The sequence below is a fragment of the Aeromonas popoffii genome (assembly GCF_000820025.1).
In the GTDB taxonomy this organism is placed as follows: domain Bacteria; phylum Pseudomonadota; class Gammaproteobacteria; order Enterobacterales; family Aeromonadaceae; genus Aeromonas; species Aeromonas popoffii.
This window is the reverse complement of the sequence record NZ_CDBI01000077.1, coordinates 58,613-113,504: the sequence shown is the minus strand read 5'-3', so window position 1 is coordinate 113,504 and position 54,892 is coordinate 58,613. Positions and strand designations below refer to the sequence as shown.

52 protein-coding genes (1 of these 52 only partly in view) are annotated in these 54,892 nt (G+C 60.6%); 36 read left to right on the top strand and 16 right to left on the bottom strand.

What is annotated here, in order from left to right; all coding sequences use genetic code 11:
- Nucleotides 1-923: 923 nt before the first annotated feature.
- The 4 genes from BN1129_RS16765 to kefF form a co-directional block, all read right to left on the bottom strand.
- Nucleotides 924-1,910 carry a helix-turn-helix transcriptional regulator gene (locus BN1129_RS16765; protein ID WP_042038046.1) on the bottom strand — a complete coding sequence of 329 codons (987 nt, stop codon included), beginning with the start codon at nt 1,908-1,910 and terminating at the stop codon, nt 924-926.
- Nucleotides 1,911-2,206: 296 nt separating this feature from the next.
- Nucleotides 2,207-2,593: a SirB2 family protein gene (locus BN1129_RS16760; protein WP_042038043.1), complete on the bottom strand. Its 387-nt coding sequence runs from the start codon at nt 2,591-2,593 to the stop codon at nt 2,207-2,209.
- On the bottom strand, nt 2,590-4,446 hold the full coding sequence (locus tag BN1129_RS16755; RefSeq protein ID WP_042038041.1) for a monovalent cation:proton antiporter-2 (CPA2) family protein: 1,857 nt from the start codon (nt 4,444-4,446) through the stop codon (nt 2,590-2,592). The genes BN1129_RS16760 and BN1129_RS16755 overlap by 4 nt, the downstream gene beginning before the upstream one ends.
- Before the next feature lie 64 nt (nt 4,447-4,510).
- Complete coding sequence (gene kefF, locus BN1129_RS16750) at nt 4,511-5,110, bottom strand: glutathione-regulated potassium-efflux system oxidoreductase KefF (RefSeq protein WP_042038039.1); 600 nt, start codon at nt 5,108-5,110, stop codon at nt 4,511-4,513.
- Nucleotides 5,111-5,350: 240 nt separating this feature from the next.
- Here kefF and BN1129_RS16745 point away from each other — a divergent pair, with 240 nt between their 5' ends.
- The 5 genes from BN1129_RS16745 (at nt 5,351) to BN1129_RS16725 (ending at nt 12,594) form a co-directional block, all read left to right on the top strand.
- A complete protein-coding gene (locus BN1129_RS16745; RefSeq protein WP_042038037.1) occupies nt 5,351-5,674 on the top strand; it encodes a hypothetical protein in 324 nt (107 codons plus the stop codon).
- A 49-nt stretch (nt 5,675-5,723) separates the two neighbouring features.
- A complete protein-coding gene (locus BN1129_RS16740; RefSeq protein WP_042038036.1) occupies nt 5,724-6,155 on the top strand; it encodes a DUF411 domain-containing protein in 432 nt (143 codons plus the stop codon).
- A 236-nt stretch (nt 6,156-6,391) separates the two neighbouring features.
- Complete coding sequence (locus BN1129_RS16735; RefSeq protein ID WP_042038034.1) at nt 6,392-8,548, top strand: S9 family peptidase; 2,157 nt, start codon at nt 6,392-6,394, stop codon at nt 8,546-8,548.
- Nucleotides 8,549-8,963: 415 nt separating this feature from the next.
- Complete coding sequence (locus BN1129_RS16730; protein ID WP_042038032.1) at nt 8,964-9,935, top strand: TAXI family TRAP transporter solute-binding subunit; 972 nt, start codon at nt 8,964-8,966, stop codon at nt 9,933-9,935.
- Nucleotides 9,936-10,041: 106 nt separating this feature from the next.
- A complete protein-coding gene (locus BN1129_RS16725; protein WP_042038030.1) occupies nt 10,042-12,594 on the top strand; it encodes a TRAP transporter permease in 2,553 nt (850 codons plus the stop codon).
- 57 nt (nt 12,595-12,651) lie between these two features.
- On the opposite strand, the gene BN1129_RS23540 is transcribed toward BN1129_RS16725, so the two are convergent.
- Nucleotides 12,652-12,798, bottom strand: a complete 147-nt coding sequence (locus tag BN1129_RS23540) for a hypothetical protein (protein WP_108537241.1) — start codon at nt 12,796-12,798, stop codon at nt 12,652-12,654.
- 176 nt (nt 12,799-12,974) lie between these two features.
- On the opposite strand from BN1129_RS23540, the gene BN1129_RS16720 reads away from it, so the two are divergent.
- Nucleotides 12,975-13,601, top strand: coding sequence for a lysoplasmalogenase (locus BN1129_RS16720; protein WP_042038029.1), 627 nt, complete (start codon nt 12,975-12,977; stop codon nt 13,599-13,601).
- A gap of 99 nt (nt 13,602-13,700) precedes the next feature.
- Here the strand turns inward: BN1129_RS16720 and BN1129_RS16715 are convergent, their stop codons facing one another.
- Nucleotides 13,701-15,254 (bottom strand): DHA2 family efflux MFS transporter permease subunit, encoded by a 1,554-nt coding sequence (locus BN1129_RS16715; protein ID WP_042038027.1) that lies wholly within the window; start codon nt 15,252-15,254, stop codon nt 13,701-13,703.
- Entirely contained in the window at nt 15,254-16,306 is a 1,053-nt protein-coding gene (locus BN1129_RS16710; RefSeq protein WP_042038026.1) for an HlyD family secretion protein, read from the bottom strand. The genes BN1129_RS16715 and BN1129_RS16710 overlap by 1 nt, the downstream gene beginning before the upstream one ends.
- A gap of 99 nt (nt 16,307-16,405) precedes the next feature.
- Here BN1129_RS16710 and BN1129_RS16705 point away from each other — a divergent pair, with 99 nt between their 5' ends.
- Nucleotides 16,406-17,308: a LysR family transcriptional regulator gene (locus BN1129_RS16705; protein ID WP_042038025.1), complete on the top strand. Its 903-nt coding sequence runs from the start codon at nt 16,406-16,408 to the stop codon at nt 17,306-17,308.
- Between the two features lie 117 nt (nt 17,309-17,425).
- Entirely contained in the window at nt 17,426-17,740 is a 315-nt protein-coding gene (locus tag BN1129_RS16700; RefSeq protein ID WP_042038056.1) for a putative signal transducing protein, read from the top strand.
- Nucleotides 17,741-17,754: 14 nt separating this feature from the next.
- Here BN1129_RS16700 and BN1129_RS16695 read toward each other — a convergent pair whose 3' ends face one another.
- Nucleotides 17,755-19,038, bottom strand: a complete 1,284-nt coding sequence (locus tag BN1129_RS16695; RefSeq protein ID WP_042038024.1) for a dicarboxylate/amino acid:cation symporter — start codon at nt 19,036-19,038, stop codon at nt 17,755-17,757.
- Nucleotides 19,039-19,246: 208 nt separating this feature from the next.
- Between BN1129_RS16695 and BN1129_RS16690 the strand changes: the two genes are divergently transcribed.
- Nucleotides 19,247-19,492, top strand: coding sequence for a YecH family metal-binding protein (locus BN1129_RS16690; protein ID WP_042038023.1), 246 nt, complete (start codon nt 19,247-19,249; stop codon nt 19,490-19,492).
- A gap of 102 nt (nt 19,493-19,594) precedes the next feature.
- Nucleotides 19,595-20,194 (top strand): YhgN family NAAT transporter, encoded by a 600-nt coding sequence (locus BN1129_RS16685; RefSeq protein ID WP_042038021.1) that lies wholly within the window; start codon nt 19,595-19,597, stop codon nt 20,192-20,194.
- A gap of 68 nt (nt 20,195-20,262) precedes the next feature.
- Here the strand turns inward: BN1129_RS16685 and BN1129_RS16680 are convergent, their stop codons facing one another.
- On the bottom strand, nt 20,263-21,231 hold the full coding sequence (locus tag BN1129_RS16680) for a LysR substrate-binding domain-containing protein (protein WP_042038020.1): 969 nt from the start codon (nt 21,229-21,231) through the stop codon (nt 20,263-20,265).
- Between the two features lie 274 nt (nt 21,232-21,505).
- On the opposite strand from BN1129_RS16680, the gene tatA reads away from it, so the two are divergent.
- The 3 genes from tatA to BN1129_RS16665 all read left to right on the top strand — a co-directional run bounded on the left by tatA (nt 21,506) and on the right by BN1129_RS16665 (nt 23,530).
- Nucleotides 21,506-21,667 carry a twin-arginine translocase TatA/TatE family subunit gene (gene tatA, locus BN1129_RS16675; RefSeq protein WP_042038019.1) on the top strand — a complete coding sequence of 54 codons (162 nt, stop codon included), beginning with the start codon at nt 21,506-21,508 and terminating at the stop codon, nt 21,665-21,667.
- 14 nt (nt 21,668-21,681) lie between these two features.
- Entirely contained in the window at nt 21,682-21,978 is a 297-nt protein-coding gene (locus BN1129_RS16670) for a YfcZ/YiiS family protein (protein ID WP_042038018.1), read from the top strand.
- Between the two features lie 127 nt (nt 21,979-22,105).
- A complete protein-coding gene (locus BN1129_RS16665; protein WP_042038017.1) occupies nt 22,106-23,530 on the top strand; it encodes an MltF family protein in 1,425 nt (474 codons plus the stop codon).
- Nucleotides 23,531-23,545: 15 nt separating this feature from the next.
- Here the strand turns inward: BN1129_RS16665 and BN1129_RS23890 are convergent, their stop codons facing one another.
- Nucleotides 23,546-23,698 (bottom strand): hypothetical protein, encoded by a 153-nt coding sequence (locus tag BN1129_RS23890; protein ID WP_209418524.1) that lies wholly within the window; start codon nt 23,696-23,698, stop codon nt 23,546-23,548.
- A 63-nt stretch (nt 23,699-23,761) separates the two neighbouring features.
- On the opposite strand from BN1129_RS23890, the gene BN1129_RS16660 reads away from it, so the two are divergent.
- A complete protein-coding gene (locus BN1129_RS16660; RefSeq protein ID WP_042038015.1) occupies nt 23,762-25,015 on the top strand; it encodes a phospholipase D family protein in 1,254 nt (417 codons plus the stop codon).
- 482 nt (nt 25,016-25,497) lie between these two features.
- Here the strand turns inward: BN1129_RS16660 and BN1129_RS16655 are convergent, their stop codons facing one another.
- The gene (locus BN1129_RS16655; RefSeq protein WP_042038013.1) at nt 25,498-26,616 is read right to left on the bottom strand and encodes a fatty acid desaturase; all 1,119 of its coding nucleotides are present in this window, start codon (nt 26,614-26,616) and stop codon (nt 25,498-25,500) included.
- A gap of 149 nt (nt 26,617-26,765) precedes the next feature.
- Between BN1129_RS16655 and fabR the strand changes: the two genes are divergently transcribed.
- Together fabR and BN1129_RS16645 are read left to right on the top strand one after the other, a co-directional pair.
- A complete protein-coding gene (fabR, locus tag BN1129_RS16650; RefSeq protein WP_042038011.1) occupies nt 26,766-27,386 on the top strand; it encodes an HTH-type transcriptional repressor FabR in 621 nt (206 codons plus the stop codon).
- Nucleotides 27,387-27,405: 19 nt separating this feature from the next.
- Nucleotides 27,406-27,771 carry a YijD family membrane protein gene (locus BN1129_RS16645; protein ID WP_157013440.1) on the top strand — a complete coding sequence of 122 codons (366 nt, stop codon included), beginning with the start codon at nt 27,406-27,408 and terminating at the stop codon, nt 27,769-27,771.
- 34 nt (nt 27,772-27,805) lie between these two features.
- On the opposite strand, the gene BN1129_RS16640 is transcribed toward BN1129_RS16645, so the two are convergent.
- Nucleotides 27,806-28,120: a DUF1145 domain-containing protein gene (locus BN1129_RS16640; RefSeq protein ID WP_042038006.1), complete on the bottom strand. Its 315-nt coding sequence runs from the start codon at nt 28,118-28,120 to the stop codon at nt 27,806-27,808.
- 117 nt (nt 28,121-28,237) lie between these two features.
- Nucleotides 28,238-28,867 carry a 16S rRNA (guanine(966)-N(2))-methyltransferase RsmD gene (gene rsmD / locus BN1129_RS16635; protein WP_042038005.1) on the bottom strand — a complete coding sequence of 210 codons (630 nt, stop codon included), beginning with the start codon at nt 28,865-28,867 and terminating at the stop codon, nt 28,238-28,240.
- A 110-nt stretch (nt 28,868-28,977) separates the two neighbouring features.
- On the opposite strand from rsmD, the gene ftsY reads away from it, so the two are divergent.
- The 10 genes from ftsY (at nt 28,978) to hutH (ending at nt 40,932) form a co-directional block, all read left to right on the top strand.
- Nucleotides 28,978-30,813: a signal recognition particle-docking protein FtsY gene (ftsY, locus tag BN1129_RS16630; RefSeq protein WP_042038004.1), complete on the top strand. Its 1,836-nt coding sequence runs from the start codon at nt 28,978-28,980 to the stop codon at nt 30,811-30,813.
- Nucleotides 30,814-30,882: 69 nt separating this feature from the next.
- Complete coding sequence (ftsE, locus tag BN1129_RS16625; RefSeq protein WP_042038003.1) at nt 30,883-31,551, top strand: cell division ATP-binding protein FtsE; 669 nt, start codon at nt 30,883-30,885, stop codon at nt 31,549-31,551.
- Nucleotides 31,551-32,504 (top strand): permease-like cell division protein FtsX, encoded by a 954-nt coding sequence (gene ftsX / locus BN1129_RS16620; RefSeq protein ID WP_042038000.1) that lies wholly within the window; start codon nt 31,551-31,553, stop codon nt 32,502-32,504. Before ftsE ends, ftsX begins: the two co-directional genes overlap by 1 nt.
- Before the next feature lie 451 nt (nt 32,505-32,955).
- On the top strand, nt 32,956-33,810 hold the full coding sequence (gene rpoH, locus BN1129_RS16615; protein ID WP_042037999.1) for an RNA polymerase sigma factor RpoH: 855 nt from the start codon (nt 32,956-32,958) through the stop codon (nt 33,808-33,810).
- A 125-nt stretch (nt 33,811-33,935) separates the two neighbouring features.
- Nucleotides 33,936-34,595: a carbonate dehydratase gene (can, locus tag BN1129_RS16610; protein ID WP_042037997.1), complete on the top strand. Its 660-nt coding sequence runs from the start codon at nt 33,936-33,938 to the stop codon at nt 34,593-34,595.
- An 11-nt stretch (nt 34,596-34,606) separates the two neighbouring features.
- A complete protein-coding gene (gene hutC, locus BN1129_RS16605) occupies nt 34,607-35,311 on the top strand; it encodes a histidine utilization repressor (RefSeq protein WP_042037996.1) in 705 nt (234 codons plus the stop codon).
- Nucleotides 35,312-35,466: 155 nt separating this feature from the next.
- Complete coding sequence (hutI, locus tag BN1129_RS16600; protein WP_042037995.1) at nt 35,467-36,702, top strand: imidazolonepropionase; 1,236 nt, start codon at nt 35,467-35,469, stop codon at nt 36,700-36,702.
- Nucleotides 36,695-37,639 (top strand): formimidoylglutamase, encoded by a 945-nt coding sequence (hutG, locus tag BN1129_RS16595; RefSeq protein WP_042037994.1) that lies wholly within the window; start codon nt 36,695-36,697, stop codon nt 37,637-37,639. The genes hutI and hutG overlap by 8 nt, the downstream gene beginning before the upstream one ends.
- Nucleotides 37,640-37,694: 55 nt before the next feature.
- Entirely contained in the window at nt 37,695-39,398 is a 1,704-nt protein-coding gene (gene hutU / locus BN1129_RS16590) for a urocanate hydratase (protein WP_042037993.1), read from the top strand.
- Nucleotide 39,399: 1 nt separating this feature from the next.
- Complete coding sequence (gene hutH / locus BN1129_RS16585) at nt 39,400-40,932, top strand: histidine ammonia-lyase (protein ID WP_042037991.1); 1,533 nt, start codon at nt 39,400-39,402, stop codon at nt 40,930-40,932.
- A gap of 138 nt (nt 40,933-41,070) precedes the next feature.
- Here hutH and BN1129_RS16580 read toward each other — a convergent pair whose 3' ends face one another.
- Nucleotides 41,071-42,168: a calcium:cation antiporter gene (locus BN1129_RS16580; protein ID WP_042037990.1), complete on the bottom strand. Its 1,098-nt coding sequence runs from the start codon at nt 42,166-42,168 to the stop codon at nt 41,071-41,073.
- A gap of 266 nt (nt 42,169-42,434) precedes the next feature.
- Between BN1129_RS16580 and BN1129_RS16575 the strand changes: the two genes are divergently transcribed.
- Nucleotides 42,435-43,085, top strand: a complete 651-nt coding sequence (locus BN1129_RS16575; RefSeq protein WP_042037988.1) for a class I SAM-dependent methyltransferase — start codon at nt 42,435-42,437, stop codon at nt 43,083-43,085.
- Here the strand turns inward: BN1129_RS16575 and BN1129_RS16570 are convergent.
- On the bottom strand, nt 43,082-44,611 hold the full coding sequence (locus BN1129_RS16570; RefSeq protein WP_042038054.1) for an EAL domain-containing protein: 1,530 nt from the start codon (nt 44,609-44,611) through the stop codon (nt 43,082-43,084). The two genes, BN1129_RS16575 and BN1129_RS16570, sit on opposite strands and share 4 nt — an antisense overlap.
- 544 nt (nt 44,612-45,155) lie before the next feature.
- On the opposite strand from BN1129_RS16570, the gene BN1129_RS16565 reads away from it, so the two are divergent.
- Entirely contained in the window at nt 45,156-47,084 is a 1,929-nt protein-coding gene (locus BN1129_RS16565; RefSeq protein WP_042037987.1) for an EAL domain-containing protein, read from the top strand.
- 23 nt (nt 47,085-47,107) lie between these two features.
- On the opposite strand, the gene BN1129_RS16560 is transcribed toward BN1129_RS16565, so the two are convergent.
- Nucleotides 47,108-48,055: a 1-aminocyclopropane-1-carboxylate deaminase/D-cysteine desulfhydrase gene (locus BN1129_RS16560; protein ID WP_157013437.1), complete on the bottom strand. Its 948-nt coding sequence runs from the start codon at nt 48,053-48,055 to the stop codon at nt 47,108-47,110.
- A gap of 69 nt (nt 48,056-48,124) precedes the next feature.
- Between BN1129_RS16560 and BN1129_RS16555 the strand changes: the two genes are divergently transcribed.
- The 8 genes from BN1129_RS16555 to mshE all read left to right on the top strand — a co-directional run.
- Nucleotides 48,125-48,988 carry a hypothetical protein gene (locus tag BN1129_RS16555; RefSeq protein ID WP_042037984.1) on the top strand — a complete coding sequence of 288 codons (864 nt, stop codon included), beginning with the start codon at nt 48,125-48,127 and terminating at the stop codon, nt 48,986-48,988.
- Nucleotides 48,988-49,581, top strand: coding sequence for a PilN domain-containing protein (locus BN1129_RS16550; protein WP_042037983.1), 594 nt, complete (start codon nt 48,988-48,990; stop codon nt 49,579-49,581). The genes BN1129_RS16555 and BN1129_RS16550 overlap by 1 nt, the downstream gene beginning before the upstream one ends.
- Nucleotides 49,581-50,228 (top strand): hypothetical protein, encoded by a 648-nt coding sequence (locus BN1129_RS16545; protein ID WP_042037981.1) that lies wholly within the window; start codon nt 49,581-49,583, stop codon nt 50,226-50,228. Before BN1129_RS16550 ends, BN1129_RS16545 begins: the two co-directional genes overlap by 1 nt.
- Complete coding sequence (locus tag BN1129_RS16540) at nt 50,221-50,541, top strand: SctD/MshK family protein (protein ID WP_042037980.1); 321 nt, start codon at nt 50,221-50,223, stop codon at nt 50,539-50,541. The genes BN1129_RS16545 and BN1129_RS16540 overlap by 8 nt, the downstream gene beginning before the upstream one ends.
- A 69-nt stretch (nt 50,542-50,610) precedes the next feature.
- The gene (gene mshL / locus BN1129_RS16535; protein WP_042037978.1) at nt 50,611-52,278 is read left to right on the top strand and encodes a pilus (MSHA type) biogenesis protein MshL; all 1,668 of its coding nucleotides are present in this window, start codon (nt 50,611-50,613) and stop codon (nt 52,276-52,278) included.
- 83 nt (nt 52,279-52,361) lie between these two features.
- On the top strand, nt 52,362-53,252 hold the full coding sequence (locus BN1129_RS16530) for an ExeA family protein (protein WP_042037977.1): 891 nt from the start codon (nt 52,362-52,364) through the stop codon (nt 53,250-53,252).
- Entirely contained in the window at nt 53,249-54,334 is a 1,086-nt protein-coding gene (locus tag BN1129_RS16525; RefSeq protein WP_042037976.1) for a tetratricopeptide repeat protein, read from the top strand. The genes BN1129_RS16530 and BN1129_RS16525 overlap by 4 nt, the downstream gene beginning before the upstream one ends.
- A 33-nt stretch (nt 54,335-54,367) precedes the next feature.
- Nucleotides 54,368-54,892, top strand: partial view of an MSHA fimbrial ATPase MshE gene (mshE, locus tag BN1129_RS16520; RefSeq protein WP_042037974.1) — the beginning only. Its footprint extends 1,185 nt past the window's final position; 525 of the gene's 1,710 nt are visible here — the first part of the coding sequence; the start codon lies at nt 54,368-54,370; its stop codon lies off the right edge, out of view.

Sequence of the window (54,892 nt, the reverse complement as noted above, 5' to 3'; positions counted from 1 at the left end):
AGGCCTTTTTGCTTTTTGGCATTTGTGAACGGGAATAAGGATGCGAGGGGCATCAGAAAGGTCACGACTTGCTACTGGCAACTAGGCCCCGGGTTTTCTAGACACTCTGTTGTTGAACATTGAACTGCTTTTCAAACTCTACCGCCAAGAGTTGTAAAGAGGCAAAAGAAAAGGGGACGGCAGTTGCCGTCCCCTCAAGTCATCTAGTCCAGTCCATGAACTGCAACGCTCCCTGCAATCCCTGACTTTATCCTAATCCTTCGGAATATCCCCTTCCCAATCCGTTGAGGTGTCCTGTGGCCATCCTAGCCTGGCAATCGATCCTGATTGCTGCACTCTCTCCATCCTGGAGGTGTCCGTTACCACATTCTGTGGTGTTCCTTGCGTCGTCCTGACAGATAACCATCCTAGCTATCCCGCTTCATCCTGAAGCTGTCCTACTCGCATCGGGCGAGGTCCTGTTCTTCCTGAAGAGTAGTAATCCGTACCGCTCTGCCTCATCCTGAGGTGTCCTTGGCCACGTCCTGTGGATTATTCCCTGTTTATGCGCTGTTCCTGCATCCTGCCGAACCAGCTCCATCCCTGTGACGCCCATATTAAGGGAACCCCACAGAGGAACAAGGGCGTTTGGGCGGTTATCAGTATGAGCCAGCTTGATCAAACCTAGTCATTAACAATGTAAATATATATATATCATCAACTTAGTTTGTTTCATTGGAAAGCGTGTAGATTCAAAGACGCCTTCGCGTACGGGTCAACACAGCGGCCTCTTACAGCAGTGATGGCGGATCTCTCACACGCAAAAACTGGGGGAAAACGAGGGTACAAAGGGGCTCAATTCAGCGGATAAGAGTTAAAAAGTAGTTGAAAAAACATGCTTGAAAAGCATACAAAAAGCCGAGGCTGAGCTCGGCTTTTTTGGGTTAGCTGACTCGGCTGCCAGGCGTGGGATATGCCTTGCGCAGCGACTCTGGCGCCAATACTTCCAGGTTGCCGCTCATGTTGTTCAACCAGGTGCGAAATTCAGGGGTGTCCTGTACTTCGGTCTCCACTACCACGCTGCGTTTATCGTAGCGGGTCATGCGCGGGTTGTGGCCCGGGATCTGTCCATCGACCAGCGTCGGGCAGTTGGCATCGATACGACCGACGAAGCGGATTGGGCCACTGACGTCCTGATAGCCCTGATCGCGGATCAGCTTCTGGACATTGAAGTCCTTCGGCTGGGTCGCGCTGAAGTTGGTCAGTTCCACACCCTTGATGTGATCGAACGGTATGCCGTACACCTTGGGATCCAGCTCGGACAAGGTACAGAGCAGTATGGGACCGTCGGCCTGATTCAGAATGCCGAGGGGATTGATGCGGTCATAGCAGAGCCATACGGTACGTTCCTTGATGACACGCTGGATCTCGGCACTGAATTTGCGACCACGCCAGAGGGCATCGCGGATCAGGGTGCTGCGACGGATCTCAGGGTTGCCGGCAAACGGGCGCGGTGACTGATGCACGCTTTCAAGCCAGCGTTCGGCCAGTTCACTCTGGCTGTCGCGGATCACCTGACTGGCCTTGTCGACCAGCGGGTTTAATTCGGTCAACACACTTGCTGGCAGCAGTTGGCTTGCCTGATCACTCCAGGTTTTCAGGGCCACCGCCAGAGATAGCGGCATTATGTTGGCGAAGTCGTTGAGTCCATGGCGCTCGAAGCACCAGCCGTGGGGTTTGCTGCGTTCATCCGAAGTGAGGTCGAACAACCCCATGCCGGACATCTCCTCCAGGTCCCGTTGCACGGTACGCAGACTGACGTGTATACCTTCCTCTTCCAGTTTTACCTGGAGTTGGCTGGCGGTCAGCTTGTAAGGGCGGTGCGGGATGCAACGCGCCAAGGTCAGTTGTCGTAACAGCTTCTTACTCATGGTGCATGCCTTCACTGGTTTAGCGTTGAGTGTATCCTAGCCATGACTTGCGACAGTCTATGTCGCAACTTTTGCTGCGACAACTGTCGCCATTTTCATACAAAATGCTGTAACTAGATGATATTAAAACCAATATGTGTTTTGGCGGGGATCAATCGAGGCTTTTAAATGATGCGAAAATCGCAAATTAAAGTGCTGTCTTGCGGTTTTTTTGGAGAGGAAAAAATAAAAATAGCAGGAAGAGGCAGTAGATGATGTGGAGGGGCTCGGCCCCTCCACCAGATGAAGCTCTGTGATCAGGCCAGCCAGGACCAGGCTGACTTGGTGATGGCTGCACCCACCATGTAGCCGAAGACGGCCAGCGCGGCGGCACCGGCCACCAGCTTCTGGTTGCGGGCTGGTCGCTTGAGCGCCATGACGCCGAGACCTATGTAGACCACCAGTGCGATCAGCTTGGCCATCAGCCAGGGCTGCTGGCCCGGGCTCATCTGCAGCGTGACCGCCAACAGGAACCCGAACAGCAGCAAAAAGGTGTCGTTGACGTGGGGCGCTATCTTCAGCCAGCGCTGTTGCAGGCGCGGACTGCTGTTGAGAGAGAGCATCCAGCGATAGACAAACAGCAGCAGGCTGACGATGGCTAGAGTCATATGCAGATGTTTGAGCATGGGGTAATAGGCAATCATATTGCTTCCTTGTCGTTGTCGGGCAGTCCGCTGTTCCAGTTGTGAGCGTGAATACGCTCCTGTCCTTCCTGATCGTCTTGCAACAGATCGGAGAGGATATCCCGGTATTGCAGGCTCTTGTTGATATAGGTGTGTTCGTCGTCCAGGTAGTTGACCTGCTCCCGCAGCAACCAGTTGTCGTGCTGTTTGAAGGTCTGTCCTGCCCGCCAGGCCTGGTTGGCTCTAAATCCCAGCTGGGTCAGGGCTTCCACCCCCAGATCCACGGCGGAACCCAGGGTTTCCCGATACACGCTGCCTACGCCCTGGCGCAGGATCTCGTGAGCGTGAGGTCTGTCTTGGGCTCGCGCCAGTATCTTAAGGTGCGGGAAATGTTTCTTCACCATTTCAATTACTTCGAGCGAGGTGGCTGGATCGTTGATAGAGAGCACCAGCAGTTTGGCCTTGTGGGCGCCGGCGGCATGCAACAGGTCGAGCCGGCTGGCATCGCCATAGAACACCTGGTAGCCGTACTTGCGCAGCATCTCTATCTGACTGGCATCCTGCTCGAGGATGGTGGTGCCGATGCCGTGGCCATGCAGCAGACGCCCCACTATCTGGCCGAAGCGGCCGAAGCCAGCGATGATGACGGGGTGTTCCACCAGCTCAGGCTGCTCGTGTTGCGGTGCGTCGCTGTGGGTACGGTAATCGAACCAGGGCTGGATCACCCGATCGTTGAGGATCAGCAAGAGCGGCGTCAGCGCCATGGAGAGTGCCACGACTAACGTCAGTAGTGAAATGGTCTCGCCGGGTAGCACCCTGTTCTGGGCGGCAAACGAGAAGAGCACGAAGGCAAATTCCCCCCCTTGTGCCAGCGCCAGCGCGAAGGTCCAGCGCTGGCTCGGCGAGATGCGGATAATGAAGCCAAGCGCCATCAGCACCAGCCATTTAAGCACCATCAGCCCCACCACCAGCGTCGGAATAAGGAAAGGGTGTTCGGCAAACAGGCTGAAGTTGATACCGGCCCCTACCGACATGAAGAACAGGCCGAGCAAGAGTCCCTTGAACGGCTCTATGTCCGCCTCCAGTTCGTGGCGATATTCGCTGTCGGCCAGTACCACCCCGGCAAGGAAGGAGCCCAGCGCCGGGGAGAGCCCCACCGACTCCATCAACACGGCGATGGCAATCACCAGCAGCAGGGCGGCAGCGACGAAGATCTCCCGCATGTGGGATTGGGCTATGGCCCGAAACACCGGCCGCATCAGGTAGTGGCCACCCAGCACTATGCCGGAGATGGCCGCCACCACCAGCAGGCCGTGTTGCCAGCCAGCCAGCTCGGAGCCGCCATTGCTGGCCACCGGCGCGATGGCGAGCAGTGGCAGGATCGCCAAGATGGGAATGACGGCGATATCCTGGAACAGCAGTACTGCAAAGGCAGAGCGGCCGCTCTCGCTCTGCATCAGCTTGCGCTCTTGCAGACTCTGCAGCACGATGGCAGTGGACGATAGCGCCAGGATGAGACCTATGGCCAGCCCCTGTTGCCAGGGCAGGCCGATGAGATGAGCCACCCCGGTCAGGGCCCCTGTGGTGAGCAGTACCTGCAGGCCACCGGTGCCGAGGATGGGCCCCTTCAGTTGCCACAGCAGGGCAGGGCGCAGCTCCAGCCCGACCAGAAACAGCATCAGCACCACGCCGAACTCGGCGAAGTGCATCACATCCTTCTGCTGTCCCACCAGCCCGAGCAGGAAGGGACCTATGATGATGCCCGCCAGCAGGTAGCCGAGTACGGACCCCAGTCCCCAGCGCTTGGCCAGCGGCACGGCGATCACCGCCGCCGAGAGGTAGATAAGCGCATCAAACATTAATCCGTGACCCATCAGCCAGCCCTCCGTTCGAATTTCTGGCCCGGCTCATAGGGTCGGCCAAATGACAGGCAGTGTTTCATGAGAGCACCTCCAGCAGATCCCGCAGATAGGGGCTGCCGCCGAGCTGGGCCGGGGTCAGTTGCTCGTCGCGCAGGGCACACAGCAGCTGGCGATAATCCTGGCCACAGCGACGCAGCGCCTTCGGATCCTTGATCTTGTGAAAGGAGTGCAGCACGAACGGTGGCAGCCAGCTCATGCCGCACAGCTGCGCCGTTTGCTGGAACGGCAGCAGGAAGTCGAGCAGCGGACGGCTGTTGTAGCCTTCGCTGCAATAGGAGTCGGGGGCACCCCCCGTGGTGATGGCACTCAGCCACTGCTTGCCCTTGAGGGCGTGGGACTCGGGGCCGTAGGCGTAACCATACTCCAGCACCAGATCCATCCACTCCTTCATGATGGCGGGGCAGGAGTACCAGTAGAAGGGGTGCTGAAAGACGATGATGTCGTGTTCCGACAGCAGGGCCTGCTCCCGCTTCACATTGATGAACATGTCCGGGTAGTGCTGGTAGAGGTCGTGCACCGTGACCCCCTCCAGGTCGGAGACAGCTTGCAGCAGCTGCTTGTTGGCCCTGGAGCTCTGCAGGGCCGGGTGTGAAAAGATAACCAGAATGCGTTTCATGGGGTCATAACCTGAAGATGGGCCTAATACCGGTGAAAAGAAGATGTATTGAGCTGCGACGTTAGCAAGAAGCGCAATAGCCCGCCAGTTCCGGGATCAGATTGCGCAACGCCGGACGCGGGGATACGTGGGTGAATCGCGCCCCGCCAGACTACTTACATCCAACCATAGAGGGGAGGGCTTGACCCTCCCCCTGGGCCAGGGGTTACCATGGGGTTCCTCCGATCAATGAGTCATGTCATGGTTCTGACCCGTCGCCAACTTGCTCGCGCCCGCCGCTGGCTCCCTCTGTGGAGTCTGCTGATGGTGCTGATGTCGTTTGGCAGCCGGGCGGCGACCGATCTCTGTACTCTGACGCCCCATTGCAGCCAGAGCGAGCGCACCCTGGAGAAGGCCATGCCATGCGGCAGCTTCACCTCGGCGCTGGCCATGACGGTGCTCACCAGCGACAGCCTGACGGTGGCCGTGCTGGAACCGGATATGCCACAGTTTCTCTCCCCCTCCCTGTTCACGCCTGAGGTGCCGCTCGAGCGGCTGGATCGTCCTCCCCGTCATCCCGGTTGAGTCGAGTTCCCCTGTTTTTTTGGGTATTTCTTCTTATCTGAGGTGAGTTATGTACAAGTCCCTGTTACTGGCCCTGCTGGCCGGTACCGTCAGCTTCTCCGCCCTGGCCGCGGAGCAGATGACCGTCTACAAGTCCCAGTATTGCGGCTGTTGCAAGACCTGGATCAAGCACATGGAAGAGAACGGCTTTGAGGTCAAGGTTGTCGAAACCGAGCAGCTCGATCCCATCAAGCAGCAGTACGGCATCACACCGCAGCTGGCGTCCTGCCACACGGGTGTGGTGAATGGCTATGTGGTGGAGGGGCATGTACCCGCCGCCGATGTGCAGAAGCTGCTCAAGGAAAAACCGGCGATCCGCGGCCTGACCATTCCGGGCATGCCCCAGAGTGCGCCAGGCATGGATATTCCGGGTCAGCCCTACCAGGTGCTGAGCATCAGTGATGAGGGCGCGACCAGGGTCTGGTCGAGCTACTCCGGCTGACGCAAACTGGCCATGAGCAGGCACGACTCCATCATGTGAGGCACACCTGAGCGAACCTGTGTCGCTCATGGTCAGGTTTGAGGGCCGCTGTCGCGAGATAGCGGCCCTTTTACCTGTTCTTGCGGGTTTTACGGGGTGATAACTTGCAACTGGGGGCGACAAGGGGCAGATTGATCCCCTATCCAAGGAGCCAAGGCTCAGGTCTGCTAACCCTTTTAAAGCGCAAAGGATGCGACATGTTTACCTTTTCCCGAGGGCTTCTGCTGCTGGCTTGCCTGGCCGCCGTTCCCTGTTCATATGCCAATGATGAGTCCGCCATGCCCACAAGCGATACCCTTATCCAGCCTCCCGTGGCCACCAAACACCCTCACACCATCAAGAAACACGGAGATACCCGGGTCGACAACTACTATTGGCTGCGCGATGACGAGCGCCAGAAACCCGAGGTGCTGGCCTACCTGGAGGCGGAGAACGCCTATACCGAGGCCATGCTCAAGCCAACCAGGCCGCTGCGAGACCAGCTCTACCAGGAGATGGTGGCCCGCATTCCCCAGCAGGATGAGTCCGTACCCTATGTGAAGAATGGCTACCGTTACCAGACCCGCTATGAGCCGGGCAAGGAGTACGGCATCTATTCCCGCAGCAAGGTGGAAGGGTCGCAGGAGCCCGAGCTGATGCTCGACAGCAACCAGCGCGCAGAGGGGCACGAGTTCTACGCCCTTGGCGCCCTGGAGGTGAGCCGCAACAACCGCTGGCTGGCGGTGGCGGAAGATTTCCTCTCTCGCCGCCAGTACCAGATCCAGTTCCTCGATCTGGAGAGCGGCAAGTGGGCGGCCGAGTCGCTTCCGAACACCTCGGGCAACCTGGTGTGGGCCAACGACAGCAAGACGGTGTTCTATGTGCGCAAACACCCCAAGACCCTGTTGCCCTATCAGGTCTATCGCCATGAGCTTGGCTCGGATCCGGCGAAAGACACTCTGGTGTATGAGGAGAAGGATGACACCTTCTACGTCAGCCTCTACGCCACCACCTCGGAAGATTTCATCGTCATCGCCCTCTCCAGCACCACCACGGGCGAGGCGCGCCTCATCGACGCCAACGTGCCGACCCAGGCTCCACGGCTGTTCCTGCCCCGTCAGGTGGATCACGAATACAGCCTGGATCACTACCGTGGTCGCTTTTATGTGCGATCCAACAAGGACGGCAAGAACTTCGGCCTGTACGAGACCAAGGAGAGCCCGGTCGAGCGCTGGAAGGCGGTGATTGCCCCCAATCCGGACGTGTTGCTGGAGAGCTATGCCCTGTTCAAGGAGTGGCTGGTGCTGGAGGAGCGCAATCAGGGGCTGACCCGGCTGCGTCAGATCAACTGGCAGAGCGGCGAGCAGAAAGAGATCGCCTTCGACGATCCCGCCTATGTCACCTGGCTTGCCTACAACCCGGAACCGGAGACCAGCCAGCTGCGCTACGGTTACTCCTCCATGACCACACCGTCGTCCACCTATGAGCTGGATATGGCCAGCGGCAAGCGTACCCTGCTCAAACAGCAAGCGGTGGCGGGCTTCAAGCCGGAGCTGTATGCCAGCGAGCGCCTCTGGGTGACCGCCCGCGATGGGGTGACCGTGCCGGTGTCGCTGGTCTATCGCACGGATCTGTTCAAGAAAGAGAGTGCCGGGTCGCAAAAAAATCCGTTACTGGTCTACGGCTATGGCTCTTACGGCGCCAGCATGGATCCCGATTTCAGCACGGCTCGCCTGAGCCTGCTGGACCGGGGCTTCGTCTATGCCATCGCCCACATTCGGGGCGGCGAGGAGCTGGGCCGCCACTGGTATGAAGACGGCAAACTGCTGAAAAAGCAGAATACCTTCAACGACTTCATCGACGTGACCGAGGCGCTGATGGCGCAGGGTTATGGCGCCAGGGATCAGGTCTACGCCATGGGCGGCAGCGCCGGCGGCCTGCTGATGGGGGCTGTCATCAATCAGGCGCCCCAGCTCTATCGTGGCGTGGTGGCTCAGGTGCCCTTTGTCGACGTGGTCACTACCATGCTCGACGAATCCATTCCCCTCACCACCGGGGAGTACGACGAGTGGGGCAACCCGAACCAGAAGCGTTATTACGACTACATGAAGGCTTATAGCCCCTACGATCAGGTCAAGGCACAGGCCTACCCGAACATGCTGGTGACCACGGGGCTGCATGACTCCCAGGTACAGTATTGGGAGCCTGCCAAGTGGGTGGCCAAGCTGCGCGAGCTGAAGACGGATGATAACAAGTTGTTGCTGAATACCGACATGGATGCCGGTCACGGCGGCAAGTCCGGTCGCTTTAAGGCTTATGAGGATATCGCGCTGGAGTTTGCGTTTATCCTGGATCTGGCCAAGCCAAAAGCATAAGTCAACAAGGTTGCAGCCCTTGCCAGTAAAGGGCTGCAAAAGAATCTTATCTCTATCCTCCCGCCTGCCAACCGGTAGCACATCCAATTAATCCCCGAGCAGTAAATTAATGATCGGCTTCAAATTTCTCGTCATTCATATCCATCATTTTGTGTTTTTGTTTGATTTATGTTGGCTCCATGTGCTTAATCGAAGCCGCTATGACGCTTTGATTGATCCCCTCCGGGTCAATTATCTTCGGTTGGCATGACGCCGACTGTCTCACCACAGGATGCTGGTGGCTTTTTGGGGAACGCTCGCCGTTCACCCGATTCCTCATATAGAGGTCATGGATGACCACCGGTGCAGAACGGTGGTTTGTCCGGCATTCGCCCGTGGAACGGGCGAGCTGAATCAATCAAAAAGGATGAACAACATGAAAGGATTTTCCCTGGCGTGTGCCCTGTCGGCTGCCCTGGTCGGTGTTTCGTTTGGTGGTCCGCTGCAGGCGCAGGAGCGCTTCGTGACCATAGGCACTGGCGGTCAGACCGGTGTTTACTATGTCGCTGGCCAGTCTATCTGCCGCTTCCTCAATCGCGGCGTTGCCGATCACCAGATCAAGTGCAACGCCCCGGCCAGCGGTGGCGGTGTGGCCAACGTCAACGGTATCCGCAGCGGTGAGTTCAACTTCGGTATCATGCAGTCCGACCATCAATACAAGGCGATGAAAGGCCTGCCCCCCTTCCAGGCTGAAGGGGCCATGGATGACATGCGTGCCGTCCTCTCCCTGCAGAGCGAAGTGTTCACCATACTGGCGCGCCGTGATGCCAACATCGCCGGCTTCGACGACATGAAGGGCAAGCGCGTCAACATCGGCAACCCGGGCTCCGGCCAGCGTGACACCATGGAAGAGATAATGGCGGTCAAAGGTTGGAAGAAGGGTGACTTCGGCCTGGTCTCCGAACTGAAACCGGCCGAGCAGGCCTCCGCCCTCGGCGACAACAACATCGACGCCATGAGCTACTTCGTCGGTCACCCGAACGGCGCCATCCAGGAAGCCTCCACCACGACCGATGCGGTACTGGTACCGGTGACCGGCGCGGATATCGACAAGCTGCTGGCCGAGAAGAGCTACTACAGCAAGGCTGAAATCCCTGGCGGCATCTACAAGGGCAGCGACCAGCCAACCCCGTCTATCGGCGGCAAGGCGGTGCTCTCCACCAGCGCCAAGACAGATCCGGAAGTGGTCTATCAGCTGGTCAAGTCGGTGTTCGGCAACCTGGATCGCTTCAAGCGCCTGCACCCGGCCTTCGCCGACCTGCAAGAGGCCGACATGATCAAGGTGGGACTCTCTGCGCCGCTGCATGAAGGGGCTGCCCGCTACTACAAGGAGCGCGGCTGGCTCTGATTGACGGCCCAAGGGCCCAGGTCACTCTCTTCGACACCCGTCAGCCGCAGCCCAATTGCGGGGGCGGGTGTCGCTCTTGTTGTACTCGTTGGCACAAGTTAACCCTATGCAAGATAAACAACTCTCTACCGAGGAACTGATCGCCCAGGATGTGGGCGCTCGTCTGCCGTTCGGCCTCATGGGCGGGCTCATCACCACACTGGCGCTGGCCTGGTCTCTGTTCCAGCTCTGGATCGCCTCGCCGCTGCCCTTCATGTTGGGCTTTGGCGTACTCAATGACACCGAAACCCGCGCCATTCACCTCACCTTCGCCCTGCTGCTGGCCTATCTGGTGTTTCCGGCGTTTCGTTCATCGCCACGGGATCGGGTGCCGCTCGGCGACATAGCCTTGGGGCTCATCGCCGCCGGGGCGGCTTGCTACCTGTTTGTGATGTACCAGGCGCTGGCCCTGCGGCCGGGCAGCCTGACCACCGAAGATCTGATCACCGCTTGCATCGGTTTGCCGTTGCTGCTGGAAGCGGCGCGCCGTGCTCTGGGGCCGGCGCTGGCGATCATCGCCCTGCTGTTTCTCGCGTATAGCCTGGCGGGACCCTGGATGCCGGGCCTGCTGGCGCATCGAGGAGTGAGCTTTACCGCGCTGGCCAACCATCAGTGGATCACCACTGAAGGGGTGTTCGGGATTGCCCTCGGCGTTTCCACCAGCTTCGTGTTCCTGTTCGTGCTGTTCGGCGCCCTGCTGGAGCGGGCCGGCGCCGGTCACTACTTCATCCAGCTCGCCTTCAGCCTGCTTGGCCACCTGCGCGGCGGTCCAGCCAAGGCGGCAGTGGTGGCCTCTGGCCTGACCGGCCTCATCTCAGGCTCGTCGATTGCCAACGTGGTGACCACGGGCACCTTCACCATTCCCATGATGAAGAAGGTGGGCTTTAGCGCCGAGAAGGCGGGGGCAGTGGAAGTGGCCTCCTCGGTCAACGGCCAGATCATGCCCCCTGTGATGGGTGCGGCCGCCTTCCTGATGGTGGAGTACGTGGGCATTCCCTACGTCGAGATCATCAAGCATGCCTTCTTGCCGGCCACCATCTCCTACATAGCCCTGCTCTACATCGTCCATCTGGAAGCGCTCAAGCTCGGCATGCAGCCCATCGGTGGCCATCAGCCCAAGCCCTGGCTGCGCCGTCTGACCGGTTTTGCCTTTGGCGCCACCCTCATCAGCGGCCTGTCGATGGCGGTTTACTATGGTCTGGGCTGGCTCAAACCGGCGCTGGGTGACTTCGCCCTGCCGGGGATCAGCCTGCTGCTGGCGCTGGCCTATCTGGGACTGCTGAAGATCGCCGCCAGCAACGAACCGCTGGCGGCAGAGGATCCGGACAAACCGCTGACCGAGTTGCCCAACACCCGCGCCGTGCTGCTCTCCGGTCTGCACTTCCTGCTGCCCGTGGTGGTGCTGGTGTGGTGCCTGATGGTTGAACGGCTCTCGCCCGGGCTGTCGGCCTTCTGGGGAACCGTCATGCTGGTGATCATACTGCTGACCCAGCGGCCACTGCTCAACTGGTTGCGCAGTGATGGCCTGCACGATTACGGCTCAGTGCAGGACGGTCTGATCGATCTGCGCGAGGGGCTGGTGGCCGGTGCCCGCAACATGATCGGTATCGGCATTGCGACCGCCACTGCAGGCATCATAGTGGGCGCCGTTTCCCAGACCGGGGTGGGTTTGGTACTGGCCGATCTGGTGGAGATGCTCTCCATGGGCAATCTGCTGCTGATGCTGCTGCTCACCGCCTTTCTGAGCCTTATTCTCGGCATGGGGCTGCCCACCACAGCCAACTACATCGTTGTCTCCAGCCTGCTGGCGCCCGTGGTGGTGACGCTCGGGCAGCAGAACGGCCTGATAGTGCCGCTCATCGCCGTGCACCTGTTCGTCTTCTACTTCGGCATCATGGCGGATGTGACGCCGCCGGTGGGGCTGGCCTCGTTCGCGGCAGCCGCCGTCTCCAAGGGCGATCCCATCAAGACCGGGATCACGGCGTTCTACTACAGCCTGCGTACCGCAGCGCTGCCGTTCCTGTTCATCTTCAACACCGACCTGCTGCTGATCGATGTGGACTTTGCCCACGGGGTGCTGATCTTTATCGTGGCGACCATCGCCATGCTGATCTTCGCTGCTGCTACCCAGGGCTGGTTCCTGGTGAAGAGCCGCTGGTACGAGAGCATATTGCTGCTGCTGGTCGCCTTTACCCTGTTCCGCCCCGGTTTCTGGATGGACATGGTGCACGATCCCTATCGGGTTACCCCGCCCGCCGAGTTGGCAAAAACCATGGGTGAAGTGGAGGCAGAGAGCACGCTGCGGCTGCGCGTCCAGGGTGAAGATGCGGTCGGAAAACCGCGCAAGTTCACCCTGCTGGTCGCCGTACCGGATGGGGCGGATGGCGAGGAGCGGCTGGCCAATCTGGGGCTGAGCCTCTATGAACAGGATGGCAAGACGCTGATCGACAACATCGCCTTTGGCAGCCCGGCGGCCACCATGGGGCTGGAGTTCGATCAGGAGATCCTGACCGTCAAGGCGCCCACCGAGCGCTGGCGCAAGGAGCTGATGTGGTTGCCCGGTTTCTTGCTGTTTGCGCTGATCGTCGGGCTGCAACGGCGACGGGCGGTGCGAGCCTAACAAGGGTCAATAAAAACGGCGCCATCGAGGCGCCGTTTTCATCTCCCCGGTCGGGGCTTATTCTTGCGGATCCTGCAACTGGTCCAGCGCCTGTTGCTCCTGCGGGCTGAGGCCAAGCTGTTCGCAGGCCTGCTCGAAGCTGATCCCCAGATGGCACATCATAATATCGATGGCGGGCAGATAGTTTTTCATTGCTTCTTCCATGGTGATCCTCCAGACCCGTTCCTTATGCCCCAGCAAGGGGGGCGAGGCAATTAGACTTTAGGTGTAGAGGGCTGGTGTTCTGAGCACCCCTGCCACTGGGCGGGGGAATTTGCTACTCTGCTCCCGGTAAATAAGATGTTGCCGTATGAGTGCGAGCAACACGTGAGGAGCAGGGCATGTTATTGAGTTTCTTGATCATCGCATCGGGCTGGTGGCACATTCGTGCGGCCTATGGCTCAGACTCCCGTCAGTTCTACATCAGCAAGCCGCTGACCATGCTGCTCATCATTGCGCTGGCGTTTGGCTATCAGGGTTATGACCACGATGGCTCCCATGCCTGGATCCTGCTCGGCCTCTGCCTGTCGCTGGCCGGAGACGTGCTGCTGATGCTGCCAAGCGATCGGTTTATTCAGGGGCTGGCGGCATTTTTTGTCGCGCACCTCTGCTACATAGTCGGTTTCGCCCAGGGGCCGCTGGTGCTGAAGCTGATGGATGGCCTGCTGTTGCTGCTGGTGGCGGGCATGGTGTTCGGCCTGTTGTGGGGCAAACTCGGGGAGATGAAGGTCCCCGTGCTCTGTTACATGCTGGTGATCATTGGCATGGCCTGGGTGGCCGCCGGTGCCTGGCACGCCTCCTTGACTGCAGGCAGTGCCGCCGCCCTGGTGGGGGCCTTGATGTTCCTCTTCTCCGACAGCATGCTGGCGCTGGATCGTTTCCGCCGCCCTTTCCCCCATGCGACGGCCTGGGTGATGAGCAGCTACTTCGCCGCCCAGTTTTTGATCGCCGCCTCGCTGGCAGGGTGAAGAGGCGCCGGTGCCTTTTATCGCTCGCACTAGATCCCTGATCCTCGCCGGCGGGTGATGATCCGCGGCAAGGAAAATGGGCCTGTTTTCAGACCCTTGCTATGCCTCGAGCGGCTCGGCGTCGGCAGCCCTGGGTGCTGGCTGCTTGAGTAGCAGCATCAGGGCGCTGGCGATCAGCAGGAAGATGCCCATCACGTAAAACACCTGATTGTAGGCCATGATGGCCGCCTCGCGGCTGATGGTGTTCGCCAGCATGGCCTGGGCCTGCTGCTGTGCCAGCTCGGGACCCGAGCCTTGCACCATCATGTTCTGGGCCAGCTGCAGCAGGTAGCTCTGCCCCTCTATGCTACTGGCGGCCAGGGTGCTGCTGATCTGGCTGACATGGACGCGGGTGTCGTTGTCGATCAGGGTCGCAATGATGGCGATGCCGAACGCGCCGCCGAGGTTGCGCAGTACGTTGAGCAGGGTCGAGGCGGAGGGGATCTCGTCATGGGTCAGGCTGGCGGTCGCCACCAGAGAGAGCGGCACCATGATGAAGGGTTGACCCAACGCCCGCACTATCAGCGACTGGATCAGCTGGGGGCCGGCGTAGTCGGCACTCATGTTCATGTTCATGAAGCAGCTGATGGCAAACACCAGGAAGCCGAAACTCACCAGGTAGCGCGGGTCTATCTTGTGGGTCAGTTTGGGCACCAGCGGCAACACCAGCAGCTGTGGCAGCCCCATCCACATCAGTACTTCACCGATTTCCAGTGCGTTGTAGTTGTGGATCTGCGCCATGTAGAGCGGCAGCACATAGATGGAGCCCATCAGCGCCATGCCGAGCACCAGATAGGCGAAGCAGGCCAGCGCGAAGCGCGGATTGTGCAGTAGCCGCAGGTTGACCAGCGGATGGCGTCTAAGCAGCTGGCTGATGACGAAGAACACCAGGGCCACTACCGAGATGACGGTGAGCCGCACGATGAAGCTGGAACCGAACCAGTCCTCCCGGTTGCCCTCTTCCAGCACCACCTCCAGCAGGCCCAGCCCCATCGCCATGGTGACTATGCCGATGAGATCCACCCGCTTGATCACCTCCCAGTCCACCGGCTGCTTGTCCAGCCCGTGGGCCAGCATGGCCATCACCAGCAGTCCCGGTGGCACGTTCAGATAGAAGATGTAGTGCCACGACAGCTGCTCGGTCAGCCAGCCGCCCAGAGTTGGGCCTATGGCGGGGGCGAAGGTGGCACAGATGCCGAACAGCGCCATGCCGGTGGCCCGCTTGTGCAGTGGCAACAGGGTGACGATGAGTGAGAAGGCCATGGGAATGAGGGCGCCGCCGGTGAAGCCCTGCAATGCCCGGAAGACGATCATGCTGGTGAGGTTCCAGCTGAACGAGCAGAGCACGGAGGCGATGAGGAAAGCGCCGGTGGTCCACAGCAGATAGCGGCGCACGCTCAGGCCCCTGCTGAACCAGCCGCTCAGGGGGATGGCGATCATTTCCGCCACCAGATAGGAGGTGGAGATCCAGGAACTCTCGCTCAGGGTGGCGGAGAGGGCCCCCTGAATGTCCTTCAGGGAGGCGTTGGTGATCTGGATGTCGAGGATGGCCATGAAGGCGCCAATGAGACCCCCCATGACAGCGATCCAGTTGCGACGTGGAATGGGTTCCATCAGTGGGCGGCGACCAGGGGCTCGGGATCCCGGGTGTCCACTATCACCTCGGTAGAGAGGCCCGGCAGCAGCTTGCCAGCCAGGGCGCCCGGCTCGGGGATGCGGATCTTGACCGGCACCCGCTGCACTATCTTGGTGAAGTTGCCGGTGGCGTTTTCCGGTGGCAGCAGGGCGAATCTGGCGCCGGTGGCGGGGGCCAGGCTGTCGATGATCCCCTCGACGGCTTGACCCGGATAAGCATCCAGGATCACCTTCACCTTCTGGCCCGGCTGCATGTGGAGCAGCTGAGTCTCCTTGAAGTTGGCCTCGACCCACACCTGTTGTAGCGGCACCAGGCTGGCCACCTGCATGCCGGATTGGACATAGAGCCCGGCCCGCAGGCTGCGCTTGCCGATAATGCCATCGGCCGGTGCCCGCAACTCGGTATAGGTCAGCGCCAGTTTGGCCTGCTCCAGCAGCGCCTCGCTCAGGGCCAGCCTGGCTTTGTTCTGCTTGGCTTCGGCATCCAGCACCAGCAGTCGTTCACGGGCGGCTTGCAGGGCGGCTTGGGCCTCCTGCTCCTGTGCCAGATTGACCTGCAGTCCAGCCCGTACCTCGTCGAGGCTGTCTTGCGAGCTGTAATGGCGCTGGTTGAGCTGGCTGACGCGCTGCACTTGTTGCTGGGCGCGCACCTGCTCGGCAGTGGCAGAGCTGACTTTGGCCTCGGCCTGACGGATCAGGCTCAGCTGCTGGGTGCGGGTCGCGGCCAGATTCTCCGCTGTCGCCTGATTGAGGCGCAGGTCGGCTTCGGCCTCGGCCACCTTGGTCTTGTACTCCCGATCATCCAGCCTGGCGATCAGCTGACCGGTCTTCACCGCCTGGTTGTCGGTCACCAACACCTCGCTGATGTAGCCCGGCAGCTTGGAGCCGATCCCGGTCACCTCGCTCTGCAGGTAGGCATTGTCGGTACTCTCGAAATAGCGGCCATGCAGATACCAGTAACCGGCGAACAGCAGACCGAGCAGGGCCAGCACCATGGCGGCCAGCAGGGGGATCTTCTTGTGTTGACTCATTTTTGGGGGGATTCCTGAACTTAAGAGGCGCAGGCTAACACTGGCTAACTGTTTCGATTAGTATCCATTTATGAGATAGACAGTTTCACTGGTGCAACAATGGATTTGAACGCGGCATTGATTTTAGTGCGGATCGTCGACAAGGGCTCCTTCACCGCGGCCGCCCAGGATCTGGGCATGACCAAGGCGACCGTGAGTCGCCGCATCGCCGAGCTGGAACAACGCCTCGGCGTGCGGTTGCTCTACCGCTCCACCCGGCAGCTCACCCTGACCGAGGCCGGGGAGCAGTATTACCTGCGCTGCAGCAAGGCGGTGGATGAGCTGGCTCAGGCCGAGCTGATGGTGAGTGCCAGCCAGCAGGAGGTGACAGGTACCCTCAAGTTGGCGGTGCCTATCGAGACGGGGCAGCTGGTGGTTGGTCGGTTAGTGGCTAAATTCTTGCAAGTCTATCCGGGCCTGCAGGTGGAGCTGGAGCTGACCAATCGCATCGTGGATCCTATCAACGAGGGGCTGGATGCGATCGTGCGCATCGGTGACATGAGCGACTCCAATCTGGCGGCGCGGCGGCTGTGGAGCACGGAGCGGCTGCTCTGTGCCAGCCCGGATTATCTGGCGCGCAGCTCAGCCATCACGCGGCCGGAAGATCTGCTTTTACACGAGCGGGTGGCGGTGAGCAGCGGCTTTCTGGCCTCTCACTGGTGTTTCGAGCGCGAGGGTAGGGAGGTGCTGGTTGACCCTCCCTCCCGTTTTCGGGTTAATAATATAACCTGCGCCAGGGAGGCGGCGAAGGCGGGGTTGGGATTGGCCTCTCTACCTGCCATGCTCTGCCATGAGGAGCTGGTCAGCGGGGCGCTGGTGACCCTGCTGCCCGAGTGGCAGCAGCCCAAGGTACCGATTTATCTGCTGTTTCCGGAGCGACGACTGATGCCGCGCAAGTTGCGGACCTTTATCGATTTCATGGTGGCGCAGGGGGCCGATTACGGCATCGACAACCTGTTGTGACTGGCGTGTTAGGGAAATAGGGGGGCTGGATCATGGGATCCAGGTTCTATCCCGAGGATGGAAGAGGGCATGGTGCCGGTTATATGCGGCATCGACAACCGGTTGCAGGGGGAAGGCATGGATCAATGGATCAATCTTTATCGGGCTTCCCATTCACTGGAGGCCCATGCCCTGAAGGGGGCGCTGGAAGTGGAAGGGGTGCTGGTACGGCTCAACGGGGAGGCGCTGTCCGGCGCCCTGGGCGAGTTGCCGGTAGACATGTTGCAGGTGACCCTGATGGTGAGGGCCGAGGACCGCAGCAAGGCTGGGCGGGTCATAGAGCGTTACCAGCAGCGTCAGGGCAATGGCTGGCTCTGCGGTCAATGCGGGGAGGAGAACGGCGCCAACTTCGAGGTCTGCTGGCGCTGTCATCACGATCCCCACGATCATTAATCGCTCACCCTGCCTCAGCGCAGGGTGAAGTCGATATCCTCCCCCGCGCTGGCGTCGTGATAGGTCGCCAGATCCAGCTCCTTCTCGCTGCGGGCGATCAGCACGGACACCAGAATATCGCCGGAGACGTTGACCGTGGTGCGTGCCATGTCGAGGATCCGGTCGATCCCGGCGATGAGTGCCACCCCTTCCAGCGGCAATCCCACTGCGGTGAGCGTCAGCGTCAGCAGCATCAATCCGGTGCCCGGTGTGCCCGCCGTGCCGATACTGGCCAGGGTGGCGATGCTGATGATGGTCAGGTAATCCACCATGTGCAGATCCACTCCGAAGGCCTGTGCCACGAACAGGGCGGTCACCCCCTGATAGAGGGCGGTGCCGTCCATGTTGATGGTGGCGCCTATGGGCAGCACCTTGGCGGTGATGGCGGGGGAGACACCGAGCCGACGCTCGGCGCAGGCCAGGCTGATGGGCAGGGTGCTGCTGCTGGAGCTACTGGTGAAGGCCACGGCCTGGGCATCAACGATGCTCTTGAAGTAGTGCAGCGGATTGAGCCGGGCCAGCAGGATCAACAGGCCGCTGTAAACGCCAAGCACATGGAGCAGGCAGCCGAGATAGACGGCGCCGATCACCTTGAGCAGCGGCATCAGCAGGCTCGCCCCGTATTTGCCTGTCATCCAGGCCATCAGGGCGCAGACGCCGTAGGGGGCCAGCGCCATCACCATCTGGGTCAGTTTGAACATCCCTTCCGCCAGCGAGGTGAAGAAGAGGATGGCGGGACGGCCGCGCCGGCCGGTGGCGTTGAGGGCGAGGGCGAGGGCCACCGCGAACACGATCACCTGCAGTATCTTGCCATCCACCATGGCTTGCACCGGGTTGCGCGGTACCAGATGGCTCAGCACGCTGGCCAGGGTCGGCTGTTCCAGCATACCGACGCGCTCATAGGGCCCCATATTGGCGCCCATGCCGGGTTCCAGCAGCCAGCCCATCATCAGGCCGATGCAGATGGCGATGGCGGTGGAAAAGAGATAGAGGCCTATGGCCTTGCTGCCGATCCGATCCAGACTCTTGCCCTTGAGCAATGAGGTGAGGCCAGCGATGACCGAGCAGAAGATGAGGGGCACCATCAGCATCTGTATGGTGTTGACGAACAGGACGCCAATGGGCTTGAGCTGCAACGCCTGTTCACTGAAACCGAGTCCCAGGCCGATCCCTGTCAGCATACCGATCAGGGTCTTCAACCAGAGAGGACGGCGGGTCCAGATCCGCCAGGGTTTGAAAGCCAATCCATGGAGCAGCATGACGCCAATGTCCTTATAGTCGGTCTGAGATGGCAAAAAGGGGCGTTAGTGTAGCCATCCCCTTGTCAGGTTGCCACATTATCGACAAAGCACTCCTCACAGCCAGCCCGACCGGAGGGAAATTGGCAATTTATTGGCTTATATCAAGGTCGCCGGTGGCGGGGCGGGATTTAATTGACATTAAATATGTTCATTAATGAGGTTTGCAATGACTCAATCGGTACACGGTCACGAGGTGATGGAGATGATGCTGGCGCAGGGTGGCCAATTTACCCGGACCAGCCTCAGGGAGGCGATCGATGCGCGCTTTGGCACCGACGCCCGTTTCCATACCTGCAGCGCCAGCGAGATGGATGCAGAGGCGCTGATCGCCTTGCTGGCACAGCGCGGCAAGTTCATCGAATCAGGGCAGGGTTTTCAGACCCACGCTGGCAAGATTTGCCACCACGGGTGATCCCCCCGCGGCGAGCGGCCTGTGGCGCTCGCTGAATCCCGCCGCCTTTGTTATATTTTGCCCTCTTCCCCCTCCTTGTTGAAGGCTTAGCCTGGGCGTTGTATGGACACTTTTTCCGCAGCCGTCATGTTGTTTTTGATCATGGATCCGCTGGGCAACCTGCCGGTCTTCCTGTCGATCCTGCGTCATCTTGATCCCAAGCGGCGGCGCAAGGTGATGATGCGGGAGCTCTTGTTCTCTCTCGCTATCATGATGGCCTTCCTGCTTGCTGGTCAGCAGATCCTGGATTTTCTCAATCTGCGCCAGGAGGCGGTCAGCATAGCGGGCGGCATCATATTGTTCCTCATCGCCATCAAGATGATCTTCCCGAGTGAAGGCGGGGTGACCGGGCTGGCGGCGGGCGAAGAGCCTTTCCTGGTGCCCATGGCCATCCCCATGATCGCCGGCCCCTCCATTCTTGCCTCCCTGTTGTTGCTGGCCAACCAGGAGCCGACCCGGATGGTGGACTGGTCGCTGGCCCTGCTGATGGCTTGGGGAGCCAGCGCCGTGATCCTGATGTTCTACGATGTATTCAACAAGCTGCTGGGTGAGCGAGGACTCAAAGCGGTGGAGCGGCTGATGGGCATGCTGCTGGTGATGATCTCGGTGCAGATGCTGCTGGACGGCGTGCACCACTATCTGGCGGTGACCGGCCAGGGCTGAAGTGTCAGGGCTGCTTTTCAGCCCCGGTTCCCCGCTTGCTCATGCCGAGGATGAAGCGCGTCCCATGATCAGGGTTGTTCTATGGTGGAGGGTTCCAGTGTGCTCATGATGAGGGCGAGCAAGGTTTCCCGCAGCCAGCGGTGGCCCGGATCCTCCTCGTGGCGCTGATGCCAGATCAGCAGGTGGGAGATGCTGTCGAGCGCTATGGGCAGCGGCAGCGGCACCAGCGGATAGACCTGGGTAGCGTGACGGGCATAGAGCCTTGAAAGGGTCACTATCATGTCCGAGTGCATGCCCATACGCAGCGCCGCCTCGAACGACGGCACGGTCGCTTCGATCCGGCGGTAGAGATCCATCCCTGCCAGCTTGTGATCCAGCATCCAGCGGTCCCGCCCCTCGCAATAGGTCTGCACATGGGGATAGGCCAGGTAACGGGCGAGATCCCACTCGGGCTCGTGCAGGGCCGGGTGATCGTGTTGCACCAGACAGGTGAGGTCATCGATGGCAAGCAACCGCTGGCAGATGGCGTTGGGCAGGGTGTCGAGCCGGAAATCCGAGCTGATGCAGTTCTCCCGCACCGTGAAGGCGATGTCCACCTGGCCCTGACTCATCTCTGTCAGACTGTTCTCGGTCCACTCCTCGTAGCGCAGCCGTATGCCCGGTGCCTGCCGTTTTAGCTCGCTCAGGTAGAGCGGGGCGAACAGGGTGAAGGCGCTGTCCATGCTGGCGATGACGAACTCCCGCTCGGTATTGGCCGGATCGAAATCTGGCGGCTGGATCAGGTTGTCCAGCGACAGCAATATGGGTTGCAGTTGCTGCTGCAGAGTCAGGGCGCGGGCGGTGGGCTCCAGCCCATAGGCGGAGCGCACGAACAGGGGGTCATCGAAGGTGTCCCGCAGGCGGCCAAGGGCCTTGCTGACGGCAGACTGGCTCAGATGCAGGCGGCGGGCCGCCCGGCTGCCATTCCGCTCTTCCAGCAAAACTTGCAGGATAATCAATAAATTGAGGTCGATACGCCCCAGCTGTTCCAGCAACATGATATGAATCTCCTTCAATTCTTAGATGAATTTATACCATTTGTTTTCATATCTTGGCGAATCTATGCTTCGGTTGTCTCTCGCCTTCAATGGCGGCTGGTACAGGATGTAGTGGTTGAGGGGACAAGTAGCATCAAGTGATACGGCGACCCTGGGTCGCCGTATTTTTTTGCGTGATTTATTTGCAAACTTGCACCTGCCTTGATTTTGCCCAACAATCCTTGCGCCTTCTTTTGATACAAACAATCGGTATCTATCAGTCAGGAGTATCCCAGTGGGACTCGTTGGAATTCATATCTGGCATTTGTTGATCCTGCTTGTGGTTGTGGTCGTGGTGTTTGGCAGCAAACGCCTGGCCGGCGCCGGTGAGGATCTGGGCACCGCCATCAGGGATTTTCGTAAAGCCTTGCGTGACGATGAAGTACAGCCGAAATAAGTAGGAGTTGAATGATGTCCGTAGAAGATAAAGTGCAGGAAACCTGTGACAGCTGTGGCTGTTTCGCCGAGATCGGCACCATCATAGGTGAAGGTGACGATGTCATGGATCTGGTGATCGAGGCGGCGGTAGAAGCCGATGCCCGTGCCAAGCTGGCCGCTTATGAGGCACTGGCCAAACAGGTGACTGCCGAAGCCAGCATCAGCAGCGAGCTGAGCCAGGGCGCCAACGGTGTGATCCTGAAAGCCCGCCTGCAGTTCACCTGCACCGCCGAAAAATTGATTTTCGAGATGCGTGCCCGCTCTATCTGAGCCCTGTGATGACACGGCGGGTGCGCCTGCCGTGTTGACCCTTCTGCTGTAGGTCTGCGTTCTATAGTAAGTTATCCCACAGACGGTTTTGCCCGACGCGAGTCGGCCAACAGAAGGCGACCACATAATGAGGCTGCGATGGATCTGGGGCCTGCTGGCCCTCTGGTGTCTTCCTCTGCTGGCGGCGGATCTCAAGCCACAGCGCCTGCCCCAACCCGGGGACCTCGAACATATACTGCAAAAGAAAGAACTCAGGGCCCTGGTGGTCTATGAGCGGGGATTCTTTTTCCTCCACAAGGGGACTCAGCACGGCATCCTGGTCAATCAGCTGCAGGGGTTCGAGCGCTGGCTGAACCAGACCTATCTTGCCAAGGAGAAGATCAAACTCAAGATCATCTACATACCTGTGCGCCAGGACAAGCTGCTGGACTACCTCAGCGAGGGGCGCGGCGATTTGGTGGCGGCCAACATGACGGTGACTCCGACCCGGCGCGAGCAGGTGACCTTCTCTGACCCGGTGATCGCCCCCATCGAAGAGTGGGTGGTGAGCCAGTATTCCCTGCCGACTTTCAACCGCATCACCCAGCTCTCCGGCAGGCGCATCTGGGTGCGCGCCAGCTCCAGCTATTATGAGAGCCTGCGCCAGCTCAACTGGCTGTTTCGCGAACTGGGGCTGCCGCCCATCTACATAGAGACGGTGCCCGAATACCTGCAGGACGGGGATCTGCTGGAGATGGTAGCGGCCGGCATCATACCGCTCACGGTAACCGACAGTTTCAAGGGGCGCATCTGGCTCGGCATGATCAGCGGCCTGAGAGCTCACAAGCTGATCCCGCTGCGGGACAAGGGCCGCAGTGCCTGGGCGCTGCGCAACAATAGCCCCAAGCTGCTCAAGGCGGTGAACGGTTATCTGGCCGATGCGGGCAAGCGTACCCTCTATAGCGACATGACCCTGCGCGGTCTGCTGGCCCGCAGCGATCAGATGAGCAATATTTTGGCGCCGGATCCTCTGGGGCGGCTGGCGACTATCCGCAAGGTGCTGGAGCAGCAGGCCGACAAGTACGGGTTGGACTGGCTGATGCTGGCGGCGCTGGCTTACAAGGAGTCGGGCCTCAATGCCGGCGTGCGCTCAGAGCGAGGTGCTGTGGGGATCATGCAGCTGTTGCCGAGTACAGGGGGAGAGGTGGGCATTCGTGGAGCCAGGCTCGCCAGCCTGGAGGGCAATGTGGAGGCGGCCTGCCGCTATATGCGACTGATCCTGGATACCTACTTCAACGATCCCGGGCTGGATGTGCTCAACCGCCATCTGTTTGCGCTGGCGGCCTATAATGCCGGTCCGAATCGGGTGCAGGCGATCAGGGCCAAGGCGGAGGCCGCCGGGCTGGATCCGAATGTCTGGTTTGGCAACGTGGAGCAGCTGGTGGCCAACGAGGTCGGCCAGGGGCCCATCAACTACGTCAGTACCATCTACAAGTACTACGTGGCCTATCGCTTCAGCCTGCCGCAGCTGGAGGGCAAGGCAGCCGCCATCGAGGCGGTGGCCCAGCCCTGACGTTCTCTCGCCCGTCTAGACAGGCTGAGTGGGCGGGACAAAGGGCTGATCCCTGTGCTGCAGATACCAGGGGGCCAGCTGGCCGGTCGGCGAGGGATCCGGCTGACTGGCTTGCGGTCGATGGCTGATGGCGGGGCGATCCGTGAGTTCCATGGTAAATTCCTTCATCCACGTTCCAATGAGGTCTGTAGCCAGCGTTATGCCATTTCCCCATGACAGGCAGATGACGCCATGATCCCCGGCGAATTTGCACTGATTGATCAACCCGAGCTTGCGCTCAAGGTGCGCTGCCAGCTGATCCGCAGCGCCCGCAGCCGGATCCAGGCCCAATACTACAGCTGGGAGGAAGACAGCAGCGGCAAGCTGCTGTTGTCGGAGCTGCTGCACGCGGCCCGGCGCGGGGTGCGGGTACAACTGCTCATCGACGACCTCTATGCTGGCGATAACCGTTTCCTGGAGATGGTGGCCCATCAGCCCGGCATAGAAGTGCGGTTGTTCAACCCCTTTTGGCTGCGGGGCTGGCGTCCGTTGACCCTGTTTCTGGAGGGTATGTTCAGCTTTCGCCGCATCAATCACCGCATGCACAACAAGTTGCTGCTGGTGGATGGCAACCAGGCGGTGATCGGCGGTCGCAACATAGGTGACCGCTATTTCGGGCTGGGCGGTACGCCCCAATTCGTCGATCTGGATCTCGCCTGCCGTGGTTTGCTTTGCCAGCAGGCCGAACAGGGCTTCGATCAATTCTGGCGTAGCCGTTGGAGTCACCCGATCCGCCGCTTGCTGCGTCGTCCCTTGGTGCGGGCCGAAGTGGCGGCGGTGAACGACTTTCTGCTTACCCTGACCGATCCGCAGGTGGCGGCCGTCTATGACCTGCCCGCCAGCCTGTTTGACGCCGAGCCTGCCTCCCTGAGCTGGCATTCGGGACAGGCCGAGGTATGGTTCGACCGGCCAGGCAAGGGGCTGGTGTCGCGGCCAACCACGGCGCCCCTGCTCTGGCGCAAGCTGGCCGACAACCTGGGGAGTTTGAAGTTGGTGAGCCCTTACCTGATCCTGACCCGGGGGCTACGCCGCCGGCTGAGGCAGCAGCGCCGGGCGGGGGTGAGCATAGAGATTCTTACCAACTCCTTGGCCAGCACGGACGTGCCCCTGGTGTATGGCGTCTACCGGCGTCATCGCCCCTGGCTGATACGGCAGGGGATAGCGCTGTCCGAGTTGGAGGGGGAGGGCCTTAGCCTGCACGCCAAGCTGATCCTGATCGGGGAAGGGGAGGCGCTGCTCGGTAGCTTCAATCTGGATCCCCGCTCCCTGATGCTCAACACAGAGCTGATGTTGCACCTGGAGTGCCCCGCGCTCTGCGCCGAGTTGCAGCTGTGGCTGGCGGGATGGCAGCAGCGGTCGTCCCATTCCGTTGTCGCACCACAGTCGACCCTGCGCCGATTGCTGGCCAGGGTGAGCGACTGGCTGCCGCTGCAGCGCTGGTTGTGAGCGGGTCATGTCTTGTGCGAGATCTCGCAAAGCCTTGTACGCCTTCGAGGATAACGTTTGCCATCCAAAGGCGATGAATGTTTTTATCGTATTGTTTTTCATCAGTTTGTTCCGGTGCAGGAATCCTGAGAGCGTCCAGTTACTTGCATACGCCAATGAATAAAACGGTTTTTTATTTTATTTAACTGCGTAATATTTCAGTTGCAAGGATAAACACGGTGGCTTGTCTGCCGTGTGGAAGAGGGTCGTGAAGAGTACTGGCCGACTGGATTACTCCAGCAGGCACCTGCTTCAGATGGGTAGCGGAAACTCAGGAAACAGGACAGGCACCCGACAGGACCGGATTCCAATATGGAACATGCTATTTGCGAGGGGGTGACATGGAAATGTCACCCCATTTTTTATGGCCCGCTGGCTGAGTCGCTCCCGGAAAAAGACCGCCGGTTGGCGGTCTTTGCTCTGTTCAGCCCGACGGCTCATGATCAGGCGATACCTGCCAGCAGTCGGCTCCAGTTGCGCTTGCTGGCAACGAAGCCATCGTGCAGATTGCGATACTCCAGCTGCAGCTTCAACTTGTCATAGCGGGCCAGCGCCTTGCGCTTGCGCTGTTCCAGCAGGCGCTTGCGGCTGGCGTAGTAGTGCTGTAACTGCTGGCTCAGCTTGTCGTACTCCTCCTGCAACAGTGCCTGCCATAGCTCCCGGTCATCGCGTTTGCGCAACTTGGCCTGCGCCCGTTTGAGCTGCATCTCCAGTCTGGCTTGTTCGATCAGTTCTTCCGGACAGGATCTCAGATCCCGGGTCAGCCCGCACCAGGAGGCGCTGCGGATCAGCCACTTGGTGGGATCGAACTGCCACCAGTGGATGCCGTTGCGATAGTCGTTCTCGAACAGGTGGTGGAAGTTATGATAGCCCTCGCCAAAGGTGAAGAAGGCCAGGATGCCGTTGTCCCGCGCCGTATTGCGGTCGGTAAACGGCTGGCTGCCCCAGATGTGGGCCAGGGAGTTGATGAAGAAGGTGGTGTGGTGGGTCATCACCATGCGCAGCACCCCGGCCAACAGCAGCATGCCGAGCAGATCGCCGTGGACAAGTCCCAGCAGCAGCGGGATCCCCAGGTTGGTGGCCAGGGTCAGCGCCAGATAGTGTTTGTGCTGGAAGACGACGACGGGGTTGTTCTGCAGATCCCGCACGTTGCTGTAATCGTTGTAGATATCGCGCTGGTACTCGCGCAGCATCCAGCCGATGTGGGAGTACCAGAAGCCGCGACCTGCGCTGTAGGGATCCTTCAGGTTGTCATCCACGTGGCGATGGTGACGACGGTGATCGGAAGACCAGTGCTGGGCCGAGTTTTGCAAGGCGAGGGCACCGCCGATGGCGAGGATCCACTGCAGGATCGGGTGGGCCTTGTAGGCCTTGTGCGACCAGAGGCGGTGATAGCCGGCCGTGATGGAGATACCGCTGTAACAGAACAGCAGCAGGAAGCAGCTCCACTGCCAGAGGTCATAGCCATGGGTCATGCCGTACCAGGGCACGGCGATCAGTGCGGTCAACCCGGAGAGGGCAAACAGCAGGGTATTGGTCATGATGATCGGTGGGCGTTCCATCTCACTCGGTTCCTTTCAGCGAACAGCTGTGCGCCATTCTCCACGCAGCCAGAATGCGGGTCAATGGTAAAAAAGTAGGAGACAAACCTGATCCCGACTCGGCCTTCGGGTTATCATCTGGCCTCGATAACCTGAAGGTGACTGTTTTCGTGGGTATTCGCGCGCAACAAAAAGAAAAAACCCGGCGTACGCTGATCGATGCTGCGTTCAGTCAACTGTGCGCCAATCGCAGCTTTTCCAACCTCAGTCTGCGGGAAGTAGCGCGGGAGGCGGGTATAGCACCGACCTCGTTCTATCGCCATTTTCGCGACATGGAGGAGCTGGGGCTGACCCTGGTGGATGAAGGTGGCCTGACCCTGCGCCAGTTGATGCGTCAGGCGCGTCAGCGCATCGCCGGCGGCGGCAGCGTCATCAGCACCTCGGTACAGACCTTCATGGAGTTCGTCGAGAACAATCCGAACATCTTCCGGCTGCTGCTGCGTGAGCGTTCCGGTACCTCGGCGGCATTTCGGCAGGCGGTGGCGCGGGAGATACAACACTTCATCGCCGAGCTGACCGATTACCTCGAAGCCACCACGGGGGCGCCGAGGGAAGAGGCCTACATCCAGGCCGAAGCCATGGTGACCATCGTCTTCAGCGCCGGTGCAGATGCCCTCGACATGACCTGCGAAGAGTGCCGGGCCTTGTCTGATCGCACCATACGCCAGCTGCGCATGATCGCCATGGGTGCCGAGGTTCAGAACCAGAAGCGCCGCCAACCCCTTTCTTAAACCAAGGATGGACACTTCCATGCATGATCAGAATCCGATCCCGAAGAAACCCCTGCTGCTGGCCCTGCTCATTGGCATCTGTTGGGATGCTTCCCTGTCGGTGCTGACCGAGTCGGTGCTCCCCTTCTCCTTCTTCCCCATGATTGCCCTGGTGTTGGCTGCCTATCAGCTCTACCAGCACTATCGTCACGTGTCGCTGGAGGGCAATACACCGCTCTGCATGCTGCTCTGCCTTTTCATCGGCGGCTTCGGCCACTCGGCGCTGGTCAAGGTGCAGTACCCCGAGCTTGGCAGCAACTTCTTCGCGCTCATCATGATGTTGCTGCTGCTGGCTGTGCTGTCGATCAAGTTGGGTATCAGTGTGGGGAAAAAAGAGAAGGAGTGACGGGCACTCCTTCCTGACAGACAGAGGTGCTGTCTTATTCGGCGTTGTTTATCTCTGTGCCATGCTGTTTGGCTTCTATGATGGCTTTGAGTCTGGCGCGAATATCCACCATGCCAAAGACGCCGAATACCAGTATCAGTATGACTTCAAGTTTTGTGACCACGAAATAGGGCTTGCAGGCAGACTTCACCATGCTGGCTTGCACTAGGTGGACCAGGGCGATGAGCAGGCCGCAGATCGGCAAAAGATCATTCAGCTTGCCAGGTAGCGGAGCCACCAGACTGACCAGCACGCCTAACCAGAAGAACAGGGTCAGCCCCATCGCCAACAGAGTAAATACCCGCTTCATCGTTTACCTCCCGTAGATAGAGTTGATAGCAGACCTGACCGGCCTGCTTGTCCTTGAGCCGTTGCCCAAATTGACGGGGAGGGGCACAGCGCCGATTTCCCCCCGCCCACCCGGTATTTAAACCGCAGCGTCATTCCTGGTGTCCCGCAAATAGAGTTGATAGCAGACCTGGCCGGCCTGCTTGTCCTTGAGCAGTTGCCAGCTGGCGGGCAGTGCCAGATCCGCCATCTCCTTCTCCCGCTCCAGATAGATGAGGGCATCCTTTGCCAGCCAGCCGCGCTGCTCCAGTAGCTCGCACACTTGGGGCAGCAGCTCGCGCCGAAACGGCGGATCGAGAAACACCAGATCGAACGGCGTGGCCGGACCTTGCAGCCAGCTGACGGCATCGGACTGGATCACCTGCCCCTGGCTGCTGCCGAGGGCAGCCAGATTCTTTTTGATCTGGTCGGCGGCGCTCTTGTCCATTTCGATCAGGGTCACCTGCTCGGCATAGCGCGACAGCGCCTCCAGCCCCAGACCGCCGCTGCCGGCGAACAGATCCAGACAGCGAGTGCCACGGATATGGGGGGCCAGCCAGTTGAAGATGGTCTCTTTGACGCGATCCGTGGTGGGTCTTAGCCCCTCCACATCCTTGACCGGCAATTTGCGGCCTCGCCACTGGCCGCTGATGATTCTGACAAAGCCTGATTTTCCCTGTGGGGCAGGGTTCTTGCTCGGGCTGTTATGGCTGGATTTCACTCTGGGCATCGCGTTTCGTCGTCAGAAAATAAAGTGGTAGTATAAGGCGGTTCATTTTTATGCCGACCCGCCAAGGGACGGCTATCTTAGCAGTCAGCCTTTGATGTGAGTATTTTTAGATGGCAAAAGGTTTGTTTTCCTGGCTGGGTTTCGGCCGCAAGAAAGAAGAAGCTGAGGCTGTCCAACCACAGACACCCCAAGCCACCCCCATTCCCGTTGAGCCTGAGATCGTAGCTCACTCCGCTCCCGTTTCCCATACTACGCCGGTAGTGCCCCCCGAATTGCCCGTCAGCGCACAGAATGATCTCCTGCCTGCTGGCGCTGCGCACCATGATGATTGCTGTACCCCCACCGAACTGGACGCAGGTCCGCTGGTGGTGGAAGAGTGTGCCTCCGAGCTGGAGCCCGTCATCGTCAATGAACTGCTGATCGAGCAGGAGAGTGCCGAGGCAGAGGCTGCCGAAGTCGCCCGCATCGCCGCCGAGGCACAAGCTGCCGAAGCTGCCCGCATTGCCGCCGAGGCGCAGGCTGCTGAAGTCGCTCGTGTCGCCGCCGAGGCAGAGGCTGCTGAAGCTGCCCGCATTGCCGCCGAGGCGCAGGCTGCTGAAGCCGCCCGTGTTGCCGCCGAGGCGCAGGCTGCTGAAGCCGCCCGTGTCGCCGCCGAGGCACAAGCTGCAGAAGTCGCCCGTGTCGCCGCTGAGGCGCAGGCTGCCGAAGTTGCCCGCATTGCCGCTGAGGCACAAGCTGCCGAAGCCGCCCGTGTCGCTGCCGAGGCACAAGCTGCAGAAGTCGCCCGTGTCGCCGCTGAGGCGCAGGCTGCCGAAGTTGCCCGCATTGCCGCTGAGGCACAAGCTGCCGAAGCTGCTCGCATCGCCGCCGAAGCGCAGGCTGCCGAAGAGGCTCGTCTCGCCAAAGAGGCCCAGAGAGCGGAAGATCTTCGCCTGGTCGCCGAGATGGAGGCTGACGCCGCCGCATTGGCTGCCCTGCCGCTGGCCGCCAAGGTGGATGATGATACCCAGGACAAGCCGCAGCGGGAGGGCTTCTTTGCCCGCCTTAAACGCAGTCTGGTGCGCACCAAGGAGAACATTGGCTCCGGTTTCTTCGGTCTGTTCCGTGGCAAGAAGATCGACGATGAGCTGTTTGAAGAGCTGGAGACCCAGCTGCTGACTGCCGATCTGGGCGTCGATACCACACGCCGCATCATAGATGGCCTGGTGCAGCATGCGGATCGCAAACAGCTCAAGGATGCCGAGGCGCTCTACGGCCTGCTCAAGCAGGACATGGGCGCTATGCTGGCTCAGGTTGAGCAGCCGCTGGTGATCGATACCAGCAAGAAGCCTTACGTGATCCTGATGGTCGGCGTGAACGGCGTCGGCAAGACCACCACCATCGGCAAGCTGGCCAAGCAGTTCCAGGCCGAAGGCAAGAGCGTCATGCTGGCTGCCGGCGATACCTTCCGTGCCGCTGCGGTTGAGCAGCTGCAGGTATGGGGTCAGCGCAACAACATCCCCGTGATCGCCCAGCATACCGGCGCCGACTCCGCCTCCGTCATTTATGACGCCATCGAGGCCGCCCGCTCGCGCGGGGCCGACGTGCTGATCGCCGATACCGCTGGTCGCCTGCAAAACAAGAGCAACCTGATGGAAGAGCTCAAGAAGGTGGTGCGGGTGATGAAGAAGCTGGATGAAGAGGCACCCCACCAGGTCATGCTGACCCTGGATGCGGGCACGGGCCAGAATGCCCTCAGCCAGGCCAAGCTGTTCAGCGAGGCGGTGGGGCTGGATGGCATAGTCCTCACCAAGCTGGACGGGACCGCCAAGGGCGGCGTTATCTTCGCGGTGGCCGACAAGTTCCAGATCCCGATCCGCTATATCGGGGTGGGCGAGGGGATCGATGATCTGCGCCCCTTCGTCGCCAACGACTTTATCGAGGCACTGTTCAGTCGCGATGAGTAAGCTCAGGCGTGATGGTAAGCGCCACATGCCCCGACTCAGGTCGGGGCTTGTCAATGTCAGGGATCCGTTATGATTCGTTTCGATAAGGTCAGCAAGGTATACAGCGGCGGCCATCAGGCGTTGCAGAAGGTCAGCTTTCACCTGCGCAAGGGGGAGATGGCCTTCCTGACCGGGCACTCGGGGGCGGGCAAGAGCACTCTCCTCAAACTGATCAGCGTGATGGAGCGACCGACCGATGGTCGCGTCTTCTTTCATGGCGACGACGTCAGTCATATCAAGCGGGGAGAGATCCCCTATGTACGCCGCCAGATCGGCATGATATTTCAGGATCACCGGCTGCTGATGGACAGAACCGTATTCGACAACGTGGCGCTGCCATTGGTGATCGACGGCTACAGCCATGCCGATATCAACAAACGGGTGGCCGCGGCGCTGGACAAGGTAGGGTTGCTCGGCAAGGAGCGTTACCAGCCGCGCATGCTCTCCGGTGGTGAACAACAGCGGGTCGGCATCGCTCGTGCCATTGTCAACAAGCCACCGCTGCTGCTGGCGGATGAACCGACCGGCAACCTGGATCCCCAGCTCTCCATGGATATCATGCGGCTGTTCGAGGAGTTCAATCGCTTCGGTGTTTCCGTGCTGATTGCCACCCACGATCTGGGGCTGATCGCTCGCATGCGCTATCGCACGCTGACCCTCAAGGCGGGACGCATGTATTCGGCAGGGGAGGAGCGCTGATGGCTATCGTTCGTCATAAACAACCGCCGCTGCGCCGGTTCATGATGTACTGGGTTGACCACGCCCGTCAGGCCTTCTCCAGTCTGGGCGAGCTGTGGCGCAATCCGCTGGCCTCCCTGATGACGCTGGCAGTGCTTGGCGTCAGCCTGGCGCTGCCCTCCTGCTTCCACGTGCTGCTGAAAAACGCCGAGGTGGTGGAAGGGAGTTGGCAGACCAGCTCCCAGATCTCCCTCTATCTTCGCAAGGATCTGCCAGAGCAGAGCATTCTCGACATGCAGCAGCGGATCCTGCTCTATCCCGAGGTGGAATCCGTCACCTACATGAGCCGGGATGAGTCGCTCAAGGAGTTTCGCGAGATCTCCGGTTTCGGCGACGCGCTTGACTACCTCGACAGCAACCCGCTGCCGCCTGTGCTGAGCGTTATTCCCGATCCCCGCTGGCAGAATCCGGAAGGGGCTGCCGAGCTGCTCAACAAGCTGAACAACGAGGATGGCGTCGAGCAGGGCAAGCTGGATCTGCAGTGGCTGACACGTTTGCAAGGGATCATGAACCTGCTGCGCCATACCATCACAGGTATCGCCGTGCTGCTGCTCTCCGCCGTGCTGCTGATCGTCGGTAATACCCTGCGCCTGAACATCCTTAACCAGCGATCCGAGATCGAAGTACTCAAGCTGGTGGGGGCGACCGATGCCTTCATTCATCGTCCCTTCCTTTATACCGGTATCTGGTTCGGGGTCATCGGCGGCATGTTGGCCTGGTGGCTGACCGAGGTGATGGTGATCTGGAGCGAGGGTGTGGTGAAGGAGCTGGCCGGGCTCTACAACAGTCATTTCCGGCTAGTCGGCATGGGTGCGGTGGATGGGATTAATCTGATTCTGCTTGGGGCTCTACTGGGGTTGATCGCTTCCTGGTTCTCGGTCCATCGCCACATTCGCGACATAGAACCATCCTGATTAATTTATCAGCATTTTAAAGCGCTGGATTTTGAGATACGGATCAAGTAAAAGAGTGGCCGTTTCTGGCACGGACAGCGTTCTGAGGGTAATCTGAACGAAACCGATCTTCGGGATCTTCTCTGGATCCTGCGAACCTTCTGATTTATAAGCAGTCTACAAGTGCTGAATAACTTATACGGGTGTGGCCCTCTGCCTTGCTCGTCTGACTTGGCAAGCATGTGAAGGTTGCGAGCTCCGCAACAATGGACTTAGCATGCTACTTTTCGGGGGTCCTTAATTGTGACCCCCTTTTTTTGACTGTTCATTCATGATTCATCCTGCCGGCCTAAGATAAACTCGGTTCAGACATGCCCACTATGTTTGATACAGGCCGCAGAATGGCGTCCGGTCAGTAGACAGTCCCTCTCAGGGTGTTAGACTGATTCGATTGAAAAGAAAGAGGTAGAACATGGGAACTTCATTGCAACGCACTATGGCTCTGATTCCGCAAGGTAGTCTGGAAGGCTATACCCAGGCAGTTAACTCGATTCCTGTGCTGACCGCAGAGGAAGAGCGTGAGCTGGCTGAGCGTTTGCAGCAGGGCGGTGATCTCGAGGCTGCCCGTCAGCTGGTCATGTCGCACCTGCGTTTTGTCGTTCACGTCGCCAAGAGTTATGCCGGTTACGGTCTGCCCCAGGCTGATCTGGTTCAGGAAGGCAACATAGGCCTGATGAAGGCCGTCAAGCGCTTCGACCCGACCGTCGGGGTACGGCTTGTCTCCTTCGCCGTGCACTGGATCAAGGCCGAGATCCACGAATATGTCCTGCGCAACTGGCGCATGGTCAAGGTGGCGACCACCAAAGCTCAGCGCAAACTCTTCTTCAACCTGCGCAAATCCAAGAAGCGTCTGGGCTGGTTCAGCCATGACGAAGTGCAGGCCGTCGCCGCCGAGTTGGGCGTTTCCCCGACCGATGTGACCGAGATGGAAGCACGTATGAGCAACTACGATCAGGCGTTCGATCTGGTCGGTGATGATGAAGACGAAGGCGGCTTTGCCCCGGTTCATTATCTGGAAGACAAATCGTCTGATCTGGCGGCCACCATAGAGAATGACAACTGGGATGACCATGCGACCCGTCGCCTGAGCTCGGCCCTTGCCACTCTGGATGAGCGCAGTCAGCACATCATCCGCGCCCGCTGGCTCGATGATGACAGCAAGACCACCCTGCAGGAGCTGGCCGACACCTATGGTGTCTCTGCCGAGCGGGTGCGTCAGCTTGAGAAAAACGCACTCAAGAAGCTGAAAGACGCCATGGAGGCCTGATGCCTCCCCCACAAAAACAGGGCCTGATGGCCCTGTTTTTGTTTCGCGAGCATCTGGTCGGCCTTGCCTTGGTTACCCTTGTCTATGTTATGTTGCCGCCACAGCCACAGTAGGGAGAGCAGATAGTGAAACTGTTGAACGACCTGTTTACCAACAACCGCGAGTGGGCGGAACGGATCAAGGCCGAAGACCCGAATTTCTTCGCTACCCTCTCCGCCCAGCAGGCCCCTGAATACCTCTGGATCGGTTGCTCCGACAGTCGGGTTCCCGCCAACCAGCTGATGGGTTTGCTGCCGGGGGATGTTTTCGTCCACCGCAACGTTGCCAATCTGGTGGTGCACACCGACTTCAACTGCCTCTCGGTGCTGCAATACGCGGTCGAGGTGCTCAAGGTGAAACACATCATCATCTGCGGTCACTATGGTTGTGGCGGCGTCAAGGCGGCGATGCAGAATCAGGAGCTGGGGCTCATCGACAACTGGTTGCGCAATATCAAGGATGTCTATTTCAAGTATGGTGAACAGCTGGATGCCATCGAAGATGAGCACGAGCGTTTCGATTACCTGTGCGAGCTGAACGTGGCCGAGCAGGTAGCCAACGTCTGCCACACCACCATCATCCAGAATGCCTGGCGCAAGGGGCAGGAGCTGGCGGTGCACGGCTGGATCTATGGCATCAAGGATGGTCTGTTGCACGATCTGGATCTCTGCATCAGCGGGCCGGAGCAGATCCCCGATGTTTACCGCGCCTGGCCGGACATGCGTCCGCCCCACCGCCGTCGCTGAGGAACCTGCCGTTGGCACCAGCCCTTTATCTCCAGATCAAGCAGCACATCCTGGACGGGATCCGCGAACGCCGCTATCAGGCGGGGGACCGGATCCCGACCGAGGCCGCGCTGTGCGAGCAGTTCACCGTGAGCCGGATGACGGTCAACAAGGCGCTGCGCGAGCTGGTGGCCGAGGGTTGGCTGGTGCGTACCGCCGGCTCTGGCAGCTTTGTGGCGGACAGGCGCACCGAGTCGCCCTTGCTGGCCATTCGCAACATAGCCGACGAGATCGCCGAGCGCGGCAGCCAGTACAGCGCCAGGGTGATCCGGCTGCAACGCCAGGCCGCCGACGAGAAGGTGGCGGTCCAGCTCGGGCTGAGAGTCGGTGCTGCCATCTTCCATAGCCTTATCGTCCATCAGGCCGATGGGGAGCCGCTGCAACTGGAGGAGCGCTTTGTCGATGCCGAGCGTCTGCCCGGTTATGGCGAGCAGGATTTCACTCAACAGACCCCGAATCGCTACCTGATGGACGTCTGTCCTCTCTCCGAGATGGAGCATGTGGTAGAGGCCGTGTTACCGAGCGCCGGTGAAGCCGGTCTGCTGCAGGTGCGGGTCGATACCCCCTGCCTGTTGCTGCACCGCCGTACCTGGTCGGAAGGTTATCTGGTCTCCTATGCCCGCCTGCTCTCGCCGGGTTCTCGCTACAAGCTGAGCTCCAAGACCAGTCTCAGTTAATTGTATATACATATCTTTTTAATGGAGCCCACCTCATGGTGGGCTTTTTTGTGCTTAACATCTAATTACAGCGCTGTTATCAAGATGTGAATTTGATCCTTTCTTTCCTGACAAAGATCGGATATAAATTAATGTATATACATTTAGAGGTCAGTATGAACAAGGAACTGTTGAACTGCGAGCGGGTCTGGCTCAACGTGACACCCGCCACCCTGCGCCCCGATCTGGCGGACTACGGTCTGCTGGAACCCCACGCCCTCGGCGTTCATGAAGGCAAGATCCACGCCCTGGTGCCCATGCAGGATCTCAAAGGCCCTTATCCCGCCCACTGGCAGGACATGAAGGGCAAGTTGGTGACGCCCGGCCTCATCGACTGTCACACCCATCTCATCTTCGCCGGCAGCCGGGCCGAAGAGTTTGAGCTGCGCCAGAAAGGGGTGCCCTATGCCGAGATCGCCCGCAAGGGCGGCGGCATTCTCAGTACGGTGCGGGCCACCCGTGCCGCCAGCGAGGAGCAGCTGTTCACGTTGGCGGCAGCCAGGATCAGGTCGCTGATCCGGGAAGGGGTCACCACAGTGGAGATCAAGTCCGGCTACGGCCTCACTCTGGATGATGAGCTCAAGATGTTGCGGGTTGCCCGCCGACTGGGGGAGGCGCTGCCCATTCGGGTCAAGACCACACTGCTGGCTGCCCATGCGGTGCCGCCTGAATATCGTGACGATCCCGACTCCTGGGTCGAAACCATCTGCCAGGAGATCATCCCGGCGGCGGCCGAGGCAGGCTTGGCCGATGCGGTGGACGTCTTCTGCGAGCACATCGGCTTCTCGCTGGCCCAGACCGAGCAGGTTTATCTGGCCGCGGATCAATACGGTCTGGCGGTGAAGGGCCACATGGATCAGCTCTCCAATCTGGGGGGCAGTGCGCTGGCCGCCAACTTTGGCGCCCTGTCGGTGGATCATCTGGAGCATCTGGATCAGGAAGGGATCCAGGCGCTGGCCCACCGCGGCGTGGTCGCCACCCTGCTGCCCACCGCATTTTATTTCCTGAAAGAGACCAAATTGCCCCCTGTTGCAGCCCTGCGCAAGGCCCATGTGCCCATGGCGGTCTCCTCCGACATCAACCCGGGCACTGCCCCCATTGTGTCGCTGCGCATGGCCATGAACATGGCCTGTACCCTGTTCGGTCTGACCCCGGTCGAGGCCATGGTCGGGGTGACCCGCAACGCCGCCCGCGCGCTCGGCGAGCAGGAGCGTCTGGGGCAGTTGAGAGTCGGCATGTTGGCGGATTTCCTGGTCTGGAACTGCGCGCACCCGGCCGAACTCAGTTACCTCATCGGGGTCGATCAGCTGGTGAGCCGTATCGTCAACGGCGAGGAGACGCTGCATGGATAAGTTCAGCCAGCCCCATATGTCGGTTTGGCAGGGGCGTCAGGATCCGGAAGATGGCGAACTTGCCCTGCGTTGGCACGACAAGGTGCAGGCTTGGCCGCTGATCGGAACAGCCGCCCCCGGCGTCGCTCTGGTGGGTTTTGCCTGCGACGAGGGGGTGCGCCGCAACAAGGGGCGCGCGGGGGCAGCCGGTGCACCGCTGGCGATCCGCAAGCTGCTGGCCAACAGTGCCTGGCATCTGAGCAAACCTGTCTATGATACCGGCGATGTGGGCTGCGACGACGGCGATCTCGATGCCGCTCATGCCCGCCTGGCCGAGCGGGTGGCAAGCCTGCTGGATGAAGGCCACTTCCCGCTGGTGTTGGGGGGCGGCCATGAGGTGGCGTTCGGCAGCTGGAGCGGTCTCAACCGTCATCTGGCTGGCCAGGGCCGGGTTGGCATCATCAACTTCGATGCCCACTTCGATCTGCGCATGAAGCAAGATCAGGCCAGCTCAGGCACCCCCTTCTTCCAGATTGCCGAGCAGTGCGCTGCCCAAGGCACGTCGTTTCACTACGCCTGTCTCGGGGTGGCCGAGACCGCCAACACCCAGGCCCTGTTTGCCCGGGCCGATGAGCTGAGGGTCTGGTATGCGCTGGATGAGGCCATGACCCTGGCCGAATTGCCCGAGCTTCTGAACGGGCTGGATGGCTTTATCGCCCGCTGCGATCACCTCTATCTGACCATCGATCTCGACGTCTTGCCCGGCGCAGTGATGCCGGGGGTGAGCGCTCCCGCCGCTCGCGGCGTCGAGCTGGCGGTCATCGAGCCCCTGATCGCCCATATCCGGGCCAGCGGCAAGCTGCGGCTCGCCGATTTGGCCGAGTACAACCCGAACCTGGATCAGGATAACCGCAGCGCCCGCGTGGCCGCCCGGCTGGTCCATCAGTTAACCAAGTAGCTGCCTGCCGAAGGCAGGTCGCCATGCTGCTGCATTGATAAAACAAGGAGTGTGTATGTCTGAGCAACACCTGGATCCCCGTCAGGATCCGAGCCGGGTCATCCGATCCCCCCGTGGTACCGCGCTGACCGCGAAAAGCTGGCTCACAGAAGCGCCGTTGCGGATGCTGATGAACAACCTGGATCCGGAAGTCGCCGAGCATCCCCAATCCCTGGTGGTGTATGGCGGTATCGGCCGCGCTGCCCGTAACTGGGCCTGCTACGACAAGATCGTCGAGGTGCTGACCCGGCTCGAGGAAGACGAGACCCTGCTGGTGCAATCGGGCAAGCCGGTCGGTGTGTTCCAGACCCACAAGGATGCGCCTCGGGTGCTGATCGCCAACTCCAACCTGGTGCCACACTGGGCCAACTGGGAGCACTTCAACGAGCTCGATAAGAAGGGCTTGATGATGTATGGCCAAATGACGGCGGGCTCCTGGATCTACATAGGCACCCAGGGAATCGTGCAGGGCACCTACGAGACCTTCTTCGCAGTGGCGAACCAGCATTTCAACGGCGAGCCTGCGGGCCGCTGGATCCTGACCGGTGGTCTGGGTGGCATGGGCGGCGCCCAGCCGCTGGCCGCCACCATGGCCGGTTTCTCGATGATCGCCGTCGAGTGCGACGAGACTCGCATCGATTTTCGCCTCAAGACCCGCTACGTGGACAAGAAGGCCCACAGCCTGGATGAGGCGCTGGCCATGGTCGAGGAGGCCAAACGCGACGGCACAGCCGTCTCGGTCGGCCTGCTCGGCAACGCCGCCGATGTCTTTGCCGAGCTGGTGGCCCGTGGCATCACCCCGGATGTGGTCACCGACCAGACCTCCGCCCACGACCCGATCCACGGCTACCTGCCCCAGGGCTGGAGCGTCGCTCAGTGGCGCGAGTTGCAAAAATCCGCGCCCCAGGAGGTTAACCAGGCGGCCCGCCACTCCATGGCGCGCCAGGTGGAAGCCATGTTGACCCTGCAATCCCGTGGCGCTGCCACGCTTGATTACGGCAACAACATCCGCCAGATGGCGCTGGAGGAGGGGGTCAAGAATGCGTTCGACTTCCCCGGCTTCGTGCCTGCCTACATTCGCCCGCTGTTCTGCGAGGGGATTGGCCCCTTCCGCTGGGTGGCGCTCTCCGGCGATCCGGAAGACATCTACAAGACGGATCAGAAGGTCAAAGAGTTGATCCCGGACGATCCCCACCTGCACAACTGGCTCGACATGGCCCGCGAGCGCATCGCCTTCCAGGGCCTGCCAGCACGGATCTGCTGGGTCGGGGTCAAGGATCGGGTGCGTCTGGGCCTGGCGTTTAACGAGATGGTGAAAAATGGCGAGCTGAAGGCGCCCGTGGTCATTGGCCGCGACCACCTGGACTCCGGCTCGGTGGCGAGCCCGAACCGTGAAACCGAAGCCATGATGGATGGCTCAGACGCCGTTTCCGACTGGCCGCTGCTCAACGCCCTGCTCAATACCGCCGGTGGTGCGACCTGGGTTTCCCTGCACCACGGTGGTGGTGTGGGTATGGGCTTCTCCCAGCACTCGGGCGTGGTGATCGTCTGTGATGGCACAGAGGATGCCGCCAGGCGTGTTGGCCGCGTGCTGCGCAACGATCCGGCTACCGGTGTGATGCGCCATGCGGATGCGGGTTATGAGATTGCGATTAACTGTGCCCATGAGGCGAAACTGGATCTGCCGATGCTGACCGCAGCGGACAAAGGGGCTAAATAAGATGTTTGAACTCAATCTGTTACCGGGCAAGCTCTGCCTCAACACCCTGCGTCGTGTCAGCCGCGAGCCGGTTCATATCAGCCTGGCTCCAGCCGCCCTGCCGGGGATCCACGCCTCCGCAGCCGTGGTCACCAAGGTGATCGAGCAGAACCGCGTGGTGTACGGCATCAACACCGGCTTTGGCCTGCTGGCCAACACCCGCATCCCGGTGGAGCAGCTCGATGAATTGCAGCGCTCCATCGTGCTCTCCCACGCGGCTGGCATCGGCACTTACATGGATGACGCCACAGTGCGGCTGATGATGGTGCTCAAGGTCAACTCCCTGGCGCGGGGCTTCTCCGGCATCCGCTTGACGGTGCTTGAGGCGCTGATGGCGCTCATCAACGCCGAAGTCTATCCGGTCGTGCCGAAGAAGGGCTCCGTCGGCGCCTCAGGCGATCTGGCACCGCTGGCCCACATGAGCTGTCTGCTGATCGGGGAGGGCAAAGCCCGCCACAAGGGCGAGTTGATGGACGCCGCCACGGCGCTGAAGATCGCGGGTCTCGAGCCTATCTCTCTGGCACCGAAGGAGGGGCTGGCGTTGCTCAACGGCACCCAGGCCAGCACGGCGTTCGCGCTGGAAGGCCTGTTCCATGCCGAGGATCTGTTCGCCGGCGCTATCACTATTGGCGCCATGAGCGTGGAGGCTGCGCTGGGCAGTCGTCGTCCATTCGATGCCCGCATCCATGAGGTGCGTGGTCAGCGCGGTCAGATCGATGCGGCGGCTTGCTATCGTCACCTGCTGGTGGATGGCAGCGAGATTGGCATGTCTCATCACAGCTGCGAGAAAGTGCAGGACCCCTACTCGTTGCGCTGCCAGCCCCAGGTGATGGGGGCCTGTCTGGCCCAGATCCGCCACGCCGCCGAGGTGCTGGTGTGCGAGGCCAATGCGGTTTCCGACAACCCGCTGGTGTTTGCCGAGGATGAGGAGATCCTCTCCGGCGGTAACTTCCATGCCGAGCCCGTGGCCTTCGCCGCCGATAACCTGGCACTGGCCATCGCCGAAATCGGGTCGCTGTCTGAGCGCCGCATGGCGCTGCTGATCGACTCCCGTATGTCGGGCCTGCCCGCCTTCCTGGTCAACAACGGCGGCGTCAACTCCGGCTTTATGATTGCTCAGGTCACCTCGGCGGCGCTCGCCTCCGAGAACAAGAGCCTGGCTCATCCCGCCTCGGTGGACAGCTTGCCCACCTCCGCCAACCAGGAGGATCACGTCTCCATGGCCACCTTCGCCGCTCGCCGGCTGGCGGACATGGCGGAGAACACCCGTGGTATCCTGGCGGTGGAGCTGCTGGCTGCGGCTCAGGGGCTCGATTTTCGGGCGCCGTTGCGTAGTACCGAGCTTATCGAACTGGCCAAGGGACGGCTGCGGGCAGAGGTGAGCTTCTACGACAAGGACAGGTATTTTTCGCCGGATATCGAAGCGGCTGCCGCCCTGCTGGGCCGCGCCAGCTACAACGATCTGATCCCGGCCGGGGTGCTGCCCAGCCTGTAAGGGGTTATCCGCCCATAACAAAAGACCGCCCAATCGGGCGGTCTTTGCGTTTCTGACGTTGGTTGAACTCGGTTATTCGTGCTCGAACATCAGAAACAGATAGACCACGAACAGCACCGGGATAGGTGCTGGCGCCTGTTATTCGTGCTCGAACATCAGGAACAGATAGACCACGAACAACACCAGATGGGTGGCGCCATGCAGCACATTGGTGCGACCACTGCTGAAGGTCACTTTACAGACCATGAGAGTGGTGAAGAGCAGCACCATGTCGGCGGCGGAAAGGCCGAGGCGCACCTCCTGATCCAGCATGGAACCGATAAAGAGCACAGCGGGTACGGTGAGGGCTATGGTGGCCAGCACCGAGCCGAAGTAGAGGTTCATGGCGCGCTGCAACTGGTTGTTGAAGGCCGCCTTGAGGGCGCCCACTGCTTCCGGCGCCAGCACGATACAGGCCACGATAAAGCCGCCCAGTGCGGCGGGTGCTTCCATGACATGCACCCCGTAGTTGATGGGGATGGCCAGGGTCTTGGCCAGCAGGATCACCACCACCAGGTAGGCGAGCAGCAGGAGGGTGTGGTAGACATTGCTCTGCAGCGGGCCGTGGTACTCTTCGTAATCCTCGTGATCGCTGTCGACGAAGAAGTGGCTATGGCTGCGGGTCTGGATCAGCAGAAAGACGCCATAGAGCAGGATCGAGACGATGATCAGCATCCATGACATGGCGCTCGACATGCTGCCGACCGTGCCGCCCCGGGTGAAGTTGGGCAGCACCAGACAGAGCAGCGCCAGCGGTATGATGGCGACCAGATAGGATTTGACCCCGTCCAGATTGAAGCTCTGGGTGTGGTAGCGCCAGCCGCCAAACAGCAGAGTGAAGCCCACCAGACCCGTGCTCACCAGCATCACCACCGCAAACATGGTATCGCGGGCCATGGTGGGGTTGGGCTCGCCGGTGAGCATGACGGAGGAGATCATCACCACTTCCAGCGAGATGACCGAGAGGGTCAGGATCAGGGTGCCGAAGGGCTCGCCCAGCTTGATGGCGAGGGCGTCAGAGTGGCGTACCACCGAGAAGATGGCCCAGGTGACGATGGCCAGCAGCCCGGCCGATACCGGAAGATAGATCCCGAGCGGCGTGGCCTCTGTCAGCAGGTTGCTCCCCAGGGTCTTGAAAAAGAGCAGGGTCAGCAGGCCAACGGGCAGGGCAATCTCTTGCCGGATAAATGACTTCATAGGGCAATGGTTCTCATCTCGGGGCGGCTGGGGCCGACGGGGTATGGAGGCAAAACGGCGACGCCACGGGGGTGGCGAGCCCGCTAATGATAAAGGGAGTTGTACTGCCTGGGGAAAATCATTTTGTTGCAAGATGTAATCTGCCGCTCCTGCTCGGTCGGGCCGGGATATAGATAGGTATCTGTCCGGTTACTGCGTAGCATGGGGGTCATGCCAGTCGAATTCATGCTTCTGTGGGTCTGGCGGCATCCTGACCAGGGACTCCCATGTCTGTTGTGCGTCTGCGTTATCACACCATAGAGTTTGGCGAACTCGACATCCACCTGTGCACGTTGCGCGACAACCAGCAGTTCTCCGATGACGAAGGGGAGGCAGAGGCGCTCGGCATCTCCTCGGCGTTCTGGCCGCTGTTTGGCATCGTTTGGGATTCTGGTAATGTGCTGGCCCATCTGATGGTGGAGCACGAGGTGGCGGATCTGCGGATCCTGGAGGTGGGGTGCGGCATAGCCCTGGCAAGTCTGGTGCTCAACCACAGGCTGGCGGACATCACGGCCACCGATTATCACCCTGAGGCGGGGGCCTTTCTGGCGGCCAATGTGCTGCTCAACAAGGGGGCGATCATCCCCTTTATTCGTACCGGTTGGGAAGACGCTGTCACCGAGCTGGGGCGTTTCGATCTCATCATCGGCAGCGATCTGCTCTATGAGCGCGGCCAGGTCGAGACGCTGGCCGGTTTTATCGAGCAACACGCCAAGTCCCACTGCGAGGTGATCCTGGTGGATCCGGGCCGTGGCCAGCAGGGCCGTTTCAGCAAGCTGATGATGAGCCTGGGCTATACACACAGCCAGCATAAGCCGTTGGATGTGAGCTATCTGAGCCAGCCTTTTCGCGGTCAGATACTGCAATACCGGCGTTAACCTTCCCCGGCATGGTGTTGTTGCCACGCCAACAGCCAAATCTGTAGTTGGGCCAGGGCCATGGGCCTGGCATACACATAGCCCTGGATGAGATGCACGCCGTGCTGGCGCAGATAATCGACCTGTTCCCCGGTTTCGACCCCCTCGGCGATCATCTCCATGCCGGATTCGTGGCCGAAGGCGATGATGGAGTCCAGCAGCGTTCGTTTGAGGTCGTCTGTGCCTATGGTGTCGACGAACATCTTGTCGATCTTGATCTGGCGGATACCGAGTCGCTGCAGGTAGGCGAAGCCCCCATAGCCGGTGCCAAAATCATCCAGCTTGAAGTGATAGCCCCGCTGCTGCAGTGCCGTGATCTCGCCGATCGCCGCCTTGATATCGGTGATCGGTTTGCGCTCGGTCAGCTCGAAGGTGAGCCGGGTCGGTGAGGGCCAGCCGTGTCGCTGCAACAGGGTGCGCAGATGGGGTTGCTCTATGTGAGCGGCCACTATGTTGACGCTGACCCACTGCGCCGGCGCCAGCCGGGGAAGATCCGTCATGATCCGCTCCAGCAGCTGTTCCGTCATCGGCAGGATCAGCCCCTGCTCCTCCGCATAGTCGATAAAGGCGCCAGGTGGCACCATCTCGCGCTCCCGCTGCCACCGCAGCAGTGCCTCGAAGCCAACCACTTGCTGACTGCGGTTATCCACTATGGGCTGATAGAAGGGGACAAACTCCCGCCGGGCCAGCCCGGCTTGCAGCAGTCCCTTGAGAGATCGCCGATAGCTGCGCAGCCCCCAGTAGGCAGCGACCAGCAGGGAACCCAGCGCAGCGCCATACCAGAGCCCATAGTACCGTGCCTGCTGCCGGGCATAGTGCTCCAGCGCCTTGCCCGCCCATAACGTCTGCCGTATCTGATTTTCGGACTCAAGAAAGCTCAAACTCTGGTTGCCCTCTTCCTGTTTGATGGTTTTGTCACCTCGGGGGAAGAGCGGGGTAGCGTGGTCCCCATTTTGTTGGCTGAATTCAAGGTAGAAACAGTCGGCACAGGGGGTTTGTAGTAGCGTATGGCTCCAGCTGTTGTTCAGCACCCAGTAGGCGGTATTGCCATTCTGTCGGAAGTAGGCGATCAGCTCCTGTTCGGTATTGAACTGTGCGGGGGTGGCGGCCACCCCGTATTGCTCCTGCCCGGAATAGGGTGGCAGTGCGGTCGTGGTAAAGGGGACGGGGAGTCCCAGGCTGGAGCAGCTCGCCCCGGAGGCCAGGATGAGGCCTTGCAGGCGAATATGGAGGTTATAGAAGCGGGGACCCCGCAGCAGCGCCATGTCCTCAGGTCCGCAGTCGAAGGCGAACTGGGCCAGCTGGGTGCGGATACTCTCATCCAGCGCCTGGTGTCGCTCCACCAGTGCGGCTTCTATCTCCTCCCGTTTCTGTTGCAACATATGGCGTGCCAGCGGCTTGCCGAGCAATTGGCTGAGGGGCAGGCTCGCCAGCACGGGCAGGCAGAACAGCAGCAGACTGATCCAGAGAGGGGGAATTTTTCGCAAGGTACACCTGCCTGATGTGGAGATGGGATGCATATGAAAGGCAATATCATAGTGCATTAGCTACATCGATTTGAGCTGCTCATTCCTTACTCGCAACGAAAAATCATAACAACATGATAAATAAAGACTTTGTTAAATCAGTTGATGAAGATTCAATCGCTTACCTGTCATAAGTGACAATTGTCCAGCTTATCTGAAGCGGCTACAGTAGCCGTGCGGTTTGACTCACCGTGTGTTCAATACTCCTGTATCTGTTTTTTTGTCAGTAGCACAGAGTGTTAGTTTTGATATGAGTGTTTCTTTCGGTCCCCTTAGTGGGACCATTTTTCTGCCTGAAAATCCCTGATCCCGCCGCCCATCTCCCGTTTCCTGTCCCTGTGGCTATTTTTCATGGCCGGCTTGCCGTCAGGCTTGGTGTTCCTGTGCCCATTTGGTTATGCTCGCCCGCTGAATTCCAGAAGCGGGATCTTCGTCCATAGGCGCGCTTCGGCGTTGGCTGATACGATGAAGCCACATGGATGTTGTCGGGCATACGGAAAGGTACATGAAACTGACCACTCAGCTTGTCTCGTTTATTACCCTGTGCGTGATCGCCGCCATGGCCATGGTGCTGCTCGGCGGAGTATTCAGCTTTCGTGAGCTGGGCATGGAGCTGCAGCAGAAAAAGGTCAACTCTCTGGTCGAGATCATCGACAAGCAGCTGGAGGTGGCCGAGGACCACCAGGATCTCACCCGCTGGCTGCCAACCTTGTTGCGTTCGGCCCATGTGGTGGAGCTGGAGATCCGTCAGGGCAAGCAGCGGGTCTACTGGTTTCGCGATGTGCAGCAGCCGACCGACGAGAGCCTGCTGATCCCCTACAGCCAGCCCATCTCCCATCAGACCGACATGCAGGCCGACTTCAAACTGGAGCGGCCGTTCAAGGAGTTTGAATACTCCATGCAGGCCATGTCCGGCATCTCCCTTGGCGTCTTCATCGTCATCTTCGGACTCTGGTACTCCATTCGCTGGTTGAGGTTGCAACTCCGGGGTGCCGAGCTGCTGGCCGAGCGCGCCCAGCTGATCCTCGATAACAAGCTCACCAAGCTGGCGCACGATCCGGCCGATGAGTGGCCCGTCTCCGCCAGCCAGGCCATCGACTATCTGCTGGCCGAGCTGGCGGATGCCCGCAAGGAGCGCAGCCGTTTCGACAACTTCATTCGCAGCAACGCCTTTGTCGACAAGATGACCGGCATAGGCAACCGCCTGTTCTTCGACAACCGGCTGGAGAGCGCCATCATGGAGGCGAGCGTGATGAGCGGTGGCGTGCTGCTAATCGAGCTCGCCGGTCTGGAGGATCTGGACCCTGAGCTGAGTGGGCGCCAGAGCCAGGAGCTGCTGATAGAGGCGAGTGCCTCCATCGCCGCCTTCGTGCGCAAGCACAATGGCGCCCTGCAGGCCCGCTATGCCGGGCAGGTATTTGCCGTGCTGTTGCCCAATATGTCCGAGAGCGAGATGGTGGACGGTGCGGGTCAGCTGCACAAGAGCCTGCAACGACTGCACTGGCCCGAGGCGGTCAACGTCGAGACCGCCATTTACCTCGGCGCCGTCTGCTATCAGGCGCAGGATTCCCTGCTCAAGGTGCAGGAAGAGGCTGAGCTGGCGCTCAAGAGCGCGCGGCTGCAGGGTCACACCGGCTGGTTCCTCTACGAGAAGCAGTTGGATGAGGAGCAGAGCAGCAAGGGCACGGTACGCTGGCGCACCCTGATCGGTCGCCGCATCGAGGAGCACTGCATCGACTTCTACGTCCAGCCGGTGCAGCAGGAGCGGGATCAGGTGGTGTTGCAGCAGGACTTGCTGATCCGCATTCACGACGAGCAGGGGCGGGAGTTGCAGGCTGGTGTCTTCATGCCGATGGCCGAGAAGGCGGGGCTGCTGTTGCCACTGGATCGACTGGTGGCGGAGCAGACCCTGTGGCTGCTGCGTCAGCGCTCAGAGCAGAGCTGCCCCATCAGCCTGACTCTCTGTGCCCAGAGCCTGTTGCACCGCGAGTTCCAACGCTGGCTCTTCTTCGATCTGTTCCAGCTGTCGCGCAGCACCAACGAACGGCTGATCCTGCAACTGTCGGAGGCCCAGGTGACCCGCCACTACGAGGCGCTCAAGCGGCCGTTGCGAGCGCTGCGCATGCTGGGTTGCCAGCTGGCCATCGATCATGCTGGCCAGGATGTGGTGAGCACCCAATACATCAAGGAGTTCGAGATCAACTTCCTCAAGCTCCATCCCAGTCTGGTTCGTGAGATCCACACCCGTCAGGTCAACCAGATGGCGGTGCGTAGCCTGGTGGGGGGCTGTGCCAATACCCGCACCCGGGTCATCGCCGTGGGGGTGGAGAGCGGCGACGAGTGGAAGATGCTGCGCCACCTCGGCGTCCATGCCGGCCAGGGGCCCTGGTTTGCCGAGCCGGAGCCGTTAGTGATGGAACCGGCCGGCGCCTGATACCGGTGACCGCAGGGTCGCCCTCAGATCCGGCCTTGCTCTTTCAAACCCGCGAGTCCCTGCATGCCCCCCGTATGGATGAAGACTATCTGGCTGCCGCGGGGGATGCGCCCGGCGGCCAGTTCGCGAAACAGACCCCACATTGCCTTGCCGCTGTAGATGGGCTCAAGCGGCAGGCCTGTCTGCGCACTGAAGGCTTGCACCCACTGCCAGAGTCCCGGGCTGAATTTGGCATAGCCGCCATCATGGTGATCCAGCGCTATCTGCCAGCCAGGGGTGGTGGCTGCGGCCGGGTGAAGGCGCCGTACCTCGTCGGCGATGAAGCTTGCCCCTTTCAGTACCGCGATGGCGAGGATCCGTTCCTGTTCCCGTTTGCCGGCGATGAGGCCAGCCAGGGTGCCGCCGCTGGCGCAGGGCAACACCCAGAGATCCGGTGAGAAGGGCACCTCGCCGACCAGCTCGGCTACCCCGGGAATGGCGAGCGGGCTGCTGCCTCCTTCCGGCACTATCAGGCTATCTGGCGCCGCGAACTGGGCCAGCCAGTTTGGCTCCTGCCGTTGCCGGTAACTCTGGCGATCGACAAAAATGAGATCCATGCCCCATCCCTTTGCCGCGCTCAAGGTTGAGTTGCTGACGGCCTCCGGTTCACCACGTATGATGCCGGTAGTTCTCAGGCCGGATTGGCCCCCTGCTGCTGCCAGTGCATGGATGTGGTTGGAGTAGGCCCCCCCAAACGAGATCAGGTGCTGTATGCCCTGCTCCTGAGCGTGTTGCACATGGTACTTGAGCTTGCGCCACTTGTTGCCCGAGATGGCTGGGTGGATCAGGTCATCCCGCTTGCACCAGAGCGTTACGCCATGCTCGGTCAGCAGCGGGTGTGAGATGGCCTGGAGCGGCGAGGGAAGCCGGGTCGGCTGCAGGGCCAACACCTGCGAGCGGGTCGAGTTGGGTTGCAATGCGTGATCCCTCATTTATATGGAGGCTAATATCCTGTTTATGTTAAGGTTTAATCCGTTTTATGCAGCCAGGTGCGGGTTTTAATGAAACAACTTTTCAGACGTTCAACCCCAAGCCATCAGGTAGGACTCCTGCTTGCCAGTGACCGGATCATGCTGGCCTCGCTAGGGCCTCAGCCTGTCTTCGCCACCCGCGCCATCCATGGCCCGCAGGAGTGGTCGCTTGCCATGAGCGAGCTGTTCAGCCGCCATGGCCTCGCCAAGTCTAAGGTGCGGGTCGCCCTCGCCGCCAGCCTTTATCAGCAAGTCCAGATCGACAAGCCCGCCGTGCCCGACGCCGAAATGGCCGGTGCGTTGCCCTGGGCGGTCAAGGATTACGTCAATGAACCCGTGTTGCAGCTCGCCATGGACTACGTGGATTTGCCCACGCCGCCGGCTGGCCGGCCGCGGATCAACGTGATCTGCGTGCCCAAGGTGCGGGTGCAGCAGCTGGCGGATGCGGTCAACGGCATCGCCTGCCTGGATGCCATCATCAGCGACGAGCTGGCCATGACGGCGCTCTATGAGTCTGACAACGCGGTGCGCATGCTGTTGTGGCAGCCCAGGGGACAGGATCTGCAGCTGCTGGTATTCCATCAGGGCGGCCTCTGCTTCTCCCGCCAGCTGCGCGGTTTCACCGCCCTCACCGGTGAGCATGAGCCGGACAGCATGCTGCTCGATTCGCTGGCGCTGGAGATCCAGCGCTCCCTCGATTACCTGGTCGGCCAGCTCAAGCTGCCGGAGCTGGGTCAGATGCAGCTCGCCATCGCCTCACCATTCATCGGTACCCTGGTGCGTCACATGGAGCAGACCTTCGGCTTCGCCGTCTCCGCCATGGCCAACAAGGCGATACTGTCCGGTGTTGAATATCTCTCTGCCTATGCTGCCGCCATCGGGGAGGATGCCTGATGAAACGTCAGATCAACCTTTATGGCGCCGAATTTCGCCCCAGACGCCAGTGGGCCAGCCTCAACCAGATGGCGCTGGTCTGGGGTGGCTGCGTGGCAGTGCTGTTCTGCATGGGCGCCTTCTACGGCTGGCAGCAACAAGGGGTTGGCCGTGAGCTGGCGCAGGTGCGCGCGGCGCTGGAGGTCAAGCGTGGCGAGGCCCAACGGCTGGATGCCGAGTTGACCCGCCACCAAGCCAATGCTGTGTTGCAACAGCAGCTGGCCAGCAAGCAGGAAGAACTGACTGCCAAGCAGGAGTTGATGCAGCAGCTGGGCAGTTTGGCGTTGCAAAAATCCCAGGGCTACGCTGGCCTGATGGCCGATCTCTCCCGCATTCGGGATAAGCAGCTCTCCTTGCAGCGTATCGAGATCGCCGAAGGGCGGATCAACCTGTCCGGCTTTGCCAACCATAGCCAGGATGTGCCCGCCTGGGTAAAGCGTTTCCAGCAGACCCCGTCGCTGGCGGGCAAGCAGTTTAGTGAATTGACCCTGAACCGTGACAAGGAGGGCCGGCTGGCCTTCCAGCTCAGTGGCATAGAGCGGGAGAAGCCCTGATGAGCCTGAAAGCACAATGGCAGGCATGGGCGGACAAGATTGCCGCCCTCAGCCAGCGCGAGCGGATATTGATCCTGCTGACCGGTCTGGTGCTGATCTGCGCTGGTGCCATCTATGGCTGGCTGGATGGCGCCGCCCTGCGGCTGGCGCAGGACAGGGTGGCCTTGACCACGGCCCAGCGGGATCTGGAAATCATGGATCTCGAGAACCTGGGCAAGCAGGCCAGGCTGGCGCGCGATCCCGATCAGAGCGTGCGCGAGCAGCTGGTACGGGTCGAGGGGGATATCGACAGGCTGGATGCCGAGCTCAAGGCCCAGACGGTGGATCTGATCCAGGCCCACGAGATGCCAGCCGTGCTGGAGGCTCTGTTGTCACGCTCCACCAATCTGCACATGCTGGCACTGACCTCCCTCGCCCCCCAGCCGCTGATGGCGGGGGATCAGCGCATCAACTTGTTCAAGCACGGCATCCGCCTCAAGCTGGAGGGCGGTTACTTCGATGTCTATCAGTATCTGAAGGCACTGGAGGCGTTACCCCGTCACTTCTACTGGAAGCAGTTTGACTACCAGGTGCAGGAGCATCCCAAGGCCGTGGTGGAGATGGAAATCTACACCCTGAGCACCAGCAAGGAGTTTATTCGTGGTTAGATGGCTGACGCTATTGTGTTGTCTGCTGGGCGCAGTGGCCCAGGCCGAGGTGCTGCAGGACCCCACGGAACCGTTGGACGGGATGAACAGCCGGGCAGGGGTCTCGGCCAGCCAGAGCGCCGGTTTACCAACATTGCAGAGCGTGATGCTGGGCAATGGTCCGGCACTGGCGGTGCTCAACGGAAAAAGTTACCGGGTGGGCCAGCAGGTCGAGGGATATCGATTGGTGTCCATCAGTGCAGATGGCGTGGTGCTGGAGAAGGGGGGCAAGCGCCAGTCGCTGACCCTGTTTGCCAGCAAGGTCCGCATCTGAACGCGCCCCACCCGAGATGGTGGGGCAAGGTTTGTCGAGTTTAATTGAAAGTCAGGGTGCACTCATTACATGAAAAAAAATCATCTCTGCCTGATCTCTGTGGCCGTGCTGGCGGCAGGCTGTACCAGCTACCAGCACCCCGAACCCGTGCAGGCCAAGGATGCACTGAAACACGCCATGGCCGAGCAGAACAAAGTCGGGGGATTGGCGACAGTGCCCAAGTCGGTACAGAGCGAGTTACTGCAGATGAACCGGCCGCCCCAGGCCTTCAGCATGCCGGAACCGCGGCTGCGTATCGCCGCCCACGATGTGGATGCGGTGGAATTTTTCGGCTCCCTTTTCAAGGGTTCCCGTTACAGCGTGGCCGTGCATCCCGGTGTGGCCGGCCAGATCTCCGTCGAGCTCAAGGACGTCACCCTGTCTGAAGTGCTGGCGGTGGTGGGTGACATGTATGGCTTTGATGTGCAGCGCAAGGGCAATGTGTTCCACGTCTATCCGGCTGGGCTGCGCACCGAAACCATACCGGTCAACTACCTGATGATGTCCCGTCGTGGTCTGTCCCGTACCTCGGTCAGCACGGGCGGGGTGACGGCCAACGGCAACAACAGCAATAGCAGTAACTTCGACAACGCCAACAGCGACAGTAACAACAGCAGCAATGCATCCAACGGCAATACCAGTTCGAATAACGGCAACGGCACCCGCATCGAGACAGACACCAACAGCGATTACTGGACTGATCTGCGTACCTCGCTGGAGATGCTGGTTGGCAGTGGCGATGGTCGTGCCGTCATCACCAGCCCGCAGGCGGGTCTGGTCACCATCCGTGCCTATCCGAAAGAATTGAAAGCGGTGCGTGAATTCCTCAGCCAGTCCGAGACCCACCTCAAGCGCCAGGTGGTGTTGGAGGCGCGCATTCTGGAAGTGGCTCTCAACGAGGGTTACGAACAGGGGGTGGACTGGAGCGGCCTTTCCGCCAGCTGGGATGGCAACAAGGGGATTACCGGTGGCGGCTCGCTCGCCCCGACCCAGCTGCCCACGACACCCAACCAGATCTTCACTGCACTGGGGGGCGGTGCCGGCTTCAAGATCTCCGATGGCAACTTCAACGTGGCGGTCAACCTGCTCAAGACCCAGGGTGATGTGAATACCCTCTCCAGTCCGCGGGTGACAGCGACCAACAACCAGAAGGCGGTGATCAAGGTGGGGACGGACGAATACTTCGTCACCAACGCCACTAGCACGGTAACCTCAACGACGGCCGGAACAGAACGCACCCCGAACGTTGAGCTGACCCCCTTCTTCTCCGGTATCGCGCTGGACGTGACGCCACAGATCGACGAAGAGGGCAAGGTGTTGTTGCACATTCACCCCTCCGTCATCGACACCGAAGAGCAGAACAAGACGATAAATCTGGGCACCACGGGGGGCAAGCTGGAATTGCCGCTCGCCAAGAGCTCGATCCGCGAGTCCGATACCGTGGTGCAGGCCAATAACGGTGACATCATCGTCATCGGCGGCCTGATGAAGACCGACAAGCAGGAGATCGTCAGCAAGGTACCGCTGCTGGGGGATATCCCCTGGATCGGCGAGGCCTTCACCAACCGCCGCGAGAGTACCAAGAAGGTGGAGCTGGTGATCCTGCTCAAACCGACCGTGGTGGAGAAAGACACCTGGCAAAACGAATTGCAGCGCTCCTCCGATCTGCTCGACAAGTGGTATCCACCCAAGGGCTAAGCCATGACCCAGCACACGGTTGGCTTTGTTCCAGACGGCCTGTGGCCCGGTGCCACGGCAGACACCCAGGCCGGTGACGACTCATGTACCTGAACCACTTCGGTCTGCAGGAGGCGCCGTTCGGCCTCACCCCCAACACGGGTTTTTACTACGGGCTGCCTCCCCATGAGGAGGCGCTGCAGGTTCTTAATTGGGCCTTGATGCAGGGGGAGGGCTTCATCAAGGTGACCGGCGAGGTCGGCACCGGCAAGACGCTGCTCTGTCGCAAGCTACTGAGCGAGTTGGGTTCAGAGGCCTGTCCTGTGCGTCTGGCCTGGCTGCCCAACCCGCACCTCACCCCCGCCGAGCTGCGCACCGCGCTGGCACTGGAGCTGGGCTTGTCGGTACGGGAGGGCAACGAGCTGGATCTGACGGATCGCATTCATCGCCACCTCATAGGCCTGCATCAGCATGGGAGCCGGGTGGTGGTGCTGATCGACGAGGCGCAGGCCCTGCCGGACGAGACCCTGGAGGCGATCCGGCTGTTCGGCAACCTGGAGACCGAATCGAGCAAGCTGTTGCAGATAGTGCTGTTCGGCCAGCCGGAGTTGGATGCCAGGCTGGCCAAGCCCCATCTGCGCCAGTTGCGCCAGCGGGTCGGCTTCTCCTACTGCCTGCGGCCACTGCGTTTTGACGAGACTCGCGCTTATCTGGAGCACAGATTGCATGTTTCGGGTTATCGCGGGGCCCCGCTGTTCAGTGGTCGCGCCATGCGCCTGCTGTGGCGCGCCTCCCGTGGCATCCCGCGGCTTACCAACATATTGGCGCAGAAGTGCCTGATGTTGGCCTATGGCCGGGGTGAGCGTCAGATCGATGCCGGTCTGGTGCACCTCGCCATTCGCGATACCGACGATGCCAGCCGCCCCGCTCGGGGTCGCTGGTGGCCACTGTTACTACTGCTGGGGTGCGCCCTGGCCTATGGAGTCTGGCCATGAGCGTGATCAACCAGATGCTCAAGGATCTGGAACTGCGTCAGCAGGGGAGCGAGGGGGCCGTCTATGTGCCTCCTGTTCGGCAACAGGGCTGGTGGATGCTGGTGCTGACCCTGATCTGCGGTCTGGCCCTCGGCATTCTCGGCTGGCGGACCTGGATCTATTGGCAGCAGAGCCAGCGGGTTGTGCCTCAGAGTCAGGTGCAGGCGACCAGCGAGCCACGGCCTGATGCCGTTGCCCGCGTTGTGCCGGTCACACCCGCGGACGAGGAGCAGGAGCCTGAGCCGGTGGATCTGGTGGTGGCCTTGCCCACTCCGAGCGCAAGGCCCGAGCTCGCAGCCGATCCCGAGCCGGTGCAGGAGGAGCAGGATGAAACCGGCTATGAAGCGGTGGCGCCGAGTGATGAAGCGCTGCAGCCTGACCTCTATGCCGAGCTGGAAGCGGAACAAGAGGCTGTCGTCCCGCCACCGCGCAAACCGGGTGTGCTGAAGATAGAGACGGTGAACCTCTCCGAGGCCGAGCTGGCAACCCTGGCCGAGCGCAAGGCCACCACCGCCATGGCCAGGGGGCAATTGCGCGATGCCCAGGACAACTACTATCAGGTGCTGGTTCATGCCCCGCACAATCAGGGGGCCCGCGAGCAACTGGCGGGTCTGCTCTATGGCGAAGGTCGGCTGAGCGAGGCCACTCAACTGCTGGAAGAGGGTATCCGGCTCGATCCAGAGCAGGCGGATTTTCGGCTGCTGCTGGCCAGGCTCGCCATCAGCAGCGGCGATCAGCTCAAGGCGCTCGGCTGGTTGACCGGCTATCAGCCGGATCTGGCCAGCAATCTGGATTATTACGCCACTTGGGCTGGCGTGACCCAGGAGCTGGGCCGCAATGCCGAGGCGGCCGAGCTCTATGTGACCTTGCTGCGTCAGCAGCCGGATCAGGGCCGCTGGTGGCTCGGGCTCGGCGTGGCCGAAGATGGTCAGGGCCACAGCCAGCGGGCGCTCGATGCCTATCGCAACGCCCAGCTACACGGCAACCTCGGCGAAGCATCGGCGAGCTGGATTGAACAACGAATTGCCCAGCTTGCCCCCTGACGGGCGGGCTGGTTAACTTTTTTTGGAGTTTGCATGGCACAACCCAGACTGAAAATGCGCCTCGGCGACCTGCTGGTGCAAGAGCAGATCATCTCGGATGATCAGTTGCAGCTCGCCCTGCAGCAGCAGCGTCAGACCGGCCGCAAGCTGGGCACCACACTGATCGATCTCGGCTTCATCAGCGAGGTACAGCTGCTGCAGTTTCTTGCCCGCCAGCTGGATGTGCCCTTCTTCGATCTCAACAACCTCACCATCGACGTCTCGGCGGTACCTTTGTTGCCCGAGGTACAGGCGCGCCGCTATCGCGCACTGGCGGTCAACCTCACCGACAACCGGGTGACGGTGGCCATGTCGGATCCGGCGGACTTGAGTGCCCTCGATGCCATCGCAGCGTTGCTGCGCCCGCGGGAGATGGTGCTGTCAGTGGCGCGGGAAGGCCAGTTGCTGGAGTATTTCGACCGCCTCTATCGCCGTACCCGCGAAATAGAGAGCTTCGCCGAACAGCTGCAGGAGGAGTATCAGGATACTGGCTTCGAGCTGGGTTCTAGCAACATCGGG

Bases quoted from the DNA above. Each gene is read 5' to 3' on its own strand.
- BN1129_RS16765 (WP_042038046.1), bottom strand. From the start codon at position 1,910: ATGAGTAAGAAGCTGTTACGACAACTGACCTTGGCGCGTTGCATCCCG.
- BN1129_RS16760 (WP_042038043.1), bottom strand. From the start codon at position 2,593: ATGATTGCCTATTACCCCATGCTCAAACATCTGCATATGACTCTAGCC.
- BN1129_RS16755 (WP_042038041.1), bottom strand. From the start codon at position 4,446: ATGGGTCACGGATTAATGTTTGATGCGCTTATCTACCTCTCGGCGGCG.
- kefF (WP_042038039.1), bottom strand. From the start codon at position 5,110: ATGAAACGCATTCTGGTTATCTTTTCACACCCGGCCCTGCAGAGCTCC.
- BN1129_RS16745 (WP_042038037.1), top strand. From the start codon at position 5,351: ATGGTTCTGACCCGTCGCCAACTTGCTCGCGCCCGCCGCTGGCTCCCT.
- BN1129_RS16740 (WP_042038036.1), top strand. From the start codon at position 5,724: ATGTACAAGTCCCTGTTACTGGCCCTGCTGGCCGGTACCGTCAGCTTC.
- BN1129_RS16735 (WP_042038034.1), top strand. From the start codon at position 6,392: ATGTTTACCTTTTCCCGAGGGCTTCTGCTGCTGGCTTGCCTGGCCGCC.
- BN1129_RS16730 (WP_042038032.1), top strand. From the start codon at position 8,964: ATGAAAGGATTTTCCCTGGCGTGTGCCCTGTCGGCTGCCCTGGTCGGT.
- BN1129_RS16725 (WP_042038030.1), top strand. From the start codon at position 10,042: ATGCAAGATAAACAACTCTCTACCGAGGAACTGATCGCCCAGGATGTG.
- BN1129_RS23540 (WP_108537241.1), bottom strand. From the start codon at position 12,798: ATGGAAGAAGCAATGAAAAACTATCTGCCCGCCATCGATATTATGATG.
- BN1129_RS16720 (WP_042038029.1), top strand. From the start codon at position 12,975: ATGTTATTGAGTTTCTTGATCATCGCATCGGGCTGGTGGCACATTCGT.
- BN1129_RS16715 (WP_042038027.1), bottom strand. From the start codon at position 15,254: ATGGAACCCATTCCACGTCGCAACTGGATCGCTGTCATGGGGGGTCTC.
- BN1129_RS16710 (WP_042038026.1), bottom strand. From the start codon at position 16,306: ATGAGTCAACACAAGAAGATCCCCCTGCTGGCCGCCATGGTGCTGGCC.
- BN1129_RS16705 (WP_042038025.1), top strand. From the start codon at position 16,406: ATGGATTTGAACGCGGCATTGATTTTAGTGCGGATCGTCGACAAGGGC.
- BN1129_RS16700 (WP_042038056.1), top strand. From the start codon at position 17,426: ATGGATCAATGGATCAATCTTTATCGGGCTTCCCATTCACTGGAGGCC.
- BN1129_RS16695 (WP_042038024.1), bottom strand. From the start codon at position 19,038: ATGCTGCTCCATGGATTGGCTTTCAAACCCTGGCGGATCTGGACCCGC.
- BN1129_RS16690 (WP_042038023.1), top strand. From the start codon at position 19,247: ATGACTCAATCGGTACACGGTCACGAGGTGATGGAGATGATGCTGGCG.
- BN1129_RS16685 (WP_042038021.1), top strand. From the start codon at position 19,595: ATGGACACTTTTTCCGCAGCCGTCATGTTGTTTTTGATCATGGATCCG.
- BN1129_RS16680 (WP_042038020.1), bottom strand. From the start codon at position 21,231: ATGTTGCTGGAACAGCTGGGGCGTATCGACCTCAATTTATTGATTATC.
- BN1129_RS16670 (WP_042038018.1), top strand. From the start codon at position 21,682: ATGTCCGTAGAAGATAAAGTGCAGGAAACCTGTGACAGCTGTGGCTGT.
- BN1129_RS16665 (WP_042038017.1), top strand. From the start codon at position 22,106: ATGAGGCTGCGATGGATCTGGGGCCTGCTGGCCCTCTGGTGTCTTCCT.
- BN1129_RS23890 (WP_209418524.1), bottom strand. From the start codon at position 23,698: ATGAAGGAATTTACCATGGAACTCACGGATCGCCCCGCCATCAGCCAT.
- BN1129_RS16660 (WP_042038015.1), top strand. From the start codon at position 23,762: ATGATCCCCGGCGAATTTGCACTGATTGATCAACCCGAGCTTGCGCTC.
- BN1129_RS16655 (WP_042038013.1), bottom strand. From the start codon at position 26,616: ATGGAACGCCCACCGATCATCATGACCAATACCCTGCTGTTTGCCCTC.
- BN1129_RS16645 (WP_157013440.1), top strand. From the start codon at position 27,406: ATGCATGATCAGAATCCGATCCCGAAGAAACCCCTGCTGCTGGCCCTG.
- BN1129_RS16640 (WP_042038006.1), bottom strand. From the start codon at position 28,120: ATGAAGCGGGTATTTACTCTGTTGGCGATGGGGCTGACCCTGTTCTTC.
- rsmD (WP_042038005.1), bottom strand. From the start codon at position 28,867: ATGCCCAGAGTGAAATCCAGCCATAACAGCCCGAGCAAGAACCCTGCC.
- ftsY (WP_042038004.1), top strand. From the start codon at position 28,978: ATGGCAAAAGGTTTGTTTTCCTGGCTGGGTTTCGGCCGCAAGAAAGAA.
- ftsE (WP_042038003.1), top strand. From the start codon at position 30,883: ATGATTCGTTTCGATAAGGTCAGCAAGGTATACAGCGGCGGCCATCAG.
- ftsX (WP_042038000.1), top strand. From the start codon at position 31,551: ATGGCTATCGTTCGTCATAAACAACCGCCGCTGCGCCGGTTCATGATG.
- rpoH (WP_042037999.1), top strand. From the start codon at position 32,956: ATGGGAACTTCATTGCAACGCACTATGGCTCTGATTCCGCAAGGTAGT.
- hutI (WP_042037995.1), top strand. From the start codon at position 35,467: ATGAACAAGGAACTGTTGAACTGCGAGCGGGTCTGGCTCAACGTGACA.
- hutG (WP_042037994.1), top strand. From the start codon at position 36,695: ATGGATAAGTTCAGCCAGCCCCATATGTCGGTTTGGCAGGGGCGTCAG.
- hutU (WP_042037993.1), top strand. From the start codon at position 37,695: ATGTCTGAGCAACACCTGGATCCCCGTCAGGATCCGAGCCGGGTCATC.
- hutH (WP_042037991.1), top strand. From the start codon at position 39,400: ATGTTTGAACTCAATCTGTTACCGGGCAAGCTCTGCCTCAACACCCTG.
- BN1129_RS16580 (WP_042037990.1), bottom strand. From the start codon at position 42,168: ATGAAGTCATTTATCCGGCAAGAGATTGCCCTGCCCGTTGGCCTGCTG.
- BN1129_RS16575 (WP_042037988.1), top strand. From the start codon at position 42,435: ATGTCTGTTGTGCGTCTGCGTTATCACACCATAGAGTTTGGCGAACTC.
- BN1129_RS16565 (WP_042037987.1), top strand. From the start codon at position 45,156: ATGAAACTGACCACTCAGCTTGTCTCGTTTATTACCCTGTGCGTGATC.
- BN1129_RS16560 (WP_157013437.1), bottom strand. From the start codon at position 48,055: ATGAGGGATCACGCATTGCAACCCAACTCGACCCGCTCGCAGGTGTTG.
- BN1129_RS16555 (WP_042037984.1), top strand. From the start codon at position 48,125: ATGAAACAACTTTTCAGACGTTCAACCCCAAGCCATCAGGTAGGACTC.
- BN1129_RS16550 (WP_042037983.1), top strand. From the start codon at position 48,988: ATGAAACGTCAGATCAACCTTTATGGCGCCGAATTTCGCCCCAGACGC.
- BN1129_RS16545 (WP_042037981.1), top strand. From the start codon at position 49,581: ATGAGCCTGAAAGCACAATGGCAGGCATGGGCGGACAAGATTGCCGCC.
- mshL (WP_042037978.1), top strand. From the start codon at position 50,611: ATGAAAAAAAATCATCTCTGCCTGATCTCTGTGGCCGTGCTGGCGGCA.
- BN1129_RS16530 (WP_042037977.1), top strand. From the start codon at position 52,362: ATGTACCTGAACCACTTCGGTCTGCAGGAGGCGCCGTTCGGCCTCACC.
- BN1129_RS16525 (WP_042037976.1), top strand. From the start codon at position 53,249: ATGAGCGTGATCAACCAGATGCTCAAGGATCTGGAACTGCGTCAGCAG.